The organism is Citrobacter sp. CtB7.12 (genome assembly GCF_001297795.1).
GTDB classification, from domain to species: domain Bacteria; phylum Pseudomonadota; class Gammaproteobacteria; order Enterobacterales; family Enterobacteriaceae; genus Citrobacter_A; species Citrobacter_A amalonaticus.
In genome coordinates, this window is the sequence record NZ_LIFT01000003.1 from 345,309 (window position 1) to 402,979 (window position 57,671).

General features: G+C 54.0%; 53 protein-coding genes (2 of these 53 cut by a window edge). 17 read left to right on the forward strand and 36 right to left on the reverse strand.

All coding sequences use genetic code 11. The features are described 5' to 3' along the window. The 4 genes from ptrB to yebG form a co-directional block, all read right to left on the reverse strand. Window positions 1-1,930, reverse strand: the 5' portion of a protein-coding gene (gene ptrB / locus AOY24_RS05625) for an oligopeptidase B (RefSeq protein WP_054176291.1). The gene continues 146 nt to the left of window position 1, outside the view; the window shows 1,930 of its 2,076 coding nt (coding positions 1-1,930); the start codon lies at window positions 1,928-1,930; its stop codon lies off the left edge, out of view. A gap of 88 nt (window positions 1,931-2,018) precedes the next feature. Further along, window positions 2,019-2,678, reverse strand: coding sequence for a tellurite resistance TerB family protein (locus AOY24_RS05630; RefSeq protein WP_044264765.1), 660 nt, complete (start codon window positions 2,676-2,678; stop codon window positions 2,019-2,021). Between the two features lie 94 nt (window positions 2,679-2,772). Next, window positions 2,773-3,126, reverse strand: a complete 354-nt coding sequence (gene yebF, locus AOY24_RS05635; RefSeq protein WP_043000372.1) for a protein YebF — start codon at window positions 3,124-3,126, stop codon at window positions 2,773-2,775. A gap of 73 nt (window positions 3,127-3,199) precedes the next feature. After that, a complete protein-coding gene (yebG, locus tag AOY24_RS05640; RefSeq protein ID WP_043000371.1) occupies window positions 3,200-3,490 on the reverse strand; it encodes a DNA damage-inducible protein YebG in 291 nt (96 codons plus the stop codon). Window positions 3,491-3,621: 131 nt separating this feature from the next. Between yebG and purT the strand changes: the two genes are divergently transcribed. Then, entirely contained in the window at window positions 3,622-4,800 is a 1,179-nt protein-coding gene (purT, locus tag AOY24_RS05645) for a formate-dependent phosphoribosylglycinamide formyltransferase (RefSeq protein WP_044264767.1), read from the forward strand. 105 nt (window positions 4,801-4,905) lie between these two features. Here purT and kdgA read toward each other — a convergent pair whose 3' ends face one another. From kdgA to zwf, 3 genes are all read right to left on the reverse strand, one after another. Further along, complete coding sequence (kdgA, locus tag AOY24_RS05650) at window positions 4,906-5,547, reverse strand: bifunctional 4-hydroxy-2-oxoglutarate aldolase/2-dehydro-3-deoxy-phosphogluconate aldolase (RefSeq protein ID WP_043000369.1); 642 nt, start codon at window positions 5,545-5,547, stop codon at window positions 4,906-4,908. 35 nt (window positions 5,548-5,582) lie between these two features. Further along, window positions 5,583-7,394: a phosphogluconate dehydratase gene (edd, locus tag AOY24_RS05655; protein WP_044257635.1), complete on the reverse strand. Its 1,812-nt coding sequence runs from the start codon at window positions 7,392-7,394 to the stop codon at window positions 5,583-5,585. Window positions 7,395-7,627: 233 nt separating this feature from the next. Continuing rightward, entirely contained in the window at window positions 7,628-9,103 is a 1,476-nt protein-coding gene (gene zwf / locus AOY24_RS05660) for a glucose-6-phosphate dehydrogenase (protein ID WP_043000367.1), read from the reverse strand. A gap of 330 nt (window positions 9,104-9,433) precedes the next feature. Between zwf and AOY24_RS05665 the strand changes: the two genes are divergently transcribed. Together AOY24_RS05665 and pyk are read left to right on the forward strand one after the other, a co-directional pair. After that, the gene (locus AOY24_RS05665; RefSeq protein WP_043000366.1) at window positions 9,434-10,303 is read left to right on the forward strand and encodes a MurR/RpiR family transcriptional regulator; all 870 of its coding nucleotides are present in this window, start codon (window positions 9,434-9,436) and stop codon (window positions 10,301-10,303) included. A 248-nt stretch (window positions 10,304-10,551) separates the two neighbouring features. Next, window positions 10,552-11,994, forward strand: a complete 1,443-nt coding sequence (gene pyk / locus AOY24_RS05670) for a pyruvate kinase (protein WP_043000365.1) — start codon at window positions 10,552-10,554, stop codon at window positions 11,992-11,994. A 44-nt stretch (window positions 11,995-12,038) separates the two neighbouring features. Here the strand turns inward: pyk and lpxM are convergent, their stop codons facing one another. The 3 genes from lpxM to znuA form a co-directional block, all read right to left on the reverse strand. Next, entirely contained in the window at window positions 12,039-13,010 is a 972-nt protein-coding gene (lpxM, locus tag AOY24_RS05675) for a lauroyl-Kdo(2)-lipid IV(A) myristoyltransferase (protein ID WP_054176292.1), read from the reverse strand. A gap of 122 nt (window positions 13,011-13,132) precedes the next feature. Beyond that, window positions 13,133-14,455, reverse strand: coding sequence for a murein DD-endopeptidase MepM (gene mepM, locus AOY24_RS05680; protein ID WP_043000363.1), 1,323 nt, complete (start codon window positions 14,453-14,455; stop codon window positions 13,133-13,135). Between the two features lie 15 nt (window positions 14,456-14,470). Further along, window positions 14,471-15,415 carry a zinc ABC transporter substrate-binding protein ZnuA gene (znuA, locus tag AOY24_RS05685; RefSeq protein WP_043000362.1) on the reverse strand — a complete coding sequence of 315 codons (945 nt, stop codon included), beginning with the start codon at window positions 15,413-15,415 and terminating at the stop codon, window positions 14,471-14,473. Window positions 15,416-15,493: 78 nt separating this feature from the next. On the opposite strand from znuA, the gene znuC reads away from it, so the two are divergent. Together znuC and znuB are read left to right on the forward strand one after the other, a co-directional pair. Next, on the forward strand, window positions 15,494-16,249 hold the full coding sequence (gene znuC, locus AOY24_RS05690; protein WP_044257630.1) for a zinc ABC transporter ATP-binding protein ZnuC: 756 nt from the start codon (window positions 15,494-15,496) through the stop codon (window positions 16,247-16,249). After that, window positions 16,246-17,031, forward strand: a complete 786-nt coding sequence (gene znuB, locus AOY24_RS05695) for a zinc ABC transporter permease subunit ZnuB (protein ID WP_054176293.1) — start codon at window positions 16,246-16,248, stop codon at window positions 17,029-17,031. The genes znuC and znuB overlap by 4 nt, the downstream gene beginning before the upstream one ends. A gap of 86 nt (window positions 17,032-17,117) precedes the next feature. Here the strand turns inward: znuB and ruvB are convergent, their stop codons facing one another. The 6 genes from ruvB to aspS all read right to left on the reverse strand — a co-directional run bounded on the left by ruvB (window position 17,118) and on the right by aspS (window position 22,496). Continuing rightward, window positions 17,118-18,128 (reverse strand): Holliday junction branch migration DNA helicase RuvB, encoded by a 1,011-nt coding sequence (ruvB, locus tag AOY24_RS05700; RefSeq protein ID WP_043000359.1) that lies wholly within the window; start codon window positions 18,126-18,128, stop codon window positions 17,118-17,120. An 8-nt stretch (window positions 18,129-18,136) separates the two neighbouring features. After that, window positions 18,137-18,748: a Holliday junction branch migration protein RuvA gene (ruvA, locus tag AOY24_RS05705; protein ID WP_043000358.1), complete on the reverse strand. Its 612-nt coding sequence runs from the start codon at window positions 18,746-18,748 to the stop codon at window positions 18,137-18,139. 77 nt (window positions 18,749-18,825) lie between these two features. Then, window positions 18,826-19,347, reverse strand: coding sequence for a crossover junction endodeoxyribonuclease RuvC (gene ruvC / locus AOY24_RS05710; RefSeq protein WP_000022509.1), 522 nt, complete (start codon window positions 19,345-19,347; stop codon window positions 18,826-18,828). A gap of 34 nt (window positions 19,348-19,381) precedes the next feature. Then, window positions 19,382-20,125, reverse strand: a complete 744-nt coding sequence (locus AOY24_RS05715) for a YebC/PmpR family DNA-binding transcriptional regulator (RefSeq protein ID WP_043000357.1) — start codon at window positions 20,123-20,125, stop codon at window positions 19,382-19,384. Window positions 20,126-20,153: 28 nt separating this feature from the next. Beyond that, window positions 20,154-20,606 (reverse strand): dihydroneopterin triphosphate diphosphatase, encoded by a 453-nt coding sequence (gene nudB / locus AOY24_RS05720; protein WP_044257809.1) that lies wholly within the window; start codon window positions 20,604-20,606, stop codon window positions 20,154-20,156. A 117-nt stretch (window positions 20,607-20,723) separates the two neighbouring features. Continuing rightward, window positions 20,724-22,496, reverse strand: coding sequence for an aspartate--tRNA ligase (gene aspS, locus AOY24_RS05725; protein ID WP_044328622.1), 1,773 nt, complete (start codon window positions 22,494-22,496; stop codon window positions 20,724-20,726). A 265-nt stretch (window positions 22,497-22,761) separates the two neighbouring features. Here aspS and AOY24_RS05730 point away from each other — a divergent pair, with 265 nt between their 5' ends. From AOY24_RS05730 to cmoB, 5 genes are read left to right on the forward strand one after another with little or no spacing between them, the layout of a single operon-like run. After that, on the forward strand, window positions 22,762-23,328 hold the full coding sequence (locus tag AOY24_RS05730; protein WP_054176295.1) for a hydrolase: 567 nt from the start codon (window positions 22,762-22,764) through the stop codon (window positions 23,326-23,328). After that, window positions 23,325-24,143 (forward strand): DUF72 domain-containing protein, encoded by an 819-nt coding sequence (locus AOY24_RS05735; protein WP_054176296.1) that lies wholly within the window; start codon window positions 23,325-23,327, stop codon window positions 24,141-24,143. The genes AOY24_RS05730 and AOY24_RS05735 overlap by 4 nt, the downstream gene beginning before the upstream one ends. Before the next feature lie 51 nt (window positions 24,144-24,194). Then, complete coding sequence (locus AOY24_RS05740; protein WP_042318401.1) at window positions 24,195-24,590, forward strand: MAPEG family protein; 396 nt, start codon at window positions 24,195-24,197, stop codon at window positions 24,588-24,590. 40 nt (window positions 24,591-24,630) lie between these two features. Continuing rightward, entirely contained in the window at window positions 24,631-25,374 is a 744-nt protein-coding gene (gene cmoA / locus AOY24_RS05745; protein ID WP_043000353.1) for a carboxy-S-adenosyl-L-methionine synthase CmoA, read from the forward strand. After that, complete coding sequence (cmoB, locus tag AOY24_RS05750; protein ID WP_044257625.1) at window positions 25,371-26,339, forward strand: tRNA 5-methoxyuridine(34)/uridine 5-oxyacetic acid(34) synthase CmoB; 969 nt, start codon at window positions 25,371-25,373, stop codon at window positions 26,337-26,339. Before cmoA ends, cmoB begins: the two co-directional genes overlap by 4 nt. Before the next feature lie 150 nt (window positions 26,340-26,489). Here cmoB and cutC read toward each other — a convergent pair whose 3' ends face one another. Next, entirely contained in the window at window positions 26,490-27,236 is a 747-nt protein-coding gene (gene cutC, locus AOY24_RS05755) for a copper homeostasis protein CutC (protein ID WP_043000351.1), read from the reverse strand. Between the two features lie 2 nt (window positions 27,237-27,238). Beyond that, on the reverse strand, window positions 27,239-27,808 hold the full coding sequence (locus AOY24_RS05760) for a VOC family protein (RefSeq protein ID WP_044257624.1): 570 nt from the start codon (window positions 27,806-27,808) through the stop codon (window positions 27,239-27,241). Between the two features lie 238 nt (window positions 27,809-28,046). Here AOY24_RS05760 and argS point away from each other — a divergent pair, with 238 nt between their 5' ends. Then, window positions 28,047-29,780, forward strand: coding sequence for an arginine--tRNA ligase (gene argS / locus AOY24_RS05765; protein WP_044257623.1), 1,734 nt, complete (start codon window positions 28,047-28,049; stop codon window positions 29,778-29,780). 47 nt (window positions 29,781-29,827) lie between these two features. Here the strand turns inward: argS and AOY24_RS05770 are convergent, their stop codons facing one another. The 5 genes from AOY24_RS05770 to flhB all read right to left on the reverse strand — a co-directional run bounded on the left by AOY24_RS05770 (window position 29,828) and on the right by flhB (window position 36,435). Next, window positions 29,828-30,967, reverse strand: coding sequence for a glycoside hydrolase family 105 protein (locus AOY24_RS05770; RefSeq protein ID WP_054176297.1), 1,140 nt, complete (start codon window positions 30,965-30,967; stop codon window positions 29,828-29,830). A gap of 4 nt (window positions 30,968-30,971) precedes the next feature. Further along, window positions 30,972-32,555, reverse strand: coding sequence for an MFS transporter (locus AOY24_RS05775; RefSeq protein ID WP_043000347.1), 1,584 nt, complete (start codon window positions 32,553-32,555; stop codon window positions 30,972-30,974). A gap of 262 nt (window positions 32,556-32,817) precedes the next feature. Beyond that, window positions 32,818-33,210 (reverse strand): flagellar protein FlhE, encoded by a 393-nt coding sequence (gene flhe, locus AOY24_RS05780; RefSeq protein ID WP_043000346.1) that lies wholly within the window; start codon window positions 33,208-33,210, stop codon window positions 32,818-32,820. Next, window positions 33,210-35,288, reverse strand: a complete 2,079-nt coding sequence (flhA, locus tag AOY24_RS05785; protein WP_043000345.1) for a flagellar biosynthesis protein FlhA — start codon at window positions 35,286-35,288, stop codon at window positions 33,210-33,212. The genes flhe and flhA overlap by 1 nt, the downstream gene beginning before the upstream one ends. Then, window positions 35,281-36,435: a flagellar biosynthesis protein FlhB gene (gene flhB, locus AOY24_RS05790; protein WP_043000344.1), complete on the reverse strand. Its 1,155-nt coding sequence runs from the start codon at window positions 36,433-36,435 to the stop codon at window positions 35,281-35,283. The genes flhA and flhB overlap by 8 nt, the downstream gene beginning before the upstream one ends. 515 nt (window positions 36,436-36,950) lie before the next feature. Here flhB and AOY24_RS05795 point away from each other — a divergent pair. From AOY24_RS05795 to AOY24_RS05810, 4 genes are all read left to right on the forward strand, one after another. After that, a complete protein-coding gene (locus AOY24_RS05795) occupies window positions 36,951-37,505 on the forward strand; it encodes a fimbrial protein (RefSeq protein WP_044264788.1) in 555 nt (184 codons plus the stop codon). A gap of 72 nt (window positions 37,506-37,577) precedes the next feature. Further along, window positions 37,578-38,273 (forward strand): molecular chaperone, encoded by a 696-nt coding sequence (locus AOY24_RS05800; RefSeq protein ID WP_054176298.1) that lies wholly within the window; start codon window positions 37,578-37,580, stop codon window positions 38,271-38,273. Window positions 38,274-38,353: 80 nt separating this feature from the next. Then, complete coding sequence (locus AOY24_RS05805) at window positions 38,354-40,813, forward strand: fimbria/pilus outer membrane usher protein (RefSeq protein WP_233630696.1); 2,460 nt, start codon at window positions 38,354-38,356, stop codon at window positions 40,811-40,813. Next, complete coding sequence (locus AOY24_RS05810) at window positions 40,814-41,962, forward strand: fimbrial protein (RefSeq protein ID WP_054176300.1); 1,149 nt, start codon at window positions 40,814-40,816, stop codon at window positions 41,960-41,962. It begins immediately after the preceding gene. Between the two features lie 198 nt (window positions 41,963-42,160). On the opposite strand, the gene cheZ is transcribed toward AOY24_RS05810, so the two are convergent. The 6 genes from cheZ to tar are packed head-to-tail and all read right to left on the reverse strand — an operon-like array spanning window position 42,161 to window position 48,462. Then, a complete protein-coding gene (cheZ, locus tag AOY24_RS05815; RefSeq protein WP_043000339.1) occupies window positions 42,161-42,805 on the reverse strand; it encodes a protein phosphatase CheZ in 645 nt (214 codons plus the stop codon). 10 nt (window positions 42,806-42,815) lie between these two features. Continuing rightward, a complete protein-coding gene (cheY, locus tag AOY24_RS05820; RefSeq protein ID WP_043000338.1) occupies window positions 42,816-43,205 on the reverse strand; it encodes a chemotaxis response regulator CheY in 390 nt (129 codons plus the stop codon). A 17-nt stretch (window positions 43,206-43,222) separates the two neighbouring features. After that, window positions 43,223-44,272 (reverse strand): chemotaxis response regulator protein-glutamate methylesterase, encoded by a 1,050-nt coding sequence (locus tag AOY24_RS05825; protein ID WP_043000337.1) that lies wholly within the window; start codon window positions 44,270-44,272, stop codon window positions 43,223-43,225. Further along, a complete protein-coding gene (gene cheR / locus AOY24_RS05830; protein ID WP_043000336.1) occupies window positions 44,269-45,135 on the reverse strand; it encodes a protein-glutamate O-methyltransferase CheR in 867 nt (288 codons plus the stop codon). The genes AOY24_RS05825 and cheR overlap by 4 nt, the downstream gene beginning before the upstream one ends. A gap of 19 nt (window positions 45,136-45,154) precedes the next feature. Next, window positions 45,155-46,756 (reverse strand): methyl-accepting chemotaxis protein IV, encoded by a 1,602-nt coding sequence (gene tap, locus AOY24_RS05835; protein ID WP_054176301.1) that lies wholly within the window; start codon window positions 46,754-46,756, stop codon window positions 45,155-45,157. A 44-nt stretch (window positions 46,757-46,800) separates the two neighbouring features. Further along, a complete protein-coding gene (gene tar / locus AOY24_RS05840) occupies window positions 46,801-48,462 on the reverse strand; it encodes a methyl-accepting chemotaxis protein II (RefSeq protein ID WP_044264796.1) in 1,662 nt (553 codons plus the stop codon). A gap of 332 nt (window positions 48,463-48,794) precedes the next feature. Here tar and AOY24_RS05845 point away from each other — a divergent pair, with 332 nt between their 5' ends. Continuing rightward, window positions 48,795-50,063: a dicarboxylate/amino acid:cation symporter gene (locus tag AOY24_RS05845; protein ID WP_044327049.1), complete on the forward strand. Its 1,269-nt coding sequence runs from the start codon at window positions 48,795-48,797 to the stop codon at window positions 50,061-50,063. Window positions 50,064-50,153: 90 nt separating this feature from the next. On the opposite strand, the gene cheW is transcribed toward AOY24_RS05845, so the two are convergent. The 6 genes from cheW to flhD form a co-directional block, all read right to left on the reverse strand. Further along, a complete protein-coding gene (cheW, locus tag AOY24_RS05850) occupies window positions 50,154-50,657 on the reverse strand; it encodes a chemotaxis protein CheW (RefSeq protein ID WP_043000332.1) in 504 nt (167 codons plus the stop codon). Window positions 50,658-50,678: 21 nt separating this feature from the next. Continuing rightward, window positions 50,679-52,700, reverse strand: coding sequence for a chemotaxis protein CheA (cheA, locus tag AOY24_RS05855; RefSeq protein WP_054176302.1), 2,022 nt, complete (start codon window positions 52,698-52,700; stop codon window positions 50,679-50,681). Between the two features lie 4 nt (window positions 52,701-52,704). After that, window positions 52,705-53,634 (reverse strand): flagellar motor protein MotB, encoded by a 930-nt coding sequence (gene motB, locus AOY24_RS05860; protein ID WP_043000330.1) that lies wholly within the window; start codon window positions 53,632-53,634, stop codon window positions 52,705-52,707. Continuing rightward, window positions 53,631-54,524, reverse strand: a complete 894-nt coding sequence (gene motA, locus AOY24_RS05865; protein WP_043000329.1) for a flagellar motor stator protein MotA — start codon at window positions 54,522-54,524, stop codon at window positions 53,631-53,633. The genes motB and motA overlap by 4 nt, the downstream gene beginning before the upstream one ends. A gap of 125 nt (window positions 54,525-54,649) precedes the next feature. After that, window positions 54,650-55,228, reverse strand: a complete 579-nt coding sequence (gene flhC / locus AOY24_RS05870) for a flagellar transcriptional regulator FlhC (RefSeq protein ID WP_042318680.1) — start codon at window positions 55,226-55,228, stop codon at window positions 54,650-54,652. A gap of 2 nt (window positions 55,229-55,230) precedes the next feature. Next, window positions 55,231-55,581, reverse strand: coding sequence for a flagellar transcriptional regulator FlhD (flhD, locus tag AOY24_RS05875; RefSeq protein ID WP_043000328.1), 351 nt, complete (start codon window positions 55,579-55,581; stop codon window positions 55,231-55,233). 795 nt (window positions 55,582-56,376) lie between these two features. Here flhD and uspC point away from each other — a divergent pair. Then, the gene (gene uspC / locus AOY24_RS05880) at window positions 56,377-56,805 is read left to right on the forward strand and encodes a universal stress protein UspC (protein WP_043000327.1); all 429 of its coding nucleotides are present in this window, start codon (window positions 56,377-56,379) and stop codon (window positions 56,803-56,805) included. Window positions 56,806-56,821: 16 nt separating this feature from the next. On the opposite strand, the gene otsA is transcribed toward uspC, so the two are convergent. Next, window positions 56,822-57,671 carry the 3' portion of an alpha,alpha-trehalose-phosphate synthase gene (gene otsA, locus AOY24_RS05885; protein ID WP_043000326.1) on the reverse strand. Its footprint extends 572 nt past the window's final position, so only the last 850 of its 1,422 coding nucleotides appear in the window; its start codon lies beyond the right edge, outside the window — the gene reads right to left on this strand; the stop codon is at window positions 56,822-56,824.

Genomic DNA, 57,671 nt, shown 5'->3' on the forward strand with positions numbered 1-57,671 from the left:
GCAACAGCAGATGGTCATCAGTTTTCAGCTCGCGCAGTTTCGCCACCCATTTTGCCGGTTCCCAGTACTGGACCTGCGAATCATGCAGTCCGGTGGTGACCAACAGATGCGGGTAAGCCTGCGCCTTGACGTTATCGTACGGACTGTAGCTTTTCATGTAAGCGTAATACTGCGGATCTTTCGGATTCCCCCACTCCTCAAACTCACCGGTCGTCAGGGGTATCGACTCATCCAGCATCGTCGTCACCACATCCACAAACGGCACCTGGGCAACCACACCATGAAAGCGTTCGGGACGCTCGTTGATCGCCACGCCCATTAGCATTCCTCCCGCGCTACCGCCCATGCCATAACAGAGAGAGGGCGAGCCGTAGCCCTGGGCAATCAACGCATCGCAGGCATCAAGATAGTCGTTGAAGGTATTGCGCTTTTTCAGGAATTTACCGTCTTCATACCACTGCTGCCCCAGTTCGCTTCCGCCTCGCACGTGAACGATGGCATAGACAAATCCACGATCCAGCAGACTTAACCGGCTGCTGCTGAAATCGGCATCCATGCTGGCGCCGTAGGAACCGTAGCCGTAAACCAGTAACGGATTTTGCCCCTTACGGAAGTATTTCTGATGATAGACCAGTGATACCGGAACCTCGACACCATCACGGGCGGTGATCCACAGGTGTTCACTGCGATAGTTGGCGGCGTCAAATCCCGGTACCTCTGTCTGTTTAATTACCCGTCGTTCACCCGTATCCATGTCCAGTTCAAACAGCGTGTCCGGCGTGGTCATCGAGGAGTAGCCATAGCGCAGGCGTGAGGTTTCCGGTTCCGGATTGTACGCAAGCCAGGTGACATAAGCCGGATCGTCGAAGGCAATCCCCACCACCTCGCGAGTTTTACGATTGATCTGCCGCAGGCTGGTTAAGCCACGCTGGCGCTCTTCCACTACCAGCCAGTCGGTAAAAAGCGTAAACCCTTCCAGCATGATCGCTTCACGGGCCGGGATCAGCGTTTCCCACTGTTTCTCATCGCGCACACGGGTGCGATAAAGACCAAAATTTTTACCCTCGCGGTTCGAACGCAGATAAAACTTATGTTGATAGTGATCGAGGCTGTATTCGTGATCCTTGCGGCGCGGCAGGAAGATGAAAGGTTCAGCATCAGCCAGTTCAGCATCCAGCAGTAAAACCTCGCTGGTCGTCGCGCTCGCCAGATGAATGACGAGGTAATGTTGCGACGTCGTTTTGTGCAGGCTGACGTAGAAAGTGTCGTCTTTTTCTTCGTAAATCAGCTCGTCATCGGCTGAGGGCGTGCCGACGGTATGACGCCAGACCTGGTAAGGTAAGAGCGTCGTGGCATGTTTACGGACGTAGTAAAAGGTCAGGGAATCATTTGCCCAGACAAATTCGGGAGCCACATTATCCAGCATCTCCGGATACCAGTTACCGTTTTCCAGATTGCGAAAACGGATCCCGTACTGGCGGCGCGAAAGATAATCTTCCGCCAGCGCCATAATGGTGTTATCCGGCGTTATCGCCAGTCGTCCCAGAGTGTAGAACTCACTGTGTGCCGCCCGTTTGTTGCCATCAAGCAGCGTTTCCCAGTCATCCCATTCCTCACTCAGTGCAGACTGGCGTTGATAAATGGCGTACTCACACCCGGGTTCATAGAGATGGCGATAGCGATAACCGTTCTTCACGTATGGCGCAGAGGTGTCGCGGGGAGGAATGCGATCGATAATTTCTTTTAGCACGCGATCCTGCAAGGCTTGCTGCGTAGACATAACCTGATGTCCGTAGCGGTTTTCCTGTTGCAGGTAGTCAAGCACCTCGGGCTGCGAGCGCGTGTCGTCCCGCAGCCAGTAGTAGTTATCAATGCGCGTGTCGCCATGGACCGTCATGGCGTAAGGGATACGATTTGCTTTTGGCAGCATGTGTCTGTTTCTTTCGTCTTTATACATCCTCTAAGGGTGGCAAAAGTCACGAATGATGCAAGCGAAACATGCTGCGCGCGGTATTTCGTTAGCCAGGTAATGCCTGTTTTTGCTGTTTCAAATCCTGCTCAATGCCATCACGGACATCCTGTGGGATCTTCAGCGCATCACCCAGCGCGTTCAGGTAGCTGCGCTCCATAAAGTGGTCGATATCAATCGCCGCACAGCTGAGGAAATAGATCTCCAGCGCCTCTTCTTCGTTGCGGATCCCCTGCGCAAGGCGCTGAGGATCGAGCGGCTGCTCAATCGCCTGTTCAATGAAAACGCGCCCCTGCTCTTCTACACCTGCTTCACGCAGTTGCTGTTCGATTGCCGCCCGCTCGTTGGCATCAATATGGCCATCACTTTTCGCGGCGAAGACCAGCGCCAGGATCAGCCGTTCGGTGCGCACATCCAGCGGCGTACTTTGCGCGCCGAACTGTGGTTCACCCTGATGCGCCGCACGGATTTTATCCTTGTACTTGTTCCACAAGACCGTCCCCGCCACCGCACCGCCGCCGACCAGCAGCGCGCTGGTGCCATATTTGCTGAGCAGTTTGCGTGAGGATTTGTTAGCGATCAGTAACCCCGCCAGACCACCCAACGCGCCGGGTACCAGCAGCTTACTTAATCCCTGTTCACCTGAAGAAGAGGAGGACGATCCGTTTTGCCCGAGAAGAGAGTGTAATTGATTAAGCCAGTTAGCCATTTTGCCCCTCAAGTGCTGACAATGAATTGTCAAAGCGTACCCGAGGGGATGTCAGGAAATGTCTGTCAGCGCTAAAGATGCGCAAATGTTCGTGCTATTGCGAACGATATTCCGCCGTGCCGGCCTTGCAGTCGACCTTCACCAGATAATGAATATCCGCACTTTTCCCACGCACGGTCAGCGGTACTACCCACTTACCCTCTCCACCGGTGATCTCTTTTGGATTAACCCATGCCACCGGGTCGGCCTGACCCACATGTTTTTGATCGTCGGCCCAACGCGCAATGCGATTCTGCTGATAATCGCGCTTAACGCTCGCCGCAATACCCTCGGTATCCAGACCTTCACAGTTAAGGAACTTAACCGTCTTACTGTCCGTGCCTGCCGCAGACACCGATACGCTGGTGCATAACAACAGCAAGCAGGCTAACACACCCGTTCTTTTCATACTTTTCCCTTTCTCCATAGCACAGTGATACAGGGAAAAGCATGGTACAAAACGTCAGGAGCGCAAGTCAGATTCAGGCCGCCTGCGTATCGTCCCCGGCAGCGGCGTCATTATCAACCACCTGCGGAGAAGGCAACTTGCCGGTTTTGAGGATGGTGCTCAGCACCTCTTTTTGTTCGGCCAGCCACAGCGACAGCGCCTCACGCTGTTCGTCTTCCAGCGTTAGCGGGGACTGTTCAAGCCAGGTGTCGAGTAGATCCGCCGTATCCAGCATCTTGTCATACGCATCGGCTTCCTTTTTGCTGGTAAATGACATTTTTTCCTCACCTTCCCGAATGACTACGTATTTAACTTCAACCGCCATGTTGCAGCCTCTCAATATTACTGTATTTATGTACAGTATATTCTATTTCACCGCTGAAATCAACCTGGCAATAAAGACATACGCAAACGTTTTCGTATATACTGCGGCCAAATTTGTTGGGGGATATTTTCATGACGATATTAGGCACAGCGCTGCGTCCGGCAGCAACTCGGGTGATGTTATTGGGTTCTGGTGAACTGGGTAAAGAAGTGGCCATCGAGTGCCAGCGTCTCGGCGTGGAAGTGATCGCGGTGGACCGGTATGCCGACGCACCGGCCATGCATGTCGCACATCGTTCTCACGTCATTAATATGCTGGATGGCGACGCGCTTCGTCGCGTAGTGGAGCTGGAAAAACCGCACTATATCGTACCAGAGATTGAAGCCATTGCCACGGATATGCTGGTGGCGCTGGAACAGGAAGGGTTGAACGTCGTGCCCTGCGCGCGCGCGACAAAACTCACGATGAATCGTGAAGGTATTCGCCGCCTGGCGGCAGAAGAACTGGCACTGCCCACATCAACCTTCCGTTTTGCCGACAGTGAAGCCACCTTCCGCGACGCCGTGGCTGAAATTGGTTATCCCTGCATTGTCAAACCGGTGATGAGTTCATCCGGCAAGGGGCAGAGTTTTATTCGTTCCGAAGCGCAGCTGTCACAAGCCTGGGACTATGCCCAACAGGGCGGTCGCGCGGGTGCCGGTCGGGTCATCGTCGAAGGGGTTGTGAAGTTTGATTTTGAAATCACCCTGCTCACCGTCAGCGCGGTCGATGGCGTCCATTTCTGTGCACCGGTGGGTCATCGCCAGGAAGATGGCGATTATCGTGAATCCTGGCAGCCGCAACAGATGAGCGCACTGGCGCTGGAACGCGCTCAGGACATTGCCCGTAAAGTGGTATTAGCCCTGGGTGGTCACGGTCTGTTTGGCGTGGAGCTGTTTGTTTGCGGGGATGAGGTCATCTTCAGCGAGGTCTCCCCTCGCCCGCATGATACCGGCATGGTGACGCTGATCTCTCAGGATCTGTCGGAGTTTGCCCTGCATGTACGCGCTTTCCTCGGACTGCCCGTGGGGGCCATTCGTCAGTATGGTCCGGCAGCTTCTGCGGTGATTTTACCGCAACTGACCAGTCAGGACGTGACGTTTGGCAATGTTCAGGCCGCCGTCGGTGCCGGTGTGCAGGTCCGTTTCTTCGGTAAGCCGGAAATTGAAGGATCGCGTCGCCTGGGTGTGGCGCTGGCAACGGCAGACAACGTTGATGACGCTATTGAACGCGCGAAGAACGCCGCCGCGCAGGTGAAAGTGACAGGGTAAACAACAGCAACCGTAGGCCGGATAAGGCAGTCATGCCACCATCCGGCAAAACCCGATGGCGGCGCTAACGCGTCTCATCGGGCCTACGGCTTACACATGGGTAGCTTACTGCTTCGCGCCTTCAACCGCTTCGCGAGCCAGTCTGGTGATACGATCGTAGTCACCGGCTTCCAGCGCGTCATTCGGCACCAGCCAGGAGCCGCCGATGCACAGCACGCTTTTCAGTGCCAGGTAATCGCGGTAATTAGCGGGAGAGATGCCACCAGTCGGGCAGAAACGCACCTGAGAGAACGGACCGGCAATGGCCTGCAGCGCTTTAGTGCCGCCATTGGCTTCTGCCGGGAAGAATTTGAACTCTTTCAGGCCGTAGTCCATACCCAGCATCAGTTCAGAAACGGTACTGATGCCAGGAATCAACGGGATCGTGCCTTCGGTTGCCGCTTTCAGCAGCGGCTCGGTCAGACCAGGGCTGATAGCGAACTGCGCACCGGCTGCAGTAACCTCAGCCAGTTGCTGCGGATTCAGCACCGTACCCGCACCCACAATGGCTTCCGGAACCTCTTTGGCGATAGCGCGGATAGCATCCATCGCGCAGGCGGTACGTAACGTCACTTCCAGTACGCGCACCCCACCCGCAACCAGCGCTTTTGCCATCGGCACAGCGTGTTCCAGTTTATTCACTACGATCACCGGGACAACCGGGCCGGTGGTCAGGATTGCTTCTGCACTTGTTTTCCAGTTTTTCATCAGAGTTTTTCTCTCGCCTGATTACAAAATATGCCTTAAAAATGAATACAGGTTGCGCCCTGTTCTGCGCCGGACAACTGTTCACGCAGCGCGCCGAACATTTCGCGCCCCGTACCGATGCGCGATGCGCTCAGATCCGGGATATGCGGCTGGCGAGCGGCAAGCTCCGCCTCATCAACCAACAGCGTCAATTCACCTGTCTGTCCGTTCACCCGAATAATGTCGCCATCGCGTACTTTTGCCAGCAGTCCGCCATCATAGGCCTCCGGGGTTACATGGATGGCTGAAGGCACTTTACCGGACGCACCGGAAAGTCGACCATCAGTAACCAACGCAATTTTGAAACGACGGTCCAATAATACACCAAGTGGCGGCATGAGTTTATGTAATTCTGGCATTCCGTTCGCTTTTGGTCCCTGATGACGCACAACTACCACGCAGTCACGGTCCAGCAGACCCGCTTCAAAGGCCGGCAGGACATCATGCTGACTTTCAAAAACAACGGCCGGCGCTTCAATCACCTGATTCTCGGCCGGTACGGCGGACGTTTTCATAACCGCACGACCGAGGTTACCACTCAGCACTTTAGTGCCACCATGATGAGAGAACGGCTGGTCAAAGGAAGCAATGACATTGCTGTCCAGCGATTTGGCCGCGCCTTCACGCCAGTCGAGTTCGCCATTGTTCAGCCACGGTTCCAGGGTGTAGCGCTTCAGGCCGTAACCGGCCACGGTGTTGACGTCTTCATGCAGCAGACCCGCGTTCAGCAGTTCACGCATCAGGACCGGGACACCGCCCGCAGCCTGGAAGTGGTTAATATCCGCCGGGCCGTTAGGATAGAGACGCGCCATCAGCGGCACGATGTCGGAGAGGTCAGAGAAGTCATCCCAGTTAATCTGGATACCCGCAGCACGGGCCATCGCCACCAGGTGCATGGTATGGTTCGTTGAACCGCCGGTCGCCAACAGCGCGACAATCCCGTTCACCACCACTTTTTCATCAATCATTTTGCCGATCGGCATCCATTCGTTACCGTTACCGGTCAGGCGCGTCACCTGGCGCGCTGCTGCTGCCGTCAGCGCTTCACGCAGCGGAGCATCCGGGTGAACAAACGAGGACCCCGGCAGTTGCATCCCCATGAACTCCACCACCATCTGGTTGGTGTTCGCGGTACCGTAGAACGTGCAGGTGCCCGGCGCATGATAGGAGGCGGCTTCAGACTCCAGAAGCGCCATACGATCAACTTTACCTTCAGCATAGAGCTGACGAATGCGGACTTTCTCTTTATTCGCCAGGCCGCTCGCCATTGGACCTGACGGCACGAAGATGGAAGGCAGATGACCGAATGACAGCGCCGCCATCGCCAGACCCGGGACGATTTTGTCACAGACGCCGAGGAACAGCGCGCCGTCGAACATGTTGTGAGAGAGTCCCACCGCGGCGGACATCGCAATCACTTCGCGGCTCAGCAGCGAAAGCTCCATACCGTCCTGCCCCTGCGTGACGCCGTCACACATTGCCGGAACGCCGCCCGCGACCTGCCCGACCGCATTGGCTTGATGCAGCGCTTTGCGAATGATGTCCGGATAATGTTCGTAGGGTTGATGTGCGGAGAGCATGTCGTTGTAGGAAGTGATGATCGCGATATTGTTACGCAACATGCTTTTCAGAGAGGCTTTATCGTCTGGCTGACAAGCCGCGAATCCGTGCGCCAGATTCCCGCATGCCAGTTGTGAGCGGTGAACGGTCGAGGATTTAGCCTGTTCTATACGAGCGAGGTAGGCAGAACGGGTCTCACGGGAACGTTCAACAATACGTTGTGTTACGCGTAACAAATTCGGATTCATAGAGGCTCCTGAAATTTATCTGTCAGAGCTACAGGTTTGGCAAGTTCATTTACTGCGTGTATAAATACAGGAAACGCTTGTTCACCGGAGCTCAGGGGCAAAATCGTTTCAGGCAGTGTAATAAAAAAAGCCTCGCGGGTGAATCCACACGAGGCTTAAAAGTGCAAAAATTGTTCAACAATCTGTGTTAGATCATGTTACCGGTAAAATAACACAGGAGTGGCAGACACTTTTTACTCGAATTCATTCCAGGAACGACCGTCACGGGTGATCATCGCCACCGAAGCAACCGGCCCCCAGGTCCCGGCCTGGTACGGTTTCGGCGCATCGTTGTCCATCGCCCACGCTTCGGTAATGGAGTCTACCCACTTCCACGCCTCTTCGACTTCATCACGACGCACAAACAGCGCCTGAATGCCGCGCATAGTTTCCAGCAGCAGACGCTCGTAAGCATCCGCCAGATGCGTTTGATTGAATGTTTCGGAGTAGCTCAGATCCAGCTTGGTGATTTGCAGGTTATGCTTGTGGTCAAGACCCGGAACTTTGTTCAGAACCTGGATATCCACGCCTTCATCCGGCTGCAGACGAATGGTTAGCTTGTTCTGCGGCAGATCCTGCCAGGACTCTTTAAACAGGTTCAATTCAGGCGTTTTGAAGTAAACCACAACTTCAGAACATTTCGTCGGCAGACGTTTACCGGTACGCAGGTAGAACGGCACGCCCGCCCAGCGCCAGTTATCAATGTCGACGCGGATCGCCACAAACGTTTCGGTGTTACTGCTCTTGTTCGCACCCTCTTCTTCCAGATAGCCCGGGACTTTTTTGCCCTGAGCAAAGCCGGTGGTGTACTGGCCGCGAACGGTTTTTTCACGCACATTTGAACGATCGATACGACGCAGCGACTTCAGCACCTTCACTTTTTCATCACGAATGGCGTCAGCGCTCAGATCCGACGGCGGCGACATCGCAATCATGCACAGAATTTGCAGCAGGTGGTTCTGGATCATGTCGCGCATCTGCCCGGCCTGGTCGAAATAACCCCAACGCCCTTCAATGCCCACCTCTTCTGCCACGGTGATTTCCACATGATCGATCGTGCGGTTATCCCAGTTATTCACAAACAGGGAGTTGGCAAAACGCAGCGCCAGCAGGTTCAGAACAGTCTCTTTTCCCAGATAGTGGTCAATGCGGTAAACCTGGCACTCTTCAAAATATTCGCCAACCTGATCGTTGATCTCGCGAGATGTCGCCAGTGAGGTACCCAACGGTTTTTCCATCACCACGCGTGCCGGTTTGGCATTCAGTTTCGCTTCGCCCAGTCCCTTACAGATTGCGCCAAACGTGCTTGGCGGCATGGCGAAGTAGTTGATCGTGGTGCGGTTTTTCTGATCGAGCATCGCCCCAAGACGAGTAAACGCCGCGGTATCGTTCACATCCAGATTGCAGAAATCCAGGCGAGCGCTCAGGGTGTCCCACAATCCTTCATCAATCTTTTCTTTCATGAAGGTTTCGAGCGCTTCGCGCACCACCTTCGTGTAGGCATCTTTATCCCAGTCGGCACGGCCTACCCCGATAATGCGGGTTTCAGGGTTGAGCTGACCGGCTTTTTCAAGTTGATACAGGGAAGGCAGCAATTTACGACGCGCAAGGTCGCCTTTCGCGCCGAAAATGACCAGGTCACATGCCTGGGCTGTTTGCGTTACCGCCATGTCATTCTCCTTAGTTAGCTATCCTGGTACTTTGCCAGGCATTACTTGTAATTTTATTACAGTGCACTGTACTGCTTTTACGTGATTCCGGAAACCGTAAACGCTTAACCCACCGTGCGGTTGGCGCTTAACGGCGCAAATTGGTCAAAATTGTCGTTGGTTTGCGACGCATAACGGTGAGTCAAAACACGATGTTGATCATGTTATGAAAAAAAACAACAACTCTGCTGACCATTTTGCCCCCTTCTCTGATTAGCAGGGGTACTATCTACCAAAATTGCCTCTCGATTTCTTGTATCACTGAAATCGTTATTTCCTTGAGTCTACATCATGAATATGCTGGAAAAGATCCAGTCTCAACTGGAACATTTGAGCAAATCTGAACGCAAAGTCGCCGATGTCATCATCGCCTCACCCGAGCGGACCATCCATTGCAGTATTGCCACGCTTGCGCAGGAAGCCAACGTCAGTGAACCGACGGTGAACCGTTTTTGTCGCAGCATGGAAACCCGGGGCTTCCCCGATTTTAAACTGCATCTGGCACAAAGTCTGGCAAATGGTACCCCTTATGTTAATCGTAATGTGGATGAAGATGACAGTGTCGAATCCTATACGGGCAAGATTTTCGAATCCGCGATGGCCAGTCTTGACCACGTTCGCCAGTCGCTGGACAAATCGGCGATCAACCGCGCGGTGGATTTACTGACGCAGGCCAAGAAAATCGCTTTCTTTGGCCTGGGGTCGTCCGCCGCCGTCGCCCATGATGCCATGAACAAGTTTTTCCGTTTCAACGTTCCGGTTATCTACTCCGACGACGTCGTTTTGCAACGGATGAGCTGTATGAATTGTAGTGACGATGACGTGGTCGTGCTGATTTCGCATACCGGTCGCACCAAGAGTCTGGTCGAACTGGCGCAGCTTGCACGTGAAAACGATGCCATGGTGATCGCGTTAACCTCCGCTGATACGCCGCTGGCGCGTGAAGCCACGCTGGCAATTACGCTCGATGTGCCGGAAGATACTGACATTTATATGCCCATGGTCTCTCGACTTGCGCAGTTGACCGTGATAGATGTGCTGGCTACGGGATTTACTTTGCGCCGTGGGGCAAAATTCAGAGATAACTTGAAGCGTGTCAAAGAAGCGCTCAAGGAATCGCGTTTTGATAAAGAACTGCTCATCAAGAGTAATGACCGCTAATAGCAATAATAAGTACGACTAAAATTCGTCATCCGGTTTTGTTCGCTATGCTATGTAGACCCTACGTAATTCGAGTTGTGGAAAGGCGGCAACGCAGCGAATCTTCAGGAGCTTACTGAAATCAGTGACTGGGGTGAGCAAGGAGGCCAACGCACAGGCAACCAGAAGTATGACGGGGGTCAGGTTTTTCAGAACTGCCGGATCAATTTTCACGCAACACCTAGTTGTTTCAGTCAACGGAGTATTACATGTCCAGAAGGCTTCGCAGAACCAAAATCGTTACGACATTAGGCCCGGCTACCGACCGCGATAACAATCTTGAAAAGATTATCGCTGCTGGTGCTAACGTCGTGCGGATGAATTTCTCTCACGGTTCGCCAGAAGATCATAAAATGCGCGCGGATAAAGTTCGTGAGATCGCTGCCAGATTGGGACGCCACGTAGGCATTCTGGGTGATCTCCAGGGGCCAAAAATTCGCGTCTCTACCTTTAAAGAAGGCAAAGTATTCCTCAACATCGGTGACAAATTTCTCCTGGATGCCAACCTGGGTAAAGGTGAAGGCGACAAGGAAAAAGTCGGCATTGACTACAAAGGTCTGCCGGCAGACGTGGTACCTGGCGACATTCTGCTGCTTGACGATGGCCGCGTGCAGTTAAAAGTGTTGGAAGTTCAGGGTATGAAAGTGTTCACGGAAGTGACCGTGGGCGGCCCGCTCTCCAACAACAAAGGCATCAACAAGCTGGGCGGCGGTCTCTCCGCAGAAGCCCTGACCGAAAAAGACAAAGCCGATATCGTGACCGCCGCTCAGATTGGCGTTGACTATCTGGCTGTCTCCTTCCCGCGTTGCGGCGAAGATCTGAACTACGCTCGCCGCCTGGCGCGTGATGCGGGCTGCGATGCCAAGATTGTGGCCAAAGTTGAGCGTGCGGAAGCGGTCTGCGACCAGAATGCGATGGATGACATCATTCTGGCTTCTGACGTGGTGATGGTCGCTCGTGGCGACCTCGGCGTTGAGATTGGCGATCCGGAACTGGTCGGCATCCAGAAGACGTTGATTCGTCGCGCACGTAAGTTGAACCGCGCGGTGATTACCGCGACCCAGATGATGGAGTCGATGATCACCAACCCAATGCCAACCCGTGCGGAAGTGATGGACGTCGCGAACGCCGTGCTGGATGGTACCGATGCGGTCATGCTGTCAGCCGAAACGGCGGCAGGCCAGTACCCGGCGGAAACCGTCGCGGCGATGGCGCGCGTCTGCCTGGGTGCAGAAAAAATCCCCAGCATCAATGTCTCCAAACATCGTCTGGACGTGCAGTTCGACAATGTTGAAGAAGCGATTGCGATGTCCGCCATGTACGCGGCAAACCACCTGAAAGGGGTGACCGCGATCATTACCATGACGGAATCCGGTCGTACTGCGCTGATGACTTCTCGCATCAGCTCCGGCCTGCCGATTTTCGCCATGTCCCGTCATGAGCGTACGCTGAACCTGACGTCGCTGTACCGTGGCGTCACGCCGGTGCATTTCGACAGTGCGGCGGAAGGCGTTGTCGCAGCAAGCGAAGCGGTGAATCTGCTGCGTGACAAAGGCTACCTGGTGTCCGGCGATCTGGTGATCGTGACGCAGGGCGACGTGATGAGCACCATTGGCTCAACCAATACCACGCGTATTCTGACCGTCGAGTAATCGACGGCTGATACAAAGAGGCCTCTCATGTGAGAGGCCTTTTTTTATTTGAGGGGGTAGAGATCTTTGCGCTTATACGGCTGGATCTCGCCCGGTTTGCGGGTCTTCAGCAGTTTCAGGATCCAGGTATATTGCTCGGGATGCGGACCAACAAAAATTTCCACCTCTTCATTCATTCGACGGGCAATAGTGTTGTCATCTGCGGTCAGAAGATCGTCCATGGGCGGGCGCACCTGAATCGTCAACCGGTGGGTATCGCCGTTGTATACCGGGAACAGCGGAATGACGCGCGCCCGACACACTTTCATCAGTCGACCAATGGCCGGCAACGTCGCTTTATAGGTGGCAAAGAAATCGACAAACTCACTGTGTTCAGGACCATGATCCTGATCGGGCAGATAATATCCCCAGTACCCCTGACGAACAGACTGAATGAACGGCTTGATGCCGTCATTACGCGCATGCAGGCGACCACCAAAGCGGCGGCGCACCGTGTTCCAGACGTAATCAAATACCGGGTTTCCCTGATTATGGAACATTGCCGCCATCTTCTGGCCCTGAGACGCCATTAACATTGCCGGAATATCCACACCCCAGCCATGCGGCACCAGGAAGATCACCTTTTCGTTGTTGCGGTGCATCTCCTCGATGATCTCAAGCCCTTCCCAGTCAACGTGCGACTGAATTTTTTCCGGACCGCGAATCGCCAGTTCCGCCATCATCGCCATGGCCTGCGGCGCAGTTGAAAACATCTCATCGACGATAGCCTCGCGCTCAGCTTCGCTACGTTCCGGAAAGCACAATGACAGGTTAATCAACGCCCGGCGACGCGAGCTTTTACCCAGACGCCCGGCGAAACGGCCCAGTTTTGCCAGCAGCGGGTCGCGAAAGGATGCAGGCGTTAAGGCGATACCCGCCATCGCCGCGACGCCCAGCCATGCGCCCCAGTAACGCGGATGGCGAAAAGATTTCTCAAACTCAGGGATGTACTCACTATTATTTTTTTTTGTTTCCATGCTTATCCAGTGCCTGATGACGCGAAAAGTAAATCTGATGATAGTGTAGCGGCGCACCCTGCCGCGCACAAAATAAAAAAGCCGGCACACGCGCTGCGTACCGGCTTTGAGGTCATGAGTGATTAATCGAAGCGTAACTGCGGCAGAACCTCTTTGACCTGCGCCAGGTAATCGGTACGATCTTTACCGGTCAGTCCTTCGGTACGCGGCAGTTTCGCCGTCAGCGGGTTAACCGCCTGCTGGTTAATCCAGACTTCATAGTGAAGATGCGGGCCAGTAGAACGTCCGGTGTTACCGGAGAGTGCGATACGATCGCCACGTTTAACCTTTTGTCCCGGTTTCACCAGCAGTTTACGCAGGTGCATATAGCGCGTGGTATAGGTACGACCGTGACGCACCGCCACATAATAGCCAGCCGCACCGCTGCGTTTCGCCACGACGACTTCACCGTCACCCACGGACAGCACCGGCGTCCCCTGCGGCATCGCGAAGTCCACGCCTCTGTGCGGCGCGACACGTCCGGTAACCGGGTTGGTTCGACGCGGGTTGAAGTTAGACGAAATGCGGAACTGTTTCGCCGTCGGGAAACGCAGGAAGCCTTTCGCCAGCCCGGTACCATTGCGGTCGTAGAACTTTCCGTCTTCGGCACGGATAGCGTAATAATCTTTACCTTCTGAACGCAAACGCACGCCCAACAACTGGCTCTGCTCACGCTTGCCGTCCAGCATTTCACGAGACATCAGCACAGAGAACTCATCGCCTTTTTTCAGTTTGCGGAAGTCCATCTGCCACTGCATCGCTTTGATCACCGCGCTAATTTCAGCGCTGGTCAGCCCGGCAGCTTTCGCACTGGCGACAAAGCTGTTGCCAACGGTGCCTTTCATCAGGCTGTTTACCCAATCGCCCTGCTGCGTTTCCGCGCTCATTTTAAAGCCGTTCGCCGCAGTACGGTCATAGGTGCGGGTTTCGCGACGCGACATTTCCCACGTCAGACGCTGTAAATCGCCGTCCGCGGTCAGCGTCCAGGAGAGCTGTTGACCAATCTTCAGATTACGCAGCTCTTTATCGGACGCGGCAAGCTGGGTGATATCACCCATATCAATGCCGTACTGATTCAGAATGCTGCTGAGGGTATCGCCCGTCGAAACGACATATTCATGAACGCCCGCTTCTCCCGAGGTTTTGTCGTCCAGCTCATCCTGAGGAATGGCTTCATCTTCTTGTGCCGCCTGATCGATAGGCTCGCTGGCCTCCGGGAGCAGTGAACGAATTTCGCTCTTCTCCAGTTCGATCGTTTTAACAATGGGGGCAGATTCCGGGTGATAAACGTAAGGCCGCCAGACAGCAACGGCCAGTGTCAGAACAGTAAGCGACCCCAGCATAACGCGATGGGGTCTGGGCAGATTATTAAATGCCAGGGCGACAGAGCGGGCTATCTGTTGCACGTATTCACTTCCTCATTAATCTCCTTTCAGGCAGCTCGCATACTGGTTCGCTAGTTGGTTCAAGAACGCTGAATAGCTCGTTTTACCCAGTTTGATGTTTGTCCCGAGGGGATCCAACGTTCCCATTCGAACGGATGTCCCTCTCGCAACGGCTTCAACGACCGCTGGCCTGAACTGTGGCTCAGCAAAAACGCAGGTTGCTTTTTGCTCAACCAACTGTGTTCTTATTTCATGTAAACGCTGCGCACCAGGTTGTATCTCAGGGTTGACGGTGAAGTGACCCAATGGAGTGAGTCCGTAGTGTTTTTCGTAATAGCCATAGGCGTCATGAAAAACGAAATACCCTTTGCCCTTGAGCGGTGCGAGCTCGTTACCGACCTGCTTATCGGTTGCGGCTAATTGTGCCTCAAAATCCTTCAGGTTGGCGTCAAGTTTGGCTCGACTTTGCGGCATAAGTTCCACTAATTTTTCATGGATTGCAACCGCTGAGGCCCGCGCTATCTCTGGGGAGAGCCAAAGATGCATGTTGTAATCACCATGATGGTGATGTGCGTCACCTTTTTCGCCGTGGTCATGATCGTGGTCGTGCTCATCATCATCATCGTCAGCCCCTTTCATGAGCAACGGTTTCACGTCTTTGAGTTGCGCAATCGTTACCTGTTTAGCGGCGGGAATGTTGCTGACGGACTTTTCCATGAACGCTTCCATTTCCGGCCCAATCCAGACAACTAAGTCCGCGCCCTGTAAGCGTTTTACGTCAGATGGACGTAGTGAATAATCATGCTCGGATGCCCCATCCGGAAGTAAGACTTGGGTCTCCGTGACGCCATCAGCAATGGCAGAAGCAATGAACCCTAATGGCTTGAGAGAAGCGACAACGGCGGCATTTGCCGCCTGTGTTGCACTGCCCCAAAGAGCGGCGGATAATGCAGCGAAAAGAAGCGTATTTTTATGTAACATAATGCGACCAATCATCGTAATGAATGTGAGAAATGTGATATTATAACATTCTATAACTTCTGCAAGACTAAAATTGACATGACGACTTTGGTTTCACTGGAAAATGTCTCGGTCTCTTTCGGCCAGCGCCGCGTCCTTTCTGACGTTTCGCTTGAACTGAGACCCGGAAAAATTTTAACGCTACTCGGCCCAAATGGCGCCGGGAAGTCAACGCTGGTTCGCGTCGTTCTCGGACTGGTCGCCCCGGATGAAGGGGTGATCACGCGTAATGGTAAGCTGCGAATTGGCTACGTTCCGCAGAAATTGTATCTCGATACCACCCTGCCGCTTACCGTCAGTCGTTTCTTACGCCTGCGCCCCGGTACGAAGAAAGATGACATCCTGCCGGCCCTGAAACGTGTACAGGCCGGGCATCTGATTGACGCGCCGATGCAAAAACTCTCCGGCGGCGAGACGCAGCGCGTCCTGTTAGCGCGCGCGCTCCTCAATCAGCCACAGCTTCTGGTGCTTGACGAACCCACTCAGGGCGTAGATGTCAACGGCCAGGTCGCGCTGTACGACCTTATCGATCAGTTACGTCGTGAGCTGGATTGCGCCGTGCTGATGGTGTCCCATGACCTGCATCTGGTGATGGCAAAAACCGACGAAGTGTTGTGTCTGAATCATCACATTTGCTGTTCAGGTACTCCTGAAATCGTTTCCATGCACCCGGAATTTATCTCGATGTTCGGCCCTCGCGGCGCGGAGCAACTGGGAATTTACCGTCATCATCATAATCACCGCCACGACCTGCAGGGTCGTATTGTGTTGCGCCGGGGAAATGGTCAATCATGATTGAATTATTACTGCCTGGCTGGTTAGCCGGGATCATGCTGGCCTGTGCGGCGGGTCCACTGGGTTCATTTGTCGTCTGGCGTCGGATGTCTTATTTTGGTGATACGCTGGCACATGCGTCGCTGCTCGGCGTCGCTTTTGGCCTGTTGTTGGATGTGAACCCTTTCTATGCGGTCATTGCCGTGACGCTAATGCTGGCGACAGGCCTGGTCTGGCTGGAGAAGCGCCCTCACCTTGCCATCGATACGCTGCTTGGCATTATGGCGCACAGTGCGCTGTCGCTGGGCCTGGTCGTGGTCAGCCTGATGTCGAATATTCGCGTGGATCTGATGGCTTACCTGTTTGGCGATCTGCTGGCGGTTACGCCGGACGATTTGATCTCTATCGCCATGGGCGTGGTGATCGTGCTGGCAATCCTCTTCTGGCAATGGCGCAATCTGCTGTCAATGACCATCAGCCCCGATCTGGCATTTGTTGACGGGGTGAAACTGCAGCGCGTGAAGATTTTACTGATGCTGGTGACAGCCTTAACCATTGGCGTGGCGATGAAATTCGTCGGGGCGCTGATCATCACCTCGTTGCTGATTATCCCGGCAGCTACGGCGCGTCGTTTTGCGCGGACGCCGGAACAGATGGCTGGCGTTGCAGTAGGAACTGGAATGATAGCGGTTACAGGTGGGCTGACCTTCTCGGCCTTCTACGACACCCCTGCGGGCCCATCAGTGGTGCTGTGCGCCGCACTGCTGTTTATCTTCAGCATGATGAAGAAGCAGGCAAGCTGACGGGTATGTTGCCGGATGACGACGCCAGCGCGTCTTATCCGGCCTACGTGATTTTGTAGGCCAGATAAGCGCAGCGCCATCAGGCATCAAGGCATTTCCGGTGGCGTAATGCCAAAGTGGTTCCAGGCGCGTACTGTCGCCATTCTTCCGCGCGGCGTGCGCTGCAAAAAACCTTGCTGAATCAGATACGGCTCCAGCACATCTTCAATGGTTTCACGCTCTTCACCGATGGCTGCCGCCAGGTTATCCAGCCCGACCGGCCCACCAAAGAATTTGTCGATCACCGCCAGCAGCAGCTTGCGGTCCATGTAATCAAACCCTTCCGCATCCACGTTCAACATATCCAGCGCCTTAGCAGCTATATCGGCGGAAATGGTGCCATCATGCTTCACTTCGGCAAAATCCCGTACGCGCCGCAGTAGCCGGTTGGCGATACGCGGCGTACCGCGTGCGCGACGCGCCACTTCCAGCGCCCCTTCCTCGCTCATCTCCAGCCCCATAAAGCGCGCGCTGCGCCCAACGATATGCTGGAGATCCGGCACCTGATAAAACTCCAGACGCTGCACAATGCCAAAGCGATCGCGCAGAGGAGAGGTCAGTGAACCCGCGCGAGTCGTTGCGCCAATCAGGGTAAACGGCGGCAAATCGATTTTAATTGAACGCGCCGCCGGCCCTTCGCCGATCATAATATCCAGCTGATAATCTTCCATCGCTGGATAGAGCACCTCTTCCACCACCGGCGACAGTCGATGGATCTCATCGATAAACAGTACGTCGTGCGGCTCAAGGTTGGTCAGCATCGCAGCCAGATCGCCCGCTTTTTCCAGCACCGGACCGGAAGTGGTACGCAGATTGACGCCCATTTCATTGGCAACGATATTGGCAAGCGTGGTTTTCCCCAGTCCGGGAGGACCAAAAATCAGCAGGTGGTCGAGCGCATCCCCCCGCAGTTTTGCCGCCTGGATGAAAATCTCCATCTGCGAACGCACCTGAGGTTGACCGATATACTCTTCGAGTAATTTCGGGCGAATGGCGCGATCGGCGACATCTTCTGTGAGTGCGGCACCTGCCGAAATCAGGCGATCTGCTTCTATCATCCTTTACCTCATAACGCGGCGCGCAGGGCTTCGCGGATCAGTGTTTCACTGCTGGCATCCGGGCGAGCGATTTTGCTCACCATGCGGCTGGCTTCCTGTGGTTTATAGCCCAGCGCCACCAGCGCCGCAACCGCTTCCTGTTCGGCATCGTCCGTCGCCGGGCTCGCTGGCGAGGTCAGCACCAGATCGGCGGCTGGCGTAAAGAGATCGCCATGCAGACCCTTGAAACGGTCCTTCATTTCGACAATCAGTCGTTCAGCCGTTTTTTTGCCAATACCAGGCAGCTTGACCAGCGCGCCCAGTTCTTCGCGTTCGACAGCATTGACGAACTGCTGTGCGGACATCCCGGAGAGGATCGCCAGCGCCAGTTTAGGCCCGACGCCGTTGGTTTTGATGAGTTCTTTAAACAACGTACGCTCTTGCTTATTGTTAAAACCATACAGCAGCTGCGCGTCTTCGCGAACCACGAAGTGGGTAAAGACAACGGCTTCTTTTCCGGATTCCGGGAGCTCATAAAAACAGGTCATGGGCATATGCACTTCATAGCCGACGCCGCCCACTTCGAGTAACACCAGCGGGGGTTGTTTTTCCAGAATGATGCCTCTGAGTCTGCCTATCACGTTACGCTCCTGCGTTGGGCCGAAAGTAAAGCTGTATCATAAAAAAAGGCTGGATAGATATCCAGCCTCATTTGTCATTATCGCAAGCGACCTCGGGCAAGATTGAGGCGTGATTCGCTCATTTGCATCGCATTCTGACTAACATGGCAGTGCGTAATGGCGATGGCCAGCGCATCTGCCGCATCCGCCTGCGGATTCGCGGGCAGTTTCAGCAAGGTTCGCACCATGTGCTGCACCTGACTTTTCTCTGCGCTACCAATGCCAACCACCGTCTGCTTGACCTGACGTGCCGCATATTCAAATACTGGCAGTTCCTGGTTGACCGCCGCCACAATCGCTACCCCGCGCGCCTGCCCCAGTTTGAGCGCAGAATCGGCGTTCTTCGCCATAAAGACCTGCTCGATGGCAAAGTAGTCGGGCTGAAACTGGGTGATGATTTCCGTCACGCCGGCATAAATCAGCTTCAGGCGTGACGGAAGATCGTCGACTTTGGTACGAATGCAGCCGCTGCCGAGATACGTCAGTTGTCTGCCGACCTGACGTATCACGCCGTAACCGGTGATGCGGGAGCCCGGATCAATACCGAGAATGATGGACATCACGCGCCTCCGGTTGTAACGGGATTAAGCCACATCATTCTAATGTAGCGGCAACCTCATCAGAGATTTCACCGTTGTGATAAACTTCCTGCACGTCGTCACAGTCTTCCAGCATGTCGATCAGACGCATCAGTTTCGGTGCGGTTTCCGCATCCATTTCCGCTTTGGTCGACGGGATCATAGAGACTTCTGAACTGTCGGCTTTCAGACCGGCGGCTTCCAGTGCGTCACGCACTTTACCCATCTCTTCCCATGCCGTGTAGACATCAATCGCGCCATCATCGAAGGTCACCACGTCTTCCGCACCCGCTTCCAGTGCCGCTTCCATAATGGCGTCTTCATCCCCTTTCTCGAAAGAGATGACGCCTTTTTTGCTGAACAGATAGGAAACAGAACCATCCGTGCCCAGGTTACCCCCGGTTTTGCTGAAGGCGTGACGCACTTCGGCAACGGTACGGTTACGGTTGTCAGACAGACATTCAATCATCACGGCAGTGCCGCCAGGGCCATAACCTTCATAGATGATGGTTTCCATGTTCGCATCATCATCACCACCCACGCCGCGGGCGATTGCACGGTTCAGCGTGTCACGGGTCATGTTGTTAGCCAGCGCTTTGTCGATAGCCGCACGCAGACGCGGGTTCGCATCCGGATCGCCGCCGCCCAGTTTGGCTGCTGTCACCAGCTCACGAATAATCTTGGTGAAGATTTTGCCGCGCTTCGCATCCTGCGCCGCTTTACGGTGTCTGGTGTTGGCCCATTTACTATGACCTGCCATAAATATTTCCTCAAAAAAGCACGCCCTCTCAGGCGATGTTAATCACAAATTCTTCAATCGCCTGCCGGTTGCTCCATGACTTGGTGAGCGCCGCCGCAGCTGGCGCATCAAGCCACTGGTAGGCCAGATGTTCGCTAAAAACGATCTGACGCTCGTGCGGCAGCGCAAGGCAGAACCAGGATTCTGTATTGCGCAACACACCCGGTGCATAGCGATGACGTAAATGAGAAAAAATCTCAAACTCCACCGTGCGCTGACAGTCAATTAAGGTCAGTTGCTCAACCGCAACGTCAATGGCGACCTCTTCCTTTACTTCGCGCATGGCGGCCTGCGACGTGGTCTCTCCCTCTTCCACACTGCCGGTAACCGACTGCCAGAATTCAGGATCGTCGCGTCGCTGTAACATCAACACCCGTTTCGAGTCCTGTGCGTAGATAACGACCAGAACCGAAACGGGACGCTTATACACTTTATCCTTCACGCTATCTCGTTGTTGGCTGCCTTCGCTCATCCCATTCATAGTGTTAGCTATGATCATGGGAACTCACTCCGTTGCCGCCGCGAGGTAGCGCGTATGATTTCGTGTATATCAGCCATATCAGTTTTTCTCTTCCTTCTTCACCACGTCGATACCCAGTTCAGCCAGTGCTGCCGGGTTCGCGATGCTCGGCGCTTCGGTCATCAGACACGCCGCAGCGGTGGTTTTCGGGAAGGCAATTACGTCACGAATATTATCGGTGCCGGTCAGCAGCATGGTCAAACGGTCCAGACCGAATGCCAGACCCGCGTGCGGCGGCGTACCGTATTTCAGTGCGTCGAGCAGGAAGCCAAACTTCTCACGCTGTTCCTGTTCATTGATGCCCAGAATGCCAAACACGGTCTGCTGCATTTCACCGCTGTGAATACGCACGGAACCACCACCGACTTCGTAGCCGTTGATCACCATATCGTAGGCATTCGCCACCGCGTCTTCCGGCGCCGCTTTCAGTTCTGCAGCCGTCATGTCTTTCGGTGAGGTGAACGGGTGGTGCATCGCGGTCAGGCCGCCTTCGCCGTCGTCTTCAAACATCGGGAAGTCGATGACCCACAGCGGCGCCCATTTCGTTTCGTCAGTCAGACCCAGGTCTTTACCCAGTTTCAGACGCAGCGCGCCCAGCGCGTCGGCCACCACTTTCTTGTTGTCCGCGCCGAAGAAAATCATATCGCCGTCCTGCGCGCCAGTGCGCTCAAGGATGGCTTCCACGATTTCCGCATTGAGGAATTTCGCCACCGGGCTGTTGATACCTTCCAGACCTTTCGCTCGCTCGGTGACTTTAATATAAGCCAGACCTTTCGCACCGTAGATCTTAATGAAGTTACCGTAGTCGTCGATCTGCTTACGACTTAAGCTCGCTCCGCCTGGTACACGCAGCGCAGCAACGCGACCTTTCGGATCGTTCGCTGGGCCAGAGAACACGGCAAACTCCACGGCCTTCAGCAGGTCGGCAACGTCCACCAGTTCCATCGGGTTACGCAGGTCCGGTTTGTCAGAACCGTAACGACGCTCGGCTTCAGCAAAAGTCATGACCGGGAAGTCACCCAGTTCCACACCTTTCACCTCATTCCACAGGTTACGCACCAGCGCTTCCATCACTTCACGTACCTGTTCGGCGGTCATGAAGGAGGTTTCCACATCGATCTGGGTAAATTCAGGCTGACGGTCAGCACGCAGGTCTTCGTCGCGGAAGCATTTGACGATCTGGTAGTAACGGTCAAAGCCGGACATCATCAGCAGTTGTTTAAACAGCTGCGGTGACTGCGGCAGCGCGTAAAATTTGCCTTTGTGCACACGCGAAGGAACCAGATAGTCACGCGCGCCTTCCGGCGTGGCTTTGGTCAGCATCGGGGTTTCGATATCGAGGAAACCGTGGTCGTCCATAAAGCGACGTACCAGGCTTGTGATCTTCGCGCGGGTTTTCAGGCGTTGCGCCATTTCCGGGCGACGCAGATCCAGATAACGGTATTTCAGACGCGCTTCTTCGGTGTTCACGTGGTTAGAGTCAAGCGGCAGTGATTCTGCACGGTTGATGATCGTCAGCGAAGAGGCCAGCACTTCGATTTCGCCAGTCGCCATTTCGCTGTTAACGTTTTTCTCGTCACGCGCACGCACGGTGCCCGTCACCTGGATGCAGAACTCATTACGCAGTTCAGAGGCCAGCTTTAACGCGTCCGCACGATCCGGATCGAAAAACACCTGCACGATACCTTCGCGATCGCGCATGTCGATGAAGATCAGACTACCAAGATCACGACGACGGTTGACCCAACCACACAGAGTCACCTGCTGCCCCACGTGGGACAGACGCAACTGTCCGCAATATTCTGTACGCATGAGATATCCCTTAATTAGCCGCAGGCGGATTGTCGCCTGTCTTGCAGGCCACGATGTCGCAGCTTTAACTGTATGTCACAACTGAATGAAAAAAGGCGGCTATTATACTGGAAATTCCGCCGCACGATAAGCCCGGTACTGACTGTACGCCTGTTTCCTGGACGGGCATTGCGTATTCTCACAAAAAATAACAAAAATTGTCGCTCGTTACACACCCAATCGCGATTAAGGTGTAATGGAATTTCGATTCTTGACGGGAGTTATCATGTTACAACTGAACGCAAAAACGACCGCCCTGGTCATTATCGACCTGCAGGAAGGGATCCTGCCCTTCGCCGGCGGCCCTCATTCTGCCAATGACGTGGTGGCGCGCGCTGCCCGACTGGCACAGACGTTTCGTGCTAACGGCTCCCCGGTGGTAATGGTCCGCGTGGGCTGGTCTGATGATTACGCCGAAGCGCTCAAACAACCCGTAGATGCACAGGCACCGGCCCATGCGCTGCCGGAAAACTGGTGGACCTATCCGCCTGCGCTGGGCAAAGACGACAGCGATCTGGAAGTCACCAAGCGCCAGTGGGGCGCATTCTATGGCACGGATCTTGAGCTTCAGTTACGCCGCCGCGGTATCGACACCATCATACTGTGCGGGATTTCGACCAATATCGGCGTCGAGTCCACCGCGCGTAACGCCTGGGAGCTGGGTTTTAGCCTGGTGATTGCCGAAGACGCCTGTAGCGCCGCCAGCGCCGACCAGCATCAGAACAGCCTGACGCACATTTTCCCTCGTATTGCGCGAGTGCGCAGCACAGAAGAGATCGTCAACGCCTTATGATCTACATTGGCCTGCCGCAATGGTCGCACCCAAAATGGGTGCGTCTTGGCATCACCGGTCTTGAAGAGTACGCCCGCCACTTTAACTGTGTGGAAGGCAACACCACGCTGTATGCGTTGCCAAAAGCGGAGATTGTGGCACGCTGGTACGCACAAACGACGGATGCATTTCGTTTCTGTTTTAAATTCCCGGCGACCATTTCCCATCAGGCGGCCCTGCGCAATTGCGATGATCTGCTGCACGAATTCCTGACCCGAATGTCGCCGCTGGAAAGCCGCATCGGTCAGTACTGGCTGCAATTGCCCGCCACCTTTGGCCCACGCGATCTCCCTGCGCTCTGGCATTTTCTCGATGCCCTGCCACAGATGTTTACCTACGGCGTCGAAGTCCGTCATCCTGAATTTTTCGCTAAAGGCGACGCTGAACAGCAGTTCAATAGCGGATTGCATCGGCGCGGAGTGAATCGGGTTATCCTCGACAGTCGTCCAGTACACGCGACCCATGTGCATAATGAAGCCATCCGCGACGCCCAGCGCAAGAAGCCGAAACTGCCGGTACATGCAGTAGTGACCGCGAACCATCCACTGGTGCGCTTTATCGGCAGCGATGATATGCGACAAAACCGGGCGTTCTTTGCCGACTGGCTAAAAAAATTACCGCTCTGGGAACAGACCACCACACCGTATCTCTTTTTGCATACCCCGGATATCGCGCAGGCTCCGGAACTGGTCGATACCCTGTGGCAGGACTTGCGAGATGTTTTACCGGATATCGGAACTGCTCCGTCCATTCCACAGCAATCTTCTCTTTTCTGAAATTGCCACCTATCATAGACAGTGCCATCAGCCATTTTAAAGGGAGTTTGTATGGTAAGCGCGCTGTATGCCGTTTTGGGTGCGTTGTTGTTGATGAAGTTTTCTTTTGACGTTGTCCGCCTGCGGATGCAATACCGCGTTGCCTATGGTGACGGCGGCTTCAGTGAACTCCAGACAGCCATCCGCATTCATGGTAATGCGGTGGAATATATTCCCGTCGCGTTAGTGCTGCTGCTGTTTATGGAAATGAACGGCGCAGAAACCTGGATGGTGCATATTTGCGGCATTATTCTGCTCGTGGGTCGGCTGATGCATTATTACGGTTTCCATCACCGTCTGTTCCGCTGGCGTCGCTCCGGCATGAGCGCCACCTGGTGTGCATTGTTACTGATGGTGCTGGCGAACCTTTGGTATATGCCGTGGGAGTTGGTTTTCTCCCTGCATTAGCGCACAATACGCCACTTTATTTTTCCCGGATTTTTACGTTATGTCTCACCGCGACACGCTTTTTTCTGCGCCCATCGCCAGCCTGGGCGACTGGACCTTCGATGAACGGGTAGCCGAAGTCTTCCCGGATATGATCCAGCGTTCTGTTCCCGGCTATTCCAATATTATTTCGATGATTGGCATGCTTGCCGAGCGCTTTGTGCAGCCGGATACGCAGGTCTACGATCTGGGTTGTTCGCTGGGTGCGGCGACGCTCTCGGTGCGTCGCAATATCCATCATGAAAACTGCAAAATTATCGCCGTTGATAACTCCCCGGCGATGATCGAACGCTGCCGCCGTCATATCGATGCTTACAAGGCACCCACGCCAGTTGAGGTTGTGGAAGGCGACATCCGCGCCATCACCATTGAGAACGCCTCAATGGTGGTACTGAATTTTACCCTGCAATTCCTTGAGCCGCCGGAGCGCCAGGCGTTGTTGGATAAGATTTATCAGGGGCTGAATCCGGGCGGCGCGCTGGTGCTGTCGGAAAAATTCAGCTTCGAAGATGCGAAAGTGGGCGAACTGCTGTTCAACATGCACCACGACTTCAAGCGAGCCAACGGCTACAGCGAACTGGAAATCAGCCAGAAGCGCAGCATGCTGGAAAACGTGATGCTGACCGATTCAGTTGAAACCCATAAAGCCCGCCTGCGTCAGGCCGGTTTTGAGCACAGCGAACTGTGGTTCCAGTGCTTTAACTTTGGCTCACTGGTGGCATTGAAAGCTGAGGCAAGCGCATGATCGACTTTGGTAACTTCTATCAGCTGATTGCCAAAAATCATCTTGCCCACTGGCTGGAAACGCTGCCCGCGCAGATTGCCGCCTGGCAGCGCGATCAGCACGGTCTGTTTAAGCAGTGGTCAAACGCGGTGGAATTTCTGCCGGAACTGACGCCGTACCGTCTGGATTTATTACACAGCGTGACGGCGGAAAGTGAAGCGCCGCTGAGCCCGGGGCAGATCAAGCGTATCGACACCCTGATGCGAAATCTGATGCCATGGCGTAAAGGGCCATACTCGCTGTATGGCGTGAACATTGATACTGAATGGCGTTCTGACTGGAAATGGGATCGCGTACTGCCGCATCTGTCGGATCTGACCGGTCGCACGATTCTGGATGTGGGTTGCGGCAGCGGCTACCATATGTGGCGCATGATTGGCGCGGGTGCACATCTGGCTGTTGGTATTGACCCGACGCAACTGTTCCTGTGCCAGTTTGAAGCGGTGCGAAAGCTGCTGGGGAACGATCAGCGTGCGCATCTGCTGCCGCTGGGTATAGAACAACTGCCGGCGCTGAATGCGTTTGATACCGTCTTTTCGATGGGCGTGCTTTACCATCGCCGCTCCCCGCTGGAGCATCTCTGGCAGTTGAAAGATCAACTGCTGAAAGACGGCGAACTGGTGCTGGAAACGCTGGTGGTGGAAGGCGATGAAAATACTGTGCTGGTGCCGGGCGATCGCTACGCGCAGATGCGCAACGTCTATTTCATCCCTTCCGCGCTGGCGCTGAAAAACTGGCTGGAAAAATGTGGCTTCGTTGATGTTCGCATCGCGGATGTCTGCGTGACGACGACCGAAGAGCAGCGCCGTACCGAATGGATGGTCACCGAATCGCTGGCCGATTTCCTCGATCCGAACGATCACAGCAAAACGGTCGAAGGCTACCCCGCCCCATTACGTGCCGTATTAATTGCGCGTAAGCCGTGATGTCATGGGTCGTAAGCCGGATAAGCGAAGCGCCTCCGGCCTATGGTTTCATTCATCAGCGAAATTTAGCGTAAAAAAAGGCCCCTGTTGAATGGGCAGGGGCCTGGTACGAGCAAGCATCATATTGGGCGACATGATGCAACGGTAAAATCATTTGGCCTGATGGCGAACAATGATTCCTTTCATTTCAGCAACCGACTTGCCGTCTACCGCATAGCGGGAATATTCATCCGCTTGCTTATCTGTCGACATTGACAGACCCTGATTGCGATAGCGCATAGGTGAAACCAGCAAGGTTCCGGCGGAACTGTGTACTTCCCGTACTCCGGCATCCAGGAAACGCGGCAGATTTTCTGCGCGAACCCCCGCTCCGGCCATAATGATTGGAGCACCGGGGTGAGCAATAAGTTCAATAATATTTGCTAAACCTTGCACTGCATCGGATTTCTGCCCCGACGTCAGCACTCTGGCGACACCCAGTTCCGCAAGATTATGTAGTGCATTTAACGGATTAGCACACATATCGAACGCGCGGTGAAAGGTCACAGCCAGAGGACCTGCCGCGTCCATAATCTGCCGCATACGTGGCATGTCGACATGACCGTCAGGATCAAGAATGCCTGTCACCAGTCCGGGAAACCCCAGTTCACGCACGGTCCGTACATCGTCCAGCATCGCCGCGAACTCACCGTCGGTATAACAAAAATCTCCACCGCGCGGCCGAATGATCGGATGTACCGGAATCGTCACCGCCTGACGAACCGAGCGCAGCACGCCCAGTGATGGCGTTAAGCCCCCTTCTTTTGGCGCGGCGCACAGTTCAATGCGGTCCGCACCGTTTTGCTGCGCCGTAAGCGCGCACTCCATGCTGTAACAACAGATTTCCAGCAATGTCATATTCACTCCTGTTGCTGTTCGCTAGCGACGATTGCCTCAATCGACCACGGGTGGAATTTGACGGTGACCTTCCCGTCAGTGACCGCCAGCGTCGGGTTCGGCAGACGTTCGTGTTCCCCTTTCGGTGAACTGGTTTTCACAAAAATGCCCGGCTGGCTCAGTCCGTCATCCGAAAGCAGCGCTAATGCGCGGGCATTCAGGGTTTCAGGAGCGCCAGGCAGGACAATCTCAATGTGTTCCCATCCTTCATGAGGATACCGCTTTTCCCCGGGCCACGGCAGTTCCACAATGCTCAAGCGCCAGTGCGCGACGCACACCGGCTCATGCAGTTTGAACAGACAAATTGGTCGCCCGTTGATGGTATTTTCCGACAGCAGCTCGCCGCATTGTTCAAATCCTCGACGCCAGCGTTCAGCAGTGGCGTTCTGATGACAACGCAGAGAAATGTGATCGGCCTCAAGCGGTGCAACATCCAGACCGAGGCGAGTGGAAAGTTCTGTGAACGCCTGAGTGAATCGCGGTAAATCTGCGGAAATATCATGCAGTTCGTCAATGGTCTGCCAGTTCGCCATAATAAGAGCTCTTATCGGTGTTCAAAGCCGCTAATTTACTCCGTTGACCTCTCGCAACCAACCGTAGATTGCAGGATTTGCGGTATGCATGCTTATGCACTCCTTTAACGCTTATTTTCTGTACGCGCTTACGGCTGCGCAGTGCTGACGCAGGGGGGCATTTGCAGTATACTCCCGCCCTTAATTCTTAAACTGGTGCGGTAAACATCAACCCGCTTCATCAACGTAAGGTATTCCGGTGAATATTCAGGCTCTTCTCTCAGAAAAAGTCAGTCAGGCCATGATTGCTGCAGGCGCGCCTGCAGATTGCGAACCGCAGGTTCGTCAGTCAGCAAAAGTACAGTTCGGCGACTATCAGGCCAATGGCATGATGGCAGTTGCTAAAAAACTGGGTATGGCTCCACGACAACTGGCTGAGCAGGTGCTGACTCATCTGGATCTGAACGGTATCGCCAGCAAAGTTGAAATCGCGGGCCCTGGCTTTATCAATATCTTCCTCGACCCGGCATTCCTGGCGGAACATGTGGAACAGGCGTTGACCTCCGATCGTCTCGGCGTGACTAAACCGGCGAAGCAGACGGTGGTTGTCGATTACTCCGCGCCAAACGTGGCGAAAGAGATGCACGTCGGCCACCTGCGCTCCACCATTATCGGTGACGCCGCCGTGCGTACCCTTGAGTTCCTCGGCCACCACGTTATTCGCGCCAACCACGTCGGCGACTGGGGCACTCAGTTCGGCATGCTGATCGCGTATCTGGAAAAACAGCAGCAGGAAAACGCCGGTGAAATGGCGCTGGCGGATCTCGAAGGTTTCTATCGTGAAGCCAAAAAACATTACGACGAAGATGAAGCCTTCGCCGAGCGCGCCCGTAGCTACGTGGTAAAACTGCAGGGTGGCGACGAATACTTCCTGCAGATGTGGCGCAAACTGGTCGACATCACCATGTCCCAGAATCAGATCACCTATGACCGTTTGAATGTAACCCTGACCCGCGACGATGTGATGGGCGAAAGCCTGTACAACCCGATGCTGCCGGGGATCGTGGCCGATCTGAAAGCCAAGGGTCTGGCCGTCGAAAGCGAAGGCGCCACCGTCGTATTCCTTGATGAGTATAAAAACAAGGAAGGCGAACCGATGGGGGTCATCATTCAGAAGAAAGATGGCGGCTATTTGTACACTACCACCGATATTGCCTGCGCCAAGTACCGTTATGAAACATTGCATGCCGATCGCGTGCTCTATTACATCGACTCCCGTCAGCACCAGCACCTGATGCAAGCGTGGACCATCGTGCGTAAAGCCGGTTACGTGCCGGACGCCGTGCCGCTGGAACATCACATGTTCGGCATGATGCTGGGCAAAGACGGTAAGCCATTCAAAACGCGAGCAGGCGGTACGGTGAAACTGGCAGACCTGCTGGACGAAGCGCTGGAACGCGCCCGTCGTCTGGTGAGCGAGAAGAACCCGGACATGCCGGCAGACGAACTGGAAAAACTGGCCAACGCCGTCGGGATTGGCGCGGTGAAATACGCCGATTTGTCCAAAAACCGCACCACCGACTACATATTCGACTGGGATAACATGCTGGCCTTCGAAGGCAATACCGCGCCTTACATGCAGTATGCCTACACCCGTGTGCTGTCGGTATTCCGTAAATCCGGTCTGGATGAAAATGATCTGGCGAACGCGAAGGTACAGCTCAGCGAAGATCGCGAAGCGCAACTGGCTGCCCGTCTGCTGCAGTTTGAAGAAACGCTGACCGTTGTTGCGCGTGAAGGGACGCCGCACGTAATGTGTGCCTACCTGTATGACGTCGCCGGTCTGTTCTCAGGCTTCTACGAACACTGCCCAATCCTGAGTGCAGAAAACGAAGAAGTTCGTAACAGCCGCCTGAAACTGGCGCTGCTGACGGCGAAAACGTTGAAGCTCGGTCTGGATACTCTGGGTATCGAAACCGTAGAACGCATGTAAGCGATAAACAGAACCCGGCAAATGCCGGGTTTTGTTTTTTCAGGCTATCAGAAATACTTCCGCAAATACTCCGTCAGACACAGCATCGCCATCGCCTGGCCATAGGGCATGGAAGTCAGCGGAATCGCCCGGTAGAAGTCGAGATCGTGGCCCATGCCCGTACCGAAAGACGTTTGCAGCAACTCCCCTTGCGGTGAAATGTTCCGCACAATTCCACGAATCGCTTTTTCCGCCACCTCGGCATAGTCCGCACTGACATAACGCTTGCGCACCGCTTTTAAAATTCCGTAGGCAAATCCTGCGGTAGCGGAGGCTTCCAGGTAGGAGTGCGGATCGTCAAGCAGCGTGTGCCACAACCCGCTTTCATCCTGACAGTTCGCCAGCGCAGCAATCTGCGCATTTAGCACCTGTACCAGATAGCGGCGCACGGCGTTATTTTCTGGCAGGTCCACCAGTTCGAGGAAGTCCGGGATCACAATGGTCAGCCAGCTATTGCCGCGTGCCCAACGGGCACTGGCAAAGTTATGATGCCCGTCGTAATTCCAGCCGTGGAACCACAGGCCGGTCTCCCGGTCCATCAGATTCTGTACGTGCAGCAAAAACTGATAGGTCGCCTCTTCCACATATTCAGGACGCTTAAGCAACTTACCGATTTTCGCCAGTGGCAGCACCGTCATCATCAGGGTGTCATCCCACATTTGCTGATGGTTCTCTTCCGCCAGCGTGATGTGCTGCATACCGCCGTGATCGGTGCGCGGCATCTCATACATCGCCCATTCCGCCCATGCGTCAAGCCACGGCAGATAAGCGGGATTACGCGTCTCCTCGTAGCGATACGCCAGAGTCAGAAATGGTGCCATCGTGTTGACGTTTTTGGTGGTGGTCCCTTCGGCAAAACGGTCAGCAAACCAGTTGTCGATGATGTCGCGTATCGTTTCGTCGCCGGTCTGCTGGTAGTACTGATACATCCCGTACAGCCCGACGCCGTGCGTCCATTCCCATCCTGCCCAGCCTTTGGTGTCTATCACACGTCCGTCGTCCAGGCGCAGCAGAAATTGACCCGTCTCGTCCTTAATGTTCACCAGATTGGTCGTCACCGTCTGAATTAACGCTTTCAGCGCTTCCCGTGAGATAAACCGTTCCGGCTGACGCAGTAACGAGCTATGTTTGACAGGCCAAACCTTCATATCTTTACCCTCTGTGATAAGTCGAATTCCATATCGCAGCCTGCTTCAGTGAAGGAGCCGCGGGTTTATTACGATTCAGGTAACCAATATTGTTGTTACCCCAAAGTGATTCATACGGCAGCCCGGCAAGCATCTCGACGGTGGCGCGTGCCTGTGGGGTAATACTTTCCGGCATTGTGCGACCGGATTCGCGCATTTTCACCGTCTCTTCACGCAGCGTGCTGTGGGTCTGCAAATTCAGTTTAAAGCGCAGGGAGACCAGGAAGCCGCAGGCCAGCACCAGCAGCGTACCGCAACTGAGAATCAACAGAATGGTATGGCTGACCGCTTCAGGCTGCGTGCTCTGCCCTGAAACAAAGCCCGACATTTGCATGACAATCCCAACCAGCATCACCGCCCCTGCCTGCGACGCTTTACGCGTCAGGGTCATGATCCCGGCGAAGATCCCTTCGCGGCGCTGACCGGTAATGACTTCATCGACATCCGCAATGTAAGTGTAAGTGTTCCACGGAACGTAGTTGATACCGCCACGGCCCAGCCCCGCCACCGCAGAAACCAGCAGCAACAGAGAGTAGATGTCGCTCAATCCCGCGTAGTAAAGCACCGCGTAAGAGAGCGAGCTCAGACCGAACAACACCACGACCATTCGATAGGACGGCGCGGGCCCAAAACGGATGCACAACGGGATCATGGCAATAACCGCAATGAACTGGAAAATCGCCATCGTACCGAGCAAATTCGACGCCATTGACGCTTCCTGCATCAGGACAAACACCACATAGTAGGTAAAGACGGCGTTGAACACGTCCTGCGCGATGTAACCGCCGAGATACATCCCCAGATGTTGACGGAAAATCTTAATCCGCAGTGTGGAACTCAACTCTACGAACAGGCGGTTCATGCTCTGGCTGAACGTCAGGCTCTTTTTCTCTTCTTCCGCCCGCAGCGCCGCTTCCGTCCACTCTTCACGCGGGCGTTCCCAGGTAAAGAACCAGACAAAAGTCAGCATCAGTGCGCACAGCACTGAGAACACCAGGCTTGCATAAAAGAAGGAGATGGGGTTGTCCTTGCCGAAGGCGGTTAACAAAATGCCGGGCAGGAAAGAGGCCAGAATGGCGGACATTTGCGCCATTCCGATACGCGCGCCGGAAAACTTGGTTTTCTGTTTGAAATCATCGGTCATCTCCGGCACCAGCGTTTCGTAAGGCACCAGAATCATGGTATAGACGATATCAAACAGCAGATAGGTCAGCAGGTAATACCAGAATCCCATGTCCCCTACCCACATCAGTGAATAGCTGAATACACATGGGATCCCCAGCAAGATAAAGAATTTACGCCGACCAAAGCGTTTACCGAGCCAGGTGGAACCGAAGTTATCGGTCAAAAAGCCCATCAGCGGACTGACGACAGCATCAAGCACCCTTGCAGCCGCAAAGATGAAGGTCGCTTCGATAGGAGAAAGCCCGCAGAACGTCGTATAGAAATAGAGCAGCCAGGCTGCCGTGAGCGCCGTGGTGCCTGCTCCCAGAAAATCGCCTGAACCATAGGCGAAATAATTCACCAATCCAATTTTACGTGTTTTCATTGCCGTTAACCCTGCAAATGGTTGGGGGACTCCCGGCCGTTTGGCTGCGCCAAAGGAGTTCTTACACGGCTACAGTAAGAGCTTACAAAGTGGGATACCTTTTCGTTTTTGCCACCGGTGAGAGTGAAATGGCAAAAACGCAAAGAGACCGGCAACGCGTGTCACCGATTTATAAAACAGCGTTTCTTTTCAATCAAAAGGCAAGGTCAAAAATGAGAGTCAGGCAGCAGTTTAGCGTACTGCCTGATGAGGAGAATAACCGTTAACGATAGTTCACAATCACCTGATTGCTCTGAACTTTTAATGCGGGAATTAAGCGACCACCGCCGGGGACTTCCCAGATGAAACGCAGGGGTTCAACGGCAGGCACGTTGTTAAATGCCTGCGTGGTGCCGCTCTGCCCTTCTATCTCTACACAGCGTGATTGTGAACATAAGCGCACGCGTAAACCGGCAGGCGTCGGGCCATTCAGTTCATATCGCCAGGCGACCAGCGTCATCAGACCGGAGACGGGCTGGCTGGATGAAAGCGGCGACGACGAGGCCGCCACGCCGCGATGATTCAGGGTTATGCCGATACTACTGGCCTGCCACGCCCCTTCCCCGGCAGCCTGTACCACCAGCGGGAAAAGTAACAGCCAAAGCAGTTTGCGCATTATTTACCTCCAATGGTTGCCGTCATGCGGATGTTACGGTTATCGGACAGCTCCATGTTCGACAGCACCACCAGTTGCGGCAGGCTGCGGCGCAGGAAGCGCGACAGCAGAGGACGCAACGCATGGTTAACCAGCAGCACCGGCGGCGCACCCAGCATTTCCTGGCGGGACAGCGCCTCCTGAGTTTGCGCCAATAGTCGATCGGCGAGGCCCGGCTCCAGTCCCCCACCGCCCTGGAGTGCCTGCAATAGCAGACGTTCGAGCGCGGTGTCGAGACCAATCACGTTAACTTCATGATTACCCGGGAACCACTGCTGGGTGATCGCGCGCCCCAGCGCCACGCGAACCACCGCCGTGAGTTCATGCGGATCGCTCTGCAATGGCGCATGTTCCGCCAGCGTTTCCAGAATGGTGCGCATATCGCGAATCGGCACTTTTTCATCCAGCAGATTCTGCAACACTTTATGCAGCGTGGTCAGGGTCACCACACCCGGCACTAAATCTTCGGTCAGCTTCGGCATCTCCTGCGACACGCGATCCAGCAGTTGCTGCGCCTCCTGGCGACCGAACAGTTCAGCCGCATACTGACCAATCAGATGGTTCAGATGGGTTGCGACGACGGTACTGGCCTCCACCACGGTAAAGCCCTGAATCTGCGCCTGCTCTTTTAAGGCACTTTCAATCCAGATAGCGTCCAGACCAAAGGCCGGATCCACTGTCTGTTCGCCGGGTAATGTCCCAGCCGCCGTGCCTGGGTTTATCGCCAGCCAGCGTCCCGGATAGGCGTCGCCGCTGCCAATCTCCACCCCTTTCATCAGGATGCGGTAATGCGCAGGTTGCAGATCCATGTTGTCGCGGATGTGCACCACCGGCGGCAGAAAGCCCATGTCCTGGGCAAACTTTTTACGGATACTGCGGATACGCCCCAGCAGTTCACCGTCCTGCTGAAAATCGACCATCGGGATCAGGCGATAGCCCACTTCCATGCCGAGTGAGTCTTCCAGTTGCACATCGTTCCAGGTGGCTTCCACCACTGAGTTGTTTTCCGCAACTTTAGTCGGTTGTGGCTCGACAGGCGCCTTCTGCTCACGTCCCCGGATCCACCAGGCCAGTCCCAGCAGCGCGGCGGTAAACATCAGGAACACCAGGTTTGGCATGCCCGGCACCAGGCCCAGCAGACCCAGAACCGCGGCGCTCAGCAACATCACGCTCGGATTACTGAACAGTTGCCCGACCATCTGCTCGCCGACGTCCTGATCGGTACTGACGCGGGTGACGATGACGCCCGCCGCGGTTGAAATCACCAGCGCGGGGATCTGCGCCACCAGACCATCACCGATGGTCAACAGGGTATAGCTTTCCGCAGCATGCCCCATGCTCATCCCATGTTGCAGCACCCCCACCAGCAGACCGCCCACAACGTTAATCACCATAATCAGAATACCGGCGATGGCGTCGCCACGAACGAACTTACTCGCACCGTCCATTGAGCCATAGAAGTCGGCTTCCTGAGTCACTTCAGAACGACGCTTTTTCGCCTCATCTTCACCGATAAGGCCGGCATTAAGGTCGGCGTCAATCGCCATCTGTTTACCCGGCATCCCGTCAAGAACGAAGCGCGCACCCACTTCAGCGATACGCCCGGCACCTTTGGTGATAACCATAAAGTTGATGATGACGAGAATAACAAACACCACGATGCCGATAGCAAAGTTACCGCCGACCAGGAAGTGGCCGAACGCTTCAACGACCTTGCCCGCCGCCGCCGCGCCAGTGTGCCCTTCCATCAAAATAATACGAGTGGAAGCCACGTTCAGCGCCAGACGCAGCAGCGTAGTGAACAGCAGAATGGTCGGAAACGCGGCAAACTCCAACGTGCGCTGGGTGAACATCGCCACCAGCAGCACCATAATCGACAGTGCGATGTTAAAGGTAAACAGCAGGTCAAGGATGAACGCCGGCAACGGCAGGACCATCATCGACAGGATCAGCAGAATGAGGATTGGCCCGGCAAGGATCTGCCACTGCGTGGTTTTCATGTTGTTGGGCAGGCGCAGCATCGCAACCAGATTAGCCATCGGTAGTCTTCTCGTTCATAAAATCCAGGGCTTCAGGCACTGGAAGATTTGCAGGTTGTGGTGGACGTTCCCCACCGGCGAGCCGCCAGCGTTTAAGCTGCCACACCCAGGCCAGCACTTCCGCGACGGCGGCGTACAGTTGTCCGGGGATCTGCTGACCAATCTCAGCATGGCGATAAAGCGCACGCGCCAGCGGCGGCGCTTCAAGGGTGGGAATTTTGTTCTCGGCACCGATCTCGCGAATGCGCAGGGCCACAAGTCCGGCCCCTTTCGCCACGACTTTCGGCGCGCTCATCTTATTTTCGTCGTATTGCAGCGCCACCGAATAGTGAGTCGGGTTGGTGACGATGACATCGGCATTAGGGACATCACTCATCATGCGTCGACTCGCCGCCTGGCGCTGCATCTGCCGGATACGCCCCTTCACATGAGGGTCGCCTTCATTCTGTTTAAATTCGTCACGGATATCCTGGCGTGACATGCGTAATTTTTTCAAATGGCTCATGATCTGGAAAATCACGTCGAATCCGACCATCGGGATCACCCCCAGCACCACCAGCAGCGCGCACAGCCCAACGAGATCCAGCGCATTGCCCATCGCCGCGCGCGGTGACTCCGCCATCAGGCGCATCATCTCCGGCCAGTTATGCCACAGATACATCGCCGTCACGCTGCCCACCAGTGTGGATTTCAGAATGGCTTTCAACAATTCCGCCCCGGTCTGCGCGGAAAACATGCGTTTGATGCCTGGCAGCGGATTGAGCTTGGAAAATTTGGGTTGCAGTGATTTACCGCTGAAGACCAGACCGCCAAGCAGAACCGGCGAGATCAGCGCCACCAGCACCACGCCGGTAATCAGCGGCAGCAGCGCGATCATCGCTTCTTTAATCAGCAGAATAATTTGCCCGAGGATCAGATTAGGATCATTGACCATGCTGTGGTCAAAACGCAGTCCTGCCGACAACATGCCCGATAACCGTCTGGCCAACGACTCACCGCCAATCCAGATAATGCAGACGCCCACCAGCAAAATCAGCAGTGAGGTCAGTTCTCTGGAACGGGGGATCTGCCCCTCTTCCCGCGCTTTCTCAAGTCGGTGGGGTGTGGGGGCTTCTGTTTTGTCGTCGTTGTCGTTTTCGTCTGCCACGGCCCGCATCTGTGATGATTTACAATAGGGCTCATTGTGCCCTTCCCCGCGCGAAGCAATGCGGAGAACAAAGGGGTGATTCCCCGCTTTTTTGACTGTTACCCCTCTCAGCAGAGTATTTTCAGAATTTATTTAGTCTTAATCTGGAATCTATCTTTTGACGCTGAGGACAACATAATGATTGACAAACCCTCAAAGAGAAAAATAAAAACTCAAAAAGACACATGACACTAACAATACAAAACAAATAAAAAACACAGGTTAACACATTCATTTCTACAAATAAAAAATACATCAACACATTAAATTCAGTGTTTTTATTTTATAACCCCATCTTACTTAACCCACTTTATATATAGACATTATAAATATAAAAAACACATTTCATCGCGCAATCAAAAGGATTATTTTAAGTAACCTAAAACCATTAAACGATGGCAGAGTCAACAAACAAGCCCACTGTGTTGCTTAATAACAAAGTGACGGGATATGAACGTTAACATATGGAGATTGCGATGCGTTTAACACCACTATTAATAGCAGCTTCGCTATTATCACTCGCCTCTATGGGGAGTAGGGCAGATGAGAACAATGCAGGTACTATCCACTTCACCGGTGAAATTGTTGATCCAAGTTGTACTATAACGGGCGATAGCGGAAAAGACAGTACCGTATATCTTGGTTCTTTCGCGCCCAGCTTTTTTACCGGTAACGGTGGTAAATCCGACGATGCCGCATTTACCATTACGTTGGCTGGCTGCCCAGTGGCAACCACAGGATTAGATCGTATTCAGTTAACATTTAAAGGCATCACCATCGTCGGACACGATGACCTTCTGGCACTTACGGCCGGCGGTGCCACTGGCGTCGGCATCTCTGTTAGCACTGAAGCAGCACCAACAACAAACCTCAACCTGACCGGCGCGGATGGCCAGGTGTATATTCCACTGCAAGCAACATCAGCCGATATATCCCAAAATTTCGTCGCCCGCTATGAATCCTATGATGCGACGCCCATCACACCCGGAAATGCGTATGCAGATATGACAGTCAATATTTTGTATCGCTAAGTCGCCTCTTTAATTATCAGATGATAGCCTGCCCCGTGGCAGGTTATCTTCGCTATGCGTTGAGAAAATAAAATGAAGGCACCGTTGTTACTTATTCTATTAACGACATCCAGTTCCCTCTTTTCCCTGGGAAGTAGTGCAGAAGGCATTCAACTGGGCCGTACACGCGTGGTATATGACGCCAATAAAAAAGAGGCAGCCCTCCCACTTATCAATACGGAAAAAGAATTGCCCTGGCTTGTTCAGTCATGGGTTATGAATGCAGATAATAAAACACGGGCACCTTTTATTATCACACCACCACTGTTTCGTTTAGACCCGAAGTCCGGACAAAGCCTGCGAGTCATGCGCAGTGAAATGATTACCACAACAGACAGAGAATCACTTTACTATCTGATTGTCAGAATGATTCCTGCCCGTGACCGTAAGGATGAACAGTCTAACGCTCTCCACCTTATCTACAGGACGCAAATTAAGTTGTTCTACCGCCCTTCGGGTCTGAGCGGGACGCCAGAAGAGGCGTGTCAAAACCTTCGGTATAGCCAATCAGGCAATCAACTACGAATCGAGAATAGCAGTGCGTTTTACAGCGTTTTTGATTCTGTACTTGTAGGAAACACACAGCTAAGGACAGCAGATATGGTTGCCCCTAAAAGCAGTGTCTCACTGACATTCGATGCCAAAACGGCAGCGCAGAGTGTTTCATGGCGCTGCATCAACGACTATGGCGGAACGACCGAAAAATTTACCACGTCGTTGAAACCATGAATAACCGCGCTCAGCCACTAAGCCATTCCTCCAGCCGCGCTTTTGCCCCCTTATTGCACGGGCTGAGTGGTTTATTGTTCTTGAGTAGTTCTGTTCTCTATGCCCGCGATTTTTATTTTCAACCCAACTCCCTTGAAGGTGGCGAAAACACACCACAGACGACCAACCTGGCGATTTTCGACAACCCGAAGGCTCAGCTCGCAGGTAGCTATCCTTCACACATTCTGCTCAACGACAGAAAAATCCGGGAAAAAACGCTGGCTTATGTCAACGCCGAAGACGGAAGCCTGGTTCCCCTGCTTACCCCGAAAATGCTGCGCGAATGGGGAATCAAGGTGGACGACTACCCCATACTGGCATCCGAGCCTGCCGATAAGCCCCTGAAACACGATCTGGGAACTTATATTCCTGCTGCAAGTGCTGTTTTTGATTTTAAATTACAGAATCTGCATCTCAGCATCCCCCAGATTGCGGTTCAGAAAGTGAATGCGAACGCTGTCGATCCCTCACGCTGGGATGCGGGCGTTCCGGTGCTGTTTGCTGATTACGCGTTTAGCGGTCAGGATAATCTCGCACACACTCAGGGACAGCACAGTAATCAATATTTGAATCTTCGCAGCGGCGCGAATCTGGGGGAATGGCGTCTGCGCAACTATGGCACCTGGTCAAATGCCGCTGATAATCAGGGCTGGCAGAATATTGCCACGTGGATACAACACGATGTGCAAACGTTAAAAGCGCAGTTTGTCGCCGGTCAGAGCAGCACGCGTGGAGAAGTCTTCGATAGCCTGCAGTTCAATGGTATTAACATCGCCTCTGATGACGAGATGCTGCCAAACAGCGAAAGAGGCTATGCACCGACGCTCCGCGGAACGGCCTATTCCAATGCCGTGGTGACCGTCAAACAAAATGGCTACACCATTTATCAACAAAACGTCGCCCCTGGAGCTTTCGAAATCAACGATCTGGCAGCCTCCACCAACAGTGGCGATCTGGAACTTAGCGTACAGGAAGCGGATGGCTCGGTGCGTACCACCATCCAGCCTTTTTCCAGCATTGCGCTAATGCAGCGCCCTTCTCGCCTGCGTTTTGAAGCCACTGCAGGCCGCTATCGGGCAGACAATGGCAGCAACGACAAAGAACCCGAATTTGCTCAGGGCAGTGTCATTTATGGAATCAATAATACATTCACGGCGATCGGCGGTTTAACTACCGCACAAGACTATAACGCTGTCAACGCGGGAATGGGCGTTAGCCTCGGCAACTGGGGGGCGATCTCCGCGGATGTCACAGCTGCACGAAGCGTTCTGGATTCAGGTAACATCAGCAGCGGGCAGTCATGGCGAGTCCTGTACACAGGGGATTTCAACCCAACCAATACGCACTTTTCCCTTTCAGGCTACCGATACTCAAGTGAAGGTTATTACAGTTTTGCGGAAGCCAATCAACACCAGACGAAAGATTCATCAGATGAAACGCGGGATCATAAACGTAATCGGCTGCAACTCAATATCAGCCAACCCGTGGGCGCCGGAAATATTTATATCAACGGCTATCAGCAAAATTATTGGAATAATAGCCGTCGTGATAGCTCCCTTTCTGCAGGTGCAAGTTACAGCCTGATGGGCATCAGCTACAACGTCTCTCTCACCTGGAACACGACCAGCAATAGCGAGGACGATCGTTCGCTTTATTTAGGGTTAACGATTCCCCTAAGCCACTGGCTACCTGATAGCTGGGCAACCTACAGCCTTAACAATAATCAGCACGGTGCAACCACGCAAAACGTAGGGCTGAACGGTTCGCTACTGGCCGATAACCGCCTGAGCTATTCGCTTCAGCAAAGCCACAGTAATCAGAATCCTCAGGACAGCAGCAGCGTATATAGCACCTGGTATGCCCAATACGGCAGGCTCAATGCCGGTTATTACACGGCGTCAGATGGCTCGCGCCAGCTCAGCTACGGTGCGAATGGCGCACTGGTCGCGCATCCTCGTGGCATTACGCTATCGCAACCCCTCGGTAGCCAGTTCGCGATAGTCGATGCCGACGGCGCAGCCGGAGTCAGTTTTCAGAATCAACGTGGGATCCATACTGATATGTTTGGCAATGCCATCATTCCTTCCATTTCGGCTTATCAAGAAAATCACATCAACATTGATACCACTACGCTGCCAGATGATGTCGACAGCAGTAATACCTCATCAACAGTGGTCCCTTCGCGAAACGCCGCCGTCGTGGCGCATTTCAGTGCTCGTCGGGGTTATCGCGCGCTGGTTACGCTGGTGCAATCATCAGGACAACCGCTGCCCTTTGGTACGATGGTGACCTCAGAAGATGGTCTGCTCAATGGCATTGCCGATGATCAGGGCGTGGTCTATCTCGCCGGACTCAGCGGTACCGTCACGCTCAAGGCAAAATGGGGAAATCAGGAGCGGCAAAGGTGTATCGCAACGATTACAACCAGTGAAGAGATTCCCCAGAATACGGATGCCGCCGACATCAAGCGCATGACGGCGGCTTGCAAGCAAGGAGGATAAATGAAGCAATTTCGATGGGCCTGGCTTTTCACCCCACATCGTCTGCACGTACTGATTTTGTTGAGCGGGCTACTTCCCGTATTGCAGGCATTCGGTGCAACCACCTATCTGAGTGGTTGCTTCCCCACCAAGGGCAGAGTCGATGTCCCGCTCAATTACGACCTGAGCGCGGAGGATAACTACGCCGGGAATAGAATCCAGCCAACAATAAGCTTTGTATTTCCCTCGGATCCGCATGCAGCGCAGTGCAGTTCGTGCCCTGGGGTGACAGGTACAACCACCGAGAAGATCTACAGTTACCGTACCACGCCACTACCTACCGGCCGAACGGCTAAATATGGCAAGCTCACTAACAACTTAGATATCCAGATATCAGCCTTCTCCGATACCGTCTCGGGAGGAGGTACCGCTTATCTCCTCGAAACCTATCCCAATCAGTCGCCCACAACCAGTCTGTTCGAAGGCGATAATAGCGAAGCGACGCAGTCACTTTGCGCAAACAGTCCTGTAGCCGGCAATCCTAAGCGTTTATTCAACTGGAACAAGATAAGTCTCTCGTTGTATATCGTTAACCCGATATTCGGCATAGAAACCATTCCGAATCAGCTACTGATGTCCACCAGCGTATGCATCTTTTACGGCTCGGGGTCGTGTAACTTCAGCAAAGCCAGTGTCGCGTCGGAAATGTACATCTCTGGCGCTATTAACGCACCGCTCAGTTGTACGATAAACGCAGGGAGTACGATCAATGTCGATTTTGAAACCCTGGCCAGTTCTAATTTTACTGCACCTGGAGCCGTTCCTTCAGGATTCACGCTGCGTGATGTAGATATCAAATTCCACTGCGACAGTACCGCTGTTAGTAATAGCGACAAAATAAAGCTGACCCTATCCGCCGATCAGGGCGTTAACGATACAGGCACAGGACTCATTGCTAAAATGATAGGACGAGACGACATTGGCGTAAGAATGTATGACAGCAATGATAATGGCATACCGCTGGATGGTAGTGCGGACTTCCCCATTGTGTTAGATGGCAACGGCGATGGTCATATCCAGATGACCGCCGCACCGGTTGCCACAACCAGTAATAAACCCGATGCTGGCCATTTTGAAGGCAACGTCACGGTAAAAATGGATATCCGTTAACTGCAAAGTGAACAATGGCCCCGACGGGCCATTCAGACTGCTGACAAAGAAGGAAAAAGCGTGTTTTCTCCTTCTTTGTAGTAAGCAGATGAAAATCAATGAATTGATTTTCCTTATTTTTTACTGGGCGATATCTGCTCGCCCAGTATCAACAGGAGATTTGTCATCACTCTCAATGGCCCTTGAGGGCCATTGTTCTCAAAAGCCTAAACTATCCAGCAGGTCGTCCACCTGGTCCTGGCTGGCGACAACGCCCGCTTTGGTCGCATCGACCTGCGGACCATTCAGCAGGCTTTCACTTTCGCGTTTGGGTCGAGAACTCTGCTCTGGAATATTTTCCAGTAGTACCATCAGCAGCTGACGTTCAATCTCCTGAATCACATCCATCATGCGTTTAATCACCTGACCGGTCAGATCCTGGAAGTCCTGCGCCATCATGATGTCAAGCAACTGTGCGTTGGTGAAACTGGTATGCCCGGGCACATCGCCGAGGTATTTTCGAGTGTCTGTCACCAGCTCGCGGGCGTCAGAGAGCTCAATCGGGTTTTCAAACCACTCGTCCCAACGCTTGCTCAGCGCCTTCGCCCCTTTCTCCATCTCGTCCTGATGCGGCTGAGATGCCTCAACGCTGTTCAGGGCGCGCTCAGCCGCCTGCGCGGTCATCTGTACTACATAGTCCAGACGGTCACGGGCATCAGGAATGGCTTCTGCCGCTTCGGCAATCGCCTGGTCCAGTCCCAGTTCGCGCAGACTGTCACGCAGCATACGGGTCAGGCTACCAATGCGGGCAATGATATCCCCGGCAGAATGTTCATCTACGGGTTTAATCTGTGGTTGCATCATGGTCAGCCCCTTACATGCCCAGTTTCTCAAAGATTTTATTGAGTTTTTCTTCCAGCGTCGCCGCGGTGAACGGTTTCACTACGTAGCCGCTGGCCCCGGCCTGCGCCGCGGCAATGATGTTCTCTTTCTTCGCCTCTGCCGTGACCATCAGCACCGGCAGTGAGGACATTCCGCTGTCCGCGCGAATGGTTTTCAGCAACTCGAGACCGTCGATGTTCGGCATGTTCCAGTCGGAAATGACAAAACCAAACCCACCTGCCTGCAGTTTATTCAACGCATCCGCGCCATCTTCGGCTTCTTCCACGTTGTTAAATCCCAACTCCTTAAGCAGGTTACGCACGATGCGACGCATGGTGGAAAAGTCATCCACAACCAAAAACTTAAGCTCTTTATCCGCCATAAAAAATTACTCCTGATTCAAATACGTATTGCCTGTCCGGCACTGATTTTCGCCAGCATCTGCTGGCTAACCTGACTAAGATCGACCACTTCGCTGACGCCACCCATATTGATGGCTTCGCGCGGCATGCCGAACACCACACAACTTGCTTCATTTTGCGCAATCGTCCAGGCGCCCGCCTGGTGCATCGCTAACATTCCGGCGGCACCGTCGTTGCCCATTCCCGTCAGGATCACCCCGACGGCATTGCGCCCCGCATGAATCGCTACCGAATGAAACAGCACATCCACCGACGGCCGGTGCCGGTTAACCGGCGGACCGTCATGAATTTTGATTTGATAGTTTGCCCCGCTGCGTGCCAGTTCCATGTGTTTATCGCCCGGCGCAATGTAGGCATGACCTGGCAGAACACGCTCGCCGTCCTCCGCCTCTTTCACGGTTATCTGACACAGCTTGTTCAGACGTTCAGCAAACGAGCGGGTAAAACCGGGCGGCATATGCTGCGTAATAATGACCGCCGGACTGGAGAGCGGCAGCGGTTGCAGCACATGGCGAATCGCCTCGGTGCCGCCCGTCGAGGCGCCAATCGCAATCAGTTTTTCCGAACTGAGCAGCGGCCCCGCCTTTAAGGTGACCGGCGCCGCAAGCGGTTTATGGGCTGTCAGACGTGCGCGTGACGCCGTGCGCACTTTCTCCGCAATCATCTCGCTGTAGGCCAGCATCCCTTCGCGGATCCCCAACTGCGGCTTGGTGACAAAATCGATCGCCCCCAGTTCCAGCGCCCGCAGCGTCACTTCCGAGCCTTTCCCCGTCAGCGACGACACCATCACCACCGGCATCGGACGCAGTCGCATCAGCTTTTCAAGAAAATCGAGGCCGTCCATCCGCGGCATTTCGACGTCCAGCGTCAGCACGTCAGGGTTATATTTCTTGATCAAATCCCGGGCGACGAGCGGATCGGGTGCGGTTGCCACCATCTCCATGTCGCTATAGCTGTTAATAATTTCGGTCATGATTTGACGCATCAATGCAGAATCATCGACCGACAACACCCTGATTTTACTCATGCTTTACCCTTACTTAGCGCATAAACCGTTTGCCCGCGCAGGCTAAAGTCGCGCACGAGGTTACTAAAGTTCTCTGAATGCCCGGCAAACAGCAGACCATCAGGCTTAAGAAGAGGGACAAAACGGCGCAGAATGTCCTGCTGCGTCGTTTTATCGAAATAGATCATCACATTGCGGCAGAAAATGGCGTCGAACGGTCCCGGCACGTTGTACTGCTTATCGAGCAGGTTAATCACGGAAAACTCGACGTGGCTTGCCAGTTCCTGACGTACACGCACCAGCCCATCATGAGGACCGGTTCCGCGCATGAAATAACGCTGGAGCTGCTGCGGCGACAGGGTCTTCAGTTCGTCCAGGCGATAGATCCCGCTACGGGCCTTTTCCAGCACTTCGGTATCAATATCGCTGGCGAACACCTTCCAGCGCCCTGGCGCCATGCCCAGCGTATCGGCCAACGTAATGGCGATACTGTACGGCTCTTCACCGGTCGATGCCGCGGCGCTCCAGACCCGGTATTCGCCGCTGTGACGACGCGCGCTTTCCGCCAGTACCGGGAAATGGTGCCCTTCGCGGAAAAAAGCGGTCAGGTTAGTGGTCAACGAGTTGATAAAAGCCTGCCACTCTGCGCTGCTTTGATTCGCTTCCAGCACGCTGAGATAGTGACCAAAATCATCCATTCCCAGCGTACGCAGACGACGGACCAGGCGGTTGTAAACCATGTCCCGCTTGTGGTCCGCCAGCACGATCCCCGCACGCTGGTAGATTAATTGACATATCCGACGAAAGTGCGCGTCGGACAGCGCAAGGCGCTGGGTCATCTGTAACAATAATGACGTTTGCCCGTTGGGCAGAGATGATGTCATAGCGCCTTCTCAATCACATTCAGGATACAACGGGCACAGCCTGCGGCGGTGCCGATTCTTGGTGTGTTACCACATGCTCTTCAAGTTTGAATACTGCTACACGAGCTGACAGCGTGTCGGCCTGATGCGCGAGTTGCCCGGTCGCGGCGGCGGCTTCTTCCACCAGCGCGGCGTTCTGTTGTGTCACCTGATCCATCTGGGTGACGGCCTGTGCCACCTGCTCTATTCCTCTGCGTTGTTCGTCTGACGCCGAGGCAATCTCGCCCATGATGTCGTTGACCCGGGTGACCGAGCTGACGATTTCCGTCATGGTGCGGGCAGCCGTATCGACGAGTTGCGATCCCTGGTGGACGCGGTTCACCGACTCTTCAATTAACCCTTTAATCTCTTTTGCTGCCTGGGCGCTGCGGCTCGCCAGGTTTCGTACTTCTCCGGCAACCACAGCAAATCCACGCCCCTGCTCACCAGCACGCGCCGCTTCGACCGCCGCGTTGAGCGCCAGAATATTGGTCTGGAAGGCGATACCGTCGATCACCCCGATAATGTCGCCAATCTTTTGCGAACTGGCGGCAATCGCCTGCATCGTACTGGCGACTTTGGTGGTCTGTTCGCCGCCGGTTTTCGCCGTTTCGGCGGCGCTTTTTGCCAGCCCGGAAGCCTGGCGCGCATTGTCGGCGTTTTGACCGACGGTAGCCGTTAACTGCTCCATGCTGGCCGCCGTCTGCGCCAATGACGCCGCCTGCTGCTCGGTGCGTGAGGAGAGATCGTTATTACCCATCGCGATTTCAGAAATCCCGGTGTGCATCGCCAGACTGCCCTGACGCACGTCGCTGACGGTTTCCCGCAGCGCCTGTTGCATCGCCTTCAGGCTGGCAAAGATCGCCGAAATCTCATTACGCCCGTAAACCGCAATCTGCCGCGCCAGGTTGCCCTCGGCAATGCTGTCAAAATGACTGCCGATAATCGCCAGCGGCTGGACGATCATTTTGCGCGACCAGTACAGCGCTCCGGTGGTTAACAGCGCGGCAATAATGACCATGCTGATAAAGATCGCTGCCGACATGTGATAGTTGTTTTTGCTCTGTTGCCCAGCCACCACCAGCACATGGTTAATGTTCTGCTGCCAGGCGTTAAAGTTCACATCAAAGGCATCCTGTGACGCCTGCACTGGCGCGGTCAGAAAGTCTGACAACTGGTTGTTTTCAAGCCAGGTGGCCTGATGCTCCAGATCGCTGTGCCACTGGGTGAAGCTTTTCTCCGTTGCGTCCTGCAGCGCTTTGCCCGATTCCGTATTCGCCTCGATAGCCTTGAAGCCATTGAACAGCGTGGCGGACTGCGCCAGGCTTTCGCGCGCGATAACCATCAGGCTTTTGATGTCATCGGGCGGATAGCTCAGCGCCGTTAATGTCCCGGCCTTGTTGAGGGCGGTACTCGCCTGTAATAAAACGGCGCGCGTTTGTGCCAGCGCCGCGCGTTGCTGATTACTCTGCTCGACCTGATTCAGGCTCTGAAAACCGTCCCGAAATGCCCAGAAAGACAAGCCATTACTGCCAATCTGCAATACACCGCAGAGGATCAAAATCAAAAACAGCGTGGTCGAGATTCGAATACGATTAAACATCAACGCTCCCATCAGGCGGCAACGGCCGCAGTGTTAAATTTCGGTCAAAATGTTTCCCAGTTAGTATCGTGCTCCATGCTTAACGAGGGCTTCTGCGCGCTGCGGGGCGCGTCTGCAGAAGTCCGTTCTTCTTTGGTTTTTACCGCATAAGGACGCGCGGCAAGACGAAATGCGGAGACCGCCATCGTCAGTCGGCTGGCCTGTTCTTCCAGCGCGGCCGCGGCGGCTGCGGATTCCTGGACCAGCGAGGCGTTTTGCTGCGTCACGCGGTCCATTTCAGAAACCGCCAGCGCCACCTGATCGATGCCACGGCTTTGTTCATCAGAAGCCGAGGCAATTTCGCCCATAATGTCGGTCACGCGGGTCACCGCATTGACGATATCGTTCATGGTCTCGCCCGCGCTTTCGACCAGCACGGAGCCGGTATCCACGCGCGAAACGGAATCTTCAATCAGCGCTTTGATCTCTTTTGCCGCCTGCGCACTGCGACTGGCCAGATTACGTACCTCACCGGCGACCACCGCAAAGCCACGCCCCTGCTCACCTGCTCGCGCGGCTTCCACCGCGGCGTTCAGTGCCAGGATATTGGTCTGGAAGGCAATACCGTCGATAACGCTGATAATGTCGGCAATTTTCTTCGAGCTACCGGCAATTTCATGCATCGTTTTAACGACGTTATCCACCACTTTGCCGCCGTGCTGCGCGGTTTCCGAGGCGCTCTGCGCCAGTTGCGACGCTTGTCGGGCATTGTCGGCGTTCTGTTTCACCGTCGCGGTTAACTCTTCCATGCTGGCCGCCGTCTCTTCCAGCGCCGACGCCTGTTGTTCGGTCCGCGATGAAAGATCGGTGTTACCGGTGGCGATTTCCGTGGTACCGGCGTAAATGGCATCGGAGCCTTCGCGCACCTGGGTGACGGTGTCTACCAGCGAGCGCTGCATGTGATCGACGCTACCAGCCAGTTCGCCAATTTCATTCCGTCCGGCAACGGTCAGCGTGTTGGTCAGGTTACCGCCGGCGATTTCACGAATATGGGCGATGACGCTGGCAAGCGGGTTGAGCAGGGTGTGACGAATGCCGTACCACACCACCACCAGGATCAGCACCAGCACCACCGCCAGAATGGCGAGTTGCCACTGCGCAAACTGGTAGTCGCGCGCGCTTTCATCAAACGCCTGGCGATAGAGTTTTTCGCTGACGCTGGCGTACTTGCTCTTCGCGTCGCCGAGTCCGTTTTGCATTCCCTGCGTCGGTTGCGCGAAAAAGGCATCCATGTTGCCGCTTTCCAGGAACTGCACCAGTTCGGTTAAACCGGCAAAATAGTTCTGGTATTTTTCGTCCACATTGTTGCTGACCTCCACCATCTCTGGCAGCGGATCGATAGCTTTAAATCTGGCGTAGTGCTCTGCCGCCTGAGCGAGGGAATTTTTCGCGCTCTTCAGCAGATCGTTTTTTGCGCTACTCTGCTGATTGTTGGCGTCCATCATCATGCGTGCAGAGGAACGGCTGAGGTTGATACGTGTTTGCAGCATCAGATCCCATGTCGAGGTCAGTTCACTCTGCTGTTGGCGTAGATCGTTGGAAATAACAAAACTTTTTTGATTCTGCTGTAAAGACGAAAACAGCAAACCACCAGAGACAAGCTGTAGCAGTGCGAAAACCCCCAGCACCATCATCAGCATTGTGACAACGCGGATACGGTTAAACATAAGGCACCTTCCTGAAAACGAGTTAACAACGTTATCGGCACCCTTGATAAGAACTTTACGTTTGCGAAAGGGAAATCCAGGTCAGAAGGCGATATCCACTCCACCCAGTCACTGAGATGGCAGACGCGTGGCTGGCAGTCACAGACGTTTATGCTATCCCGTGCTAAAAAGTACGCGGTCATGAATACAACAAAATAAGTAAATAATAAAAAAAAGTTGTAACCCACGACGAATTACTCCAGGTTAGGTAGGAAATGATTCGGCGTAATTAAATACATAAAACATATGTATCGCTGATAAAAAATTGTTAAATTCAGCTCGAGGGATTTTTAGTGGCAAATGCAAATAAACTCACGATATTCATCGTGATTTTCATGCTGGCAGGTATTGTGTCAGGTGCGGTTATTCACTCGTATACATCCGAAAGCGTCATTGCCGCCTGGTCGGATAACATCACCCTCCTCACCGACATCTTCTTACGTTTGATTAAGATGGTTATCGCCCCCCTGGTGTTCAGCACTCTGACTGTGGGCATTATGCGTCTTGGCGAGACGTCCACCATCGGACGTGTGGGCGGCAAAGCGATGATCTGGTTCATCAGCTCTTCTATTCTTTCCATTCTGGTGGGCCTTTTTATTGTCACCCTGGAACAACCCGGCAGCGGACTCAATCTGGCTATCCCGAAAGAAGCCGTGGATACCGGTCTCGCCGTCGGCGGGATGAGCCTGAAAGGTTTCCTGTCACATACCATTCCTACCAGCATTGCCGGTGCGATGGCCAATAACGAAATTTTGCAGATTGTGGTGTTCTCAATGTTCTTCGGGATCGGCGGCGCGTCGTTGGGCGAAAAATTCAATACCCCGCTGGTGGCGGCGCTGGACGTGGTTTCCCACATTATGTTGAAAGTGACCGGCTACGTGATGTACGTCGCCCCGCTGGCCATTTTTGCCGCCATCTCCTCGGTGATCGCCACCGAAGGATTGGGCATTTTGCTCAACTACGCCTCGTTCATTGGCGGTTATTACGTGGCAATTCTGATGACCTGTCTGGTGTTGCTGGCAGTGGGATATCTGGTACTGAAAAAAGAGGTGTTTCGCCTGCTTGGTATGCTCAAGGATCCGGTTCTGGTGGCCTTTACCACCAGCAGTTCTGAAGCGGCCTATCCGAAAACGCTGGAGCAACTGACGACATTTGGCTGCTCGCGCAACATCGTCTCTTTCGTGCTGCCCATTGGTTACTCGTTCAACCTGGTCGGTTCAATGGTTTACTGCTCTTTTGCGTCGATGTTTATCGCGCAGGCCTACAACATTCATCTGTCGTTTGCTGAGATTAGCGTCCTGATGCTCACGCTGATGCTGGCGTCAAAAGGTATTGCCGGCGTTCCGCGTTCCGCGTTAGTGGTGCTGGCGGCAACGATTCCGAGCTTTAACATTCCGGTCGCCGGCATTTTGCTCCTGATGGGTATCGACCATTTTCTCGACATGGGCCGTTCCGCCATTAACGTGTTAGGTAACGGTATTGCGACGGCGATGCTGGCACAAAACGAAGGTTTACTGGAAGAGAGTGAGGAGGAGGCGGTGTCACAGCAGGTCGGAGCATAACGGTTGACTGTCAGATAGCGCTTCGCTTATCCGGCCTACGTTGAGGTGGTAGGCCGGATAAGGCGTTTACGCCGTCATCTGATCATGCGATTAGGCGACGTGAGAGGCGGCCATATCTAACAGCGCCATTTCGTCACTGTTCAGCAGTTTCTCAATGTTCACCAAAATCAACATCCGGTCGCCCAGCGCACCGAGTCCGGTCAGGTATTCCGTTGACAGCGTTACGGCAAATTCCGGTGCCGGACGGATTTGCTCTGCGGTCAGCGACAGCACATCAGACACGCCATCGACAACGATCCCCACCACGCGCTGTCCCAGATTCAGCACAATCACCACGGTGTTATCGTTGTAATCAACATCACCCTGGCAGAACTTCACGCGCAGATCGACAATCGGCACAATCACGCCGCGCAGGTTGGTCACCCCTTTGATGAAGGCAGGCGTGTTGGCAATGCGCGTGACCTGATCGTAACCACGGATCTCCTGCACTTTCAGGATGTCGATACCGTACTCTTCATCTCCCAGCGTAAACACCAGGAATTCCTGACCTGACGGCTCGCCGGCCAGTTTGCTTACATTAGTCATACCGGTCATATTTTACCCTTTCTTACTCAATCAGGCGGCGGTGATCGCCATACGTTGTTCGCGATTTAAACCCTGCAGGGCGGAGACATCCACAATCAGCGCGACGCTGCCATCGCCAAGAATAGTGGCGGCTGAAATACCCGGCACTTTGCGATAATTACTCTCCAGGTTTTTAACCACCACCTGGTGCTGACCGATCAACTGATCGACCAACAGCGCGTAACGGCGACCGCCGCTTTGCAGGATCACCACGATGCCCTGGGTGGCTTCGGTTTTCGCCCCTTCCACTTCAAAGACTTTCCACAACTCAACCAGCGGCAGATATTCGCCGCGTACTTCCAGCACACGCTCGCCCCCGGCCAGCGGATGCAGATCATCGTCACGTGGTTGCAGGGATTCCATCACCGCATTCAGCGGCAGAATGAAGACTTCGTCGGCGACACGCACGGACATGCCGTCGAGGATCGCCAGCGTCAGCGGCAGCAAAATACGAATCGTGGTGCCGGTCCCTTGCTTCGACTGGATTTCAACGTGGCCGCCCATCTCCTGGATATTCCGTTTCACCACATCCATACCCACGCCGCGTCCGGAAACGTCGGTCACCTGCTCGGCCGTCGAGAAGCCTGGGGCAAAAATCAGCATCCCCACTTCGTCATCGGTCATGTTTTCATTGACCGCCATCCCCTGGGAGATCGCCTTCGCCAGAATGCGCTCGCGGTTCAGTCCAGCCCCGTCATCGGTCACTTCGATGCAGATGTTGCCGCCCTGATGTTCCGCCGACAAAATCAGATTGCCCACCACATTCTTACCGGATTCCATGCGTTTTTCCGGCAGTTCGATTCCGTGGTCAAGGCTGTTACGCACCAGGTGCGTTAGCGGGTCGATAATGCGTTCAATCAGGCTCTTGTCGAGTTCCGTCGAGCTGCCGACCAGCGTCAGTTCAACCTGTTTACCAAGCTTGCCCGCCAGGTCGCGCACCAGACGCGGGAAGCGGCTGAATACGTATTCCATGGGCATCATACGAATCGACATCACCGATTCCTGCAGATCGCGGGCGTTACGTTGTAACTGCCCCATGCTGGTGATGAGATCGCCATGATTGACCGGGTCGAGTTCGTTCGAACGCTGGGCCAGCATTGACTGGGTAATCACCAGCTCACCGACCAGGTTGATCAGCTGATCTACCTTCTCCACCGCCACGCGAATGCTGGTGGATTCACTGGCGCGTGCCGGTTTTTCCCGCTCTACGCGTCCGGTTTGCGCTTCTCTGCCAACCGCTTTCACCGCTGGGACGGCGACGACAGGCTGTTCGACCGCAACCACTTCAGCCACTTCCGGCTGGACCGCGGGTGCCGTCGCTGTCACCACTTTCTCAAAGGCAATCTGGTCGGCTTCAATCACAAAGCACAGCACGGCAATGACGTCATCCTCTGCAATGTCGCCATCAAGCGTGGCCGCCAGGCTGTCTTCGCCCTTGACGACATCAGACAGGGTGGACAGATTGCCCAGCTCTTCTTCCAGCAGGGCCACTTCACTGGCCTTCAGGCGCGAGAGAAAGATGCGTAATTTCGCTTCTTCTGCCACGACCACGTCGTCAGGTGTCGTGTTGTCGACCACGCTCAGTCGGGCATTCGCCACCACCGCTGGCGCGGTTTCACCTTTTGCTTCCAGCGCTAACTGGCGTAATGCCGTGCAGATGTATTCGAAACTGGCGGCATTCGGCTCCTGCGAACTTTTATAGGCATCGAGCTGTTCCTGCATGATATCTTTCGTTTCCAAAAACAGGTTGATAATGGCGGTATTGAGCTGCATCTCACCGCGACGCGCATCATCCAGCAGGTTCTCCATCAGATGCGTGGTTTCCTGCAAAACGGTAAAGCCGAACGTGCCGGCGCCCCCTTTGATGGAGTGCGCTGCACGAAATATGGCATTCAGTTGCTCGGCATCCGGCGCTTCGGGCGCCAGATCGAGCAGATGTTGCTCCATATCAGCCAACAACTCGTCAGCTTCATCAAAAAAAGTCTGATAAAAATCGCTTATATCCATGCTCACGCTATCACCTCGGATTGGCTGGTGGCGATGTGGGAACGCTTACCTGCGGACTGGCCTCAGGCTGTTGTAATACACTTACCGGCTCGTTCTGGCTTTCAGCGTTTTCATGCAAAATGGCCTGTTCGGACTGTTTGTTCAGCACCAACAGACTGATTCGGCGGTTGATGGCGTCATCCGGACCGCGATCGCTCATACGCATCGTGGCGGCCATGCCGACCACCCGTAATACTTTTCCGTCATCCAGACCGCCCTGTACCAGTTCACGCCGCGAAGCATTGGCGCGATCGGCAGAGAGCTCCCAGTTGCTATAGCCTTTCTCACCGTTCGCGTAAGGGAAATCATCCGTATGCCCGGACAGGCTGATACGGTTGGGAATACCGTTCAGCACCGGAGCGATTGCCCGCAGGATGTCACGCATATAAGGCTCAACCTCAGCGCTACCGGTTTTAAACATCGGGCGATTCTGGCTGTCGATAATCTGAATACGCAGCCCTTCCTGCACCAGGTCAATCTTCAGATGCGGACGCAGCGCCCGCAGTTTGGGATCCGATTCGATGAGCTGATCGAGGTCGCCACGCAGTTTGCTCAGGCGATTTTGTTCCATACGTTTTTTCAGTTCATCGAGGTTCGGCTGCTTATTCACTTCACCCTGTTGCTGGGTAAAGTCATCGCCACCGCCAGGAATCGCGCTCTGGCTATTGGAAATGCGATTCCCTCCCGTCACCGCTGTCGCCAGCGGGGTACGGAAGTATTCGGCAATCTGAATCAGTTCTTTAGGGCTGGAGATGGAAATGAGCCACATCACCAGAAAAAAGGCCATCATGGCGGTCATAAAGTCAGCGTAAGCAATCTTCCACGATCCGTGTGCGCCGCCGCCATGCCCCTTATGTTTGCGCCGTTTAACCACGACGATAGGATGAGACCGATTCTTCATGCGCCCTCAGTCGTCGTCTGCTGCTGTTGGTTCGGGTTTTTCACGGCGCGAACATGTTCTTCCAGTTCAATGAATGACGGGCGCTCGCTGGAATACAACGTTTTACGCCCAAACTCGACGGCGATCGGCGGGGCGTAACCGTTCAGATTTGACAGCAACGTGATTTTCACGCACTGCATCATTTTGCTGGTTTCCGCACTCTTCTGACGCAGGACGCTTGCAAGCGGTGAAATAAAACCGTAGGCCAGCAGAATACCGAGGAATGTACCGACCATCGCATGGGCAATCAGTGAGCCCAGTTCTGCAGCCGGTCGATCCGCTGACGCGAGGGCGTGTACAACCCCCATCACCGCCGCAACGATACCAAACGCCGGCAGTGAATCCCCCATCAGTGCCAGGCTATTGGCCGGGACTTCCGATTCACTTTCGTGCGTTTCAATCTCTTCGTCCATCAGCGCTTCGATCTCGAAGGTATTCATGTTGCCGCTGATGATCAGGCGCAGGTAATCGACGATGAATTCCAGCATCACCGAGTCGGCCAGAATACGGGGATAGCTGGCAAAAATTTCGCTCTCTTTCGGGTTCTCAATGTCTCGTTCAAGCGAGAACATCCCCTGCTGGCGAGACTTAGCCATCAGGCGATAGAGCAGTGCCAGCAGATCCATATACATCGCTTTGGTGTATTTCGAACGACGAAACAGTAACGGCAGCGCTTTCAGTGTCCCCTTGATGGCTTTACCGTTGTTACCCACGATAAATGCCCCTATTCCCGCGCCACCGATGATGACAAATTCAGCCGGTTGATAGAGTGCCCCCAGGTTTCCACCAGTCATCATGTAACCGCCGAAAACTGTACCAATAACCACCAGGTAACCTAATAAGATAAGCACGACATCATCCTTCTGCTGTTGACTATGACAGGATGTGCAGTCGGGGCGTTAACGCGTTGGCGAGGCAAAAAAAAGCAGCGGTAATGACTTACCGCTGCTGGAGTGTTTCGTCCACACCGTATCGGTTAAACAGCCTGTTCGATCTGTTCATCCAGCAGTTGTGGAATAATATCGGCAGCATCCTGGGAAAGTTTACGTCTTTTTACCGCACGGGAAGGCGGCTGGCATAAACTGCAGGCAAAACTGCCCGCAGGTTGGTGAGCGTGGGTAATGAAATTACCACCACAGCAGTTACAGCTTGATAACTGAAGCAAGCCGCTTTCGACAAAACGCACCAGCGTCCACGCGCGAGTCAACGCCAACAGCGGCCCATCTTCACCCTGCGGACACTGTTCCAGGTACAGTCGATACGCCTTAATGACGGCATCAACACCGCTACACAGGCCCGTTTTAAGTAAGAACTGCCAGGCATTACAGAACATGGAAGCATGTATATTTTGCTCCCAGGTCATAAACCAGTCAGTGGAAAACGGCAGCATGCCTTTTGGCGGGGGACTGCCGCGAAGTTCTTTGTACAGCTTGATGAGGCGACCGCGGCTTAACTGCGTTTCGCTTTCCAGCATTTGCAAACGGGCACCCAGTGTGATCAATTCCATCGCTAACTGGATATCACGAGCTTCCTGAACAATGCTTTTTTCACTCATCATCAGGCCCTTTTCTTACGCGCGGTTTCATCAGCCTGATTGACATCACTTAACAGACGCGTGGACAGCATGATACCGGTGTGAATTTGCTGGAGATCGTCTACTCTGGAATCCTGAGTCAGACGCGTAATGGTTTGATGACTGTCGAAACGGAAATGACACACAAGCTGATTCGTTTCTGCCAGTTTTACCATTTGCGGAAGGGTCAGCGCCCCCAGAGAGGTCGCCATTTCCTCATTGATTCCGAGACGAAACATGGCGGACGCTTTGTCCTGAACGATTAGACGCTGTGCAAGGAGTAAATATGACAAATTGATGTCATAAATGTGTTTCAGCAACTCGGATGTATGCATTATTCCCATCCAGAATAACCAACTTTTATTTTTATGCGGAAAAACCGCACCCCGTGATGTCGCCGGGAATTCCCGGTAAAAAAATCAGATAGGTCAAACACATACCTTCGACTCAGGCGCTTAAAACATCAATGCGCGCGTCACGCTGGCATCTTGCCTGGTTGTAACGCGAGCACATGAATTCTTACAAATGCCTAAGATTTTTCCTAATTCGACGCAACTGTACTCGTCACACCCGAGACATACAACAAATCCACGCTGCGAATTTGGAAAATATGTGATGCACTTCACATAAATTAACTTAATCGTTAACATAAATCCATCAGTTGGGCTTTTATTTTGCTGGGAAATTAATCAGCAAAACGCCATTTTATTCTCACGGGTATTAAATCAAGCGTCAGGGGCAGCGAAAGATTTTACGCAACCAGCGTTAATATCACGTAAGTAAAATAATTGAAATGCATTTATCCGCCTGCGCAAGCAAAATTATTTTTATGCTTGTGAAACAACATGTTATTTGTTACTTATTTTTTATGAATACGCAGAGTTTATGATTAGATTGCGATTAATCACGAACATGAATTTGTTAAACCAAATTTTGATTGACTCGCTGATTTAATTTAAGTCAATCGATTTGGTTAACTTTTTTAGTTATTCCTGAGTTACACCTATAAGGAATATTAATGAATAATTATGATAGCGTTCACATTATTGTCATATAGAGGCATTGCAGTTGTCAGCAAATCGGAGTAATGCTGAAGAACCACCTCATATTCTTGCAATAAGGAGCGAGTTATGAGCTACACCCACATTCTTGTCGCCGTGGCAGTCACCCCGGAAAGCCAACAACTCCTGGCGAAAGCCGTCTCCATTGCCCGTCCCGTCAACGCACGAATCAGCCTCATCACCCTCGCCTCCGACCCCGAGTTATACAATCAATTTGCCGCCCCCATGCTGGAGGATTTACGCGCGGTAATGCATGAAGAGACCACTGATTTTCTTGAAAAACTGGGGAAAGAGGCGGGCTATCCGATCGCGCAGACGTTCATTACCTACGGCGAGTTAAGCGAGCATATTCTGGATGTGTGCCGCAAACACGACGTGGATCTGGTCATCTGTGGCAACCACAACCATAGCTTCTTTTCGCGAGCCTCCTGCTCGGCGAAAAGTGTGGTGAGTTCAAGCCTGGTGGACGTCCTGCTGGTCCCGCTTGAAGGAGATTGATCCCCGAAAACCTCGCTCAGGCAAGCTTTGGAAACGTCGCGACTTTCCGTTGCTGAAGAGTTTCAGCGCTGCGCGGGGTGATCGTCTTTAGATCGCAGATAAACTGCTCCTGCCAGTGGTTGATGTCGTTTTTGACAATCACTTCCAGCATCTCAGCATGCCGCGAAATACGCTCGGAAAGCGGCATTGTGAGTGCACGATCCAGCGCCGCCGCGACTTCATCGCGATCGTAAGGATTAACGATCAGCGCTGAGGTCAGCTCATTTGCCGCACCGGCGAACTGAGACAACACCAGAACGCCTGGATTGGCGGGATCCTGGGCAGCAACGAATTCCTTCGCCACCAGATTCATACCATCTCGCAGCGGCGTGACCAGCCCTACATCTGAATAGCGAAACACTTTCATCAGTAATTTGCGGTCGAAATGTTGGTTGAGATAGAACAGTGGCGTCCAGCCCAGTTGCCCGTATTTACCGTTAATGCGCCCGGCTTCTGTCTCAAGCTGGTGACGGATATCCTGATACGCCTGCACATCGCCACGTGAAGTGGGCGCAATCTGCGTATAACGGATTTTTCCGTGATGCTGAGGGTATTTCTCCAGCAACGCCTCGTAGGCCTGAAAACGCTCTGGCAACCCTTTTGAGTAATCCAGTCGCTCAACGGAAAAGATATTCTTTAGATTCTTCAGCTCCGCTTTCAGCTGCGCCAGTTTTGGCGGCAGTGGACCAGAAGCCTGCTGGGCAATCTCCTGCGGCTCGATTCCGATGGGATACACCTCGGTGCTGAACGATTTTCCCCAGGCCGTGTGGCTGCGCGTATCGTGAGTCGTGACTCTCGTCAGGCTGGAGAGACAGTCAAGGAAGGCC

Coding starts and splice junctions, on each gene's coding strand:
- AOY24_RS05630 (WP_044264765.1), bottom strand. CDS start 2,678: ATGGCTAACTGGCTTAATCAATTACACTCTCTTCTCGGGCAAAACGGA.
- yebF (WP_043000372.1), bottom strand. CDS start 3,126: ATGAAAAGAACGGGTGTGTTAGCCTGCTTGCTGTTGTTATGCACCAGC.
- yebG (WP_043000371.1), bottom strand. CDS start 3,490: ATGGCGGTTGAAGTTAAATACGTAGTCATTCGGGAAGGTGAGGAAAAA.
- purT (WP_044264767.1), top strand. CDS start 3,622: ATGACGATATTAGGCACAGCGCTGCGTCCGGCAGCAACTCGGGTGATG.
- kdgA (WP_043000369.1), bottom strand. CDS start 5,547: ATGAAAAACTGGAAAACAAGTGCAGAAGCAATCCTGACCACCGGCCCG.
- edd (WP_044257635.1), bottom strand. CDS start 7,394: ATGAATCCGAATTTGTTACGCGTAACACAACGTATTGTTGAACGTTCC.
- zwf (WP_043000367.1), bottom strand. CDS start 9,103: ATGGCGGTAACGCAAACAGCCCAGGCATGTGACCTGGTCATTTTCGGC.
- AOY24_RS05665 (WP_043000366.1), top strand. CDS start 9,434: ATGAATATGCTGGAAAAGATCCAGTCTCAACTGGAACATTTGAGCAAA.
- pyk (WP_043000365.1), top strand. CDS start 10,552: ATGTCCAGAAGGCTTCGCAGAACCAAAATCGTTACGACATTAGGCCCG.
- lpxM (WP_054176292.1), bottom strand. CDS start 13,010: ATGGAAACAAAAAAAAATAATAGTGAGTACATCCCTGAGTTTGAGAAA.
- znuA (WP_043000362.1), bottom strand. CDS start 15,415: ATGTTACATAAAAATACGCTTCTTTTCGCTGCATTATCCGCCGCTCTT.
- znuC (WP_044257630.1), top strand. CDS start 15,494: ATGACGACTTTGGTTTCACTGGAAAATGTCTCGGTCTCTTTCGGCCAG.
- znuB (WP_054176293.1), top strand. CDS start 16,246: ATGATTGAATTATTACTGCCTGGCTGGTTAGCCGGGATCATGCTGGCC.
- ruvB (WP_043000359.1), bottom strand. CDS start 18,128: ATGATAGAAGCAGATCGCCTGATTTCGGCAGGTGCCGCACTCACAGAA.
- ruvC (WP_000022509.1), bottom strand. CDS start 19,347: ATGTCCATCATTCTCGGTATTGATCCGGGCTCCCGCATCACCGGTTAC.
- AOY24_RS05715 (WP_043000357.1), bottom strand. CDS start 20,125: ATGGCAGGTCATAGTAAATGGGCCAACACCAGACACCGTAAAGCGGCG.
- aspS (WP_044328622.1), bottom strand. CDS start 22,496: ATGCGTACAGAATATTGCGGACAGTTGCGTCTGTCCCACGTGGGGCAG.
- AOY24_RS05730 (WP_054176295.1), top strand. CDS start 22,762: ATGTTACAACTGAACGCAAAAACGACCGCCCTGGTCATTATCGACCTG.
- AOY24_RS05735 (WP_054176296.1), top strand. CDS start 23,325: ATGATCTACATTGGCCTGCCGCAATGGTCGCACCCAAAATGGGTGCGT.
- AOY24_RS05740 (WP_042318401.1), top strand. CDS start 24,195: ATGGTAAGCGCGCTGTATGCCGTTTTGGGTGCGTTGTTGTTGATGAAG.
- cmoA (WP_043000353.1), top strand. CDS start 24,631: ATGTCTCACCGCGACACGCTTTTTTCTGCGCCCATCGCCAGCCTGGGC.
- cmoB (WP_044257625.1), top strand. CDS start 25,371: ATGATCGACTTTGGTAACTTCTATCAGCTGATTGCCAAAAATCATCTT.
- cutC (WP_043000351.1), bottom strand. CDS start 27,236: ATGACATTGCTGGAAATCTGTTGTTACAGCATGGAGTGCGCGCTTACG.
- AOY24_RS05760 (WP_044257624.1), bottom strand. CDS start 27,808: ATGGCGAACTGGCAGACCATTGACGAACTGCATGATATTTCCGCAGAT.
- AOY24_RS05770 (WP_054176297.1), bottom strand. CDS start 30,967: ATGAAGGTTTGGCCTGTCAAACATAGCTCGTTACTGCGTCAGCCGGAA.
- AOY24_RS05775 (WP_043000347.1), bottom strand. CDS start 32,555: ATGAAAACACGTAAAATTGGATTGGTGAATTATTTCGCCTATGGTTCA.
- flhe (WP_043000346.1), bottom strand. CDS start 33,210: ATGCGCAAACTGCTTTGGCTGTTACTTTTCCCGCTGGTGGTACAGGCT.
- flhA (WP_043000345.1), bottom strand. CDS start 35,288: ATGGCTAATCTGGTTGCGATGCTGCGCCTGCCCAACAACATGAAAACC.
- AOY24_RS05795 (WP_044264788.1), top strand. CDS start 36,951: ATGCGTTTAACACCACTATTAATAGCAGCTTCGCTATTATCACTCGCC.
- AOY24_RS05800 (WP_054176298.1), top strand. CDS start 37,578: ATGAAGGCACCGTTGTTACTTATTCTATTAACGACATCCAGTTCCCTC.
- AOY24_RS05810 (WP_054176300.1), top strand. CDS start 40,814: ATGAAGCAATTTCGATGGGCCTGGCTTTTCACCCCACATCGTCTGCAC.
- cheZ (WP_043000339.1), bottom strand. CDS start 42,805: ATGATGCAACCACAGATTAAACCCGTAGATGAACATTCTGCCGGGGAT.
- cheY (WP_043000338.1), bottom strand. CDS start 43,205: ATGGCGGATAAAGAGCTTAAGTTTTTGGTTGTGGATGACTTTTCCACC.
- AOY24_RS05825 (WP_043000337.1), bottom strand. CDS start 44,272: ATGAGTAAAATCAGGGTGTTGTCGGTCGATGATTCTGCATTGATGCGT.
- cheR (WP_043000336.1), bottom strand. CDS start 45,135: ATGACATCATCTCTGCCCAACGGGCAAACGTCATTATTGTTACAGATG.
- tap (WP_054176301.1), bottom strand. CDS start 46,756: ATGTTTAATCGTATTCGAATCTCGACCACGCTGTTTTTGATTTTGATC.
- tar (WP_044264796.1), bottom strand. CDS start 48,462: ATGTTTAACCGTATCCGCGTTGTCACAATGCTGATGATGGTGCTGGGG.
- cheW (WP_043000332.1), bottom strand. CDS start 50,657: ATGACCGGTATGACTAATGTAAGCAAACTGGCCGGCGAGCCGTCAGGT.
- motB (WP_043000330.1), bottom strand. CDS start 53,634: ATGAAGAATCGGTCTCATCCTATCGTCGTGGTTAAACGGCGCAAACAT.
- flhC (WP_042318680.1), bottom strand. CDS start 55,228: ATGAGTGAAAAAAGCATTGTTCAGGAAGCTCGTGATATCCAGTTAGCG.
- flhD (WP_043000328.1), bottom strand. CDS start 55,581: ATGCATACATCCGAGTTGCTGAAACACATTTATGACATCAATTTGTCA.
- uspC (WP_043000327.1), top strand. CDS start 56,377: ATGAGCTACACCCACATTCTTGTCGCCGTGGCAGTCACCCCGGAAAGC.